The organism is Deltaproteobacteria bacterium, assembly GCA_016709225.1.
GTDB classification, from domain to species: domain Bacteria; phylum Myxococcota_A; class Polyangia; order Nannocystales; family Nannocystaceae; genus Xiheibacterium; species Xiheibacterium phototrophicum.
Genome location: JADJEE010000012.1, coordinates 1,495,733 through 1,553,403 on the forward strand (window position 1 = coordinate 1,495,733; position 57,671 = coordinate 1,553,403).

Consider the following 57,671-nt stretch of genomic DNA (forward strand, 5'->3'; position numbering starts at 1 on the left):
TCCGCGACGCGATGGACGGCCTGCTCGCGACCGTCGCCGACAAGCAGCGCGCGGCCCAGGGCCCGCGACTCGATCGCCTCGAGCTGGCGCTGCCGACCGCGCTCGCAGAGGCGGTTGCCGCCCGCATGGCCGCGTGGGATCGCGACGGCGCCACCGCGCGGCTGTTCGATCGCGACGCGTCGCTGTGGACCGGCGGCGACGAGGCCAAGTGGATGGGCTGGCTCGACCTGGTCGCGCAGCAGCGCCCGCGGGCCGGCGAGCTGGCAGCCTTCGCCAAGGAGATCACCGCCGCGGGCATCACCAAGGTGGTGCTGCTGGGCATGGGCGGCTCGAGCCTGTGCCCCGACGTGCTCGCCAAGACCTACGGCGCCCGCGTCGCCAAGGGCGCGCCCAAGCTCGTCATCCTCGACTCGACCGTGCCCGCACAGGTCGAGCGCACCGGCGCCGACCTCGACCTCGCCAAGACGCTGTTCGTGGTCGCGAGCAAGTCGGGCAGCACGCTCGAGCCCAAGGTCTTTCTCGATCACTTCTGGGCGCAGGCCAAGGCCGCGCAGGGCGGTGACGCGGGCGCGCACTTCGTGGCCATCACCGATCCGGGCTCCAAGCTCGAGGCGCAGGCCAAGGCCGATGGCTTCCGTCGCATCTTCGCGGGCGTGCCGTCGGTCGGCGGTCGCTACTCGGCGCTGTCGGACTTCGGCATGGTGCCCGCGGCACTGATGGGCCTGTCGCCGGAGCGCGTGCTCGGCGAGGTCGCGCCGATGGTCGAGGCCTGCCGCAACAGCGCCCACGCAGCCGACAACCCCGGCGTCGCACTCGGCGTGGTGCTGGGCGTGGCCGCGAACACCGGCCGCGACAAGCTCACGATCCTGGCCTCGCCCGCGATCGCGAGCGTCGGCGCGTGGCTCGAGCAGCTGGTCGCCGAGTCGCTCGGCAAGGACGGCAAGGCCGTCATCCCGGTCGACGGCGAGCAGATCGCACCGCCCTCGAACTACGGCAACGATCGCGTGTTCGCCTACCTGCGGCTGCGCTCGACCCCGGATGCCAGCCAGGATCGCGCCGTCGATGCGCTGGTCGCCGCCGGTCAACCGGTCGTGCGGATCGAGCTCGCCGACATCGACGCGCTGCCGCAGGAGTTCTACCGCTGGGAGATCGCGACCGCGGTCGCCGGCGCGGTCATCGGGCGCAACCCCTTCGACCAACCCGACGTCGAGGCCAGCAAGATCGCGACCAAGGCCATGACCGCCGCCTACGAGCGCGAGGGCAAGCTGCCGGCGGAGTCGCCGCTGTGCAACAGCGGTTCGATCGCGGTGTTCACCGACGCGACCAACACGCTCGCGCTCGGCTCTCCGCGCACGCTCGAGGACGCACTGCGGGCCCACCTGGCGCGCATCGGCACCGGCGACTACTTCGGGCTGCTGGCCTACCTCGACATGAACGACCGGCACGCGCGCGTGCTGCAGCGCATCCGCCATGCGGTGCGCGCCAAGACCCACGCGGCGACCTGCGTCGGCTTCGGCCCGCGCTTCCTGCACTCGACCGGACAGGCCTACAAGGGCGGGCCCAACACCGGCGTGTTCCTGCAGATCACCGCCGAGCCGGCGCGCGAGCTGCCGGTTCCGGACAGCCGCTACGGCTTCGGCATCATCGCCGCCGCGCAGGCCCGCGGCGACTTCGCGGTGCTCGCCGAGCGCGGCCGTCGGGTGCTCCGCGTGCACCTCGGCCCCGACACCACCGCCGATCTCGAGCGCGTCGCTGACGTGATCGAGCGCGTCCTCTGACCCCAGCGTTCACGCAGACCCACGCGAGGATCTCCACATGCAACTCGGAATGATCGGACTCGGGCGCATGGGCGCCAACATGGTGCGTCGACTGATGCGGGCCGGCCACACGTGCGTGGTCTACGACGTGAATCCGGCCGCCGTGGCTGCGCTGGTCGCCGAGGGTGCAACCGGGGCTGCTTCGCTGGCGGACCTCGCGAGCAAGCTCGCGGCCCCGCGTGCGGCGTGGATCATGGTGCCGGAGAAGTTCACCGAGGCGACCGTGATGGGCGTCGCCGACGTGCTCTCACCCGGTGACTGCGTGATCGATGGCGGCAACTCGTACTTCAAGGACGACCTGCGCCGCGCCGCAGCGCTCACGCCCCGCGGCATCGACTACGTCGACGTCGGCACCTCGGGCGGCGTGTGGGGGCTCGAGCGCGGCTACTGCCTGATGGTCGGCGGCAGCCCTGCGGTCGTCACCCGGCTCACGCCGATCTTCGAGACGCTGGCGCCCGGCATCGGCGACATCCCCCGCACGCCCGGGCGCGAGGGCGAGCCGATCGCGGCCGAGCGCGGCTTCCTGCACTGTGGCCGCGCCGGCGCCGGCCACTTCGTGAAGATGGTCCACAACGGCATCGAGTACGGCCTCATGCAGGCCTACGCCGAGGGCTTCGACATCATGCGGCACGCCGCCGACGAGAGCCTGCCCGAGGGCCGCAGGCTCGAGCTCGATCTGCCGGGCATCGCCGAGGTCTGGCGCCGTGGCAGCGTGGTCAGCTCGTGGCTGCTCGATCTCACCGCGCAGGCACTGGTCGAGGATCCCGCGCTGTCGCGCTACAGCGGCTTCGTGCAGGACTCGGGCGAGGGTCGCTGGACCATCGAGGCGGCGATCGAGCAGGCGGTGCCCGCCGACGTGCTCGCGGCCTCGCTGTTCGCCCGCTTCCGCTCGCGCCAGGAGCACACCTTCGCCGAGAAGATGCTCTCGGCCATGCGCGAGAAATTCGGTGGCCACGTCGAGCCGCCCAAGGCCGCGCCCGCCAAGGAGACCCCGCGATGAACGAACCCACCACCTCGATCCGTCGCGGCGAGCCGGCGCCGCCGTGCGTGTTCGTGATCTTCGGCGCAACCGGTGACCTCACCAAGCGCAAGCTCATCCCCGCGCTGTACAACCTGCGCGAGCAGAAGCTCCTGCGCGACGAGTTCGCCATCGTCGCGATCGCCCGCAAGGAGACCAGCGACGAGGAGCTGCGCGCGCAGATGCGGGCGGAGTTCCGCGAGTTCGCGACCGGAAAGATCGACGAAGAGCTGTGGAAGTGGATCGAGCAGCGCATCTACAGCCACACGGGCACCTTCGACGACGCCCACGCGTTCGACCGGCTGTCCCACCGGCTGCGTGAGGTCGACGCCGAGCGCTCGACCGGCGGCAACTACCTCTTCTACCTCGCGACGCCGCCGTCGTACTTCTCGACCATCGTGCACCACCTCGGCAACAGCGGGCTGACCCGCGAGGACGGCCAGCACTGGCGGCGCGTCATCGTCGAGAAGCCGTTCGGCACCGACCGCGACTCCGCCCGCGCGCTCAACCACGAGCTGCTGTCGGATCTACAGGAGCACCAGATCTACCGCATCGATCACTACCTCGGTAAGGAGACGGTGCAGAACATCCTGTTGATGCGGTTCGCCAACGGCATCTTCGAGCCGGTGTGGAACCGCCAGTTCGTCGATCACGTGCAGATCACCGTCGCCGAGACGGTCGGCATCGGCAACCGCGCCGGCTACTTCGAAGAGGCCGGGACGCTGCGCGACATGGTCCAGAACCACATGCTGCAGCTGCTCGCGCTGGTCGCGATGGAGCCGCCGACCTCATTCCACGCCGACCCCGTGCGCGACGAGAAGACCAAGGTCCTGCGTGCGATCCAGCTGCTCGAGCCCGAGCAGGTGCTCACGCGATCGGTGCGCGGGCAGTACGGCCCGGGCATCGTGGGTGGCAAGGAGGTCGTGGGCTACCGCGAAGAGACCAATGTCTCGCCGCAGTCGAAGACCGAGACCTTCGTCGCGCTCGAGCTGTACGTCGACAACTGGCGCTGGGCCGACGTGCCGTTCTACCTGCGCACCGGCAAGCGCATGCCCTCGCGCACCACCGAGATCGCGATCCAGTTCAAGCGCGCGCCGCTGTCGCTGTTCCGCGGCACCCGAGTCGAGCACGTGCCGCCCAACACCATGGTGCTCCACCTGCAGCCCGATGAGGGCATCTCGCTGGGCTTCCAGGCCAAGGTGCCCGGCCCGGTGATGAAGATGGACGAGGTGCGCATGCACTTCGACTATGCCGATCGCTTCGGCGCGACCCCGGCGACCGGCTACGAGACGCTGGTCTACGACTGCATGTGCGGCGACCCGACGCTGTTCCACCGCGCCGACGGCGTCGACGCGGCGTGGCGCATCGTGCAGCCGGTGCTCGACGTGTGGAAGGCACTCCCGACCCGGCACTTCCCCAACTACGCTGCCGGCAGCTGGGGGCCGGAGGATGCCGACGAGCTGTTGACCCGCACCGGCCGGGCATGGAGGAACGATCGATGAAGGTCTTGGCTGGCGATATCGGTGGCACCAACTCGCGACTCGCGATCTGCGACGTGATCGGCACGCGCGTGAGCGTGATCGCCGAGTCGATCGTGCCTTCGACGGGATTCCCGTCGCTGTCGGAGGTGGTGCGCGCGTTCCTCTCGACGCGCGGCGTGCAGGTGGTCTCGGCGTGCTTCGGCCTGCCCGGCCCCGTGCGAGGCCGGCGAGCCAAGCTCACGAACTTGCCGTGGTTGGTCGATGCCGACGCGATCGAGCGCGAGCTCGGGCTCGACAGCGTGTGGCTGCTCAACGACCTCGAGGCCAACGCCTACGGGCTGTCCGTGCTCGACCCCGGGGCCGTGCGCGTGATCAAGCCCGGCACCGCGATCCCCAACGGCAACGCGGCGCTCATCGCCGCCGGCACCGGCCTCGGCGAAGCCGGGCTCGCGTGGGACGGCACCCGTCGCCGACCGTTCGCGACCGAGGGCGGCCACACCGACTTCGCACCTGCCGACGACCTCGAGGTCGAGCTGCTGCATCACCTGCAGAAGCAGCACGGCCACGTCAGCTGGGAGCGCGTGGTGAGCGGGCCCGGGCTCGCCGCGATCTATGGATTCCTGCGCGAGCGCGCCGGCGTGCCGTTGCCCGCGTGGGCGCAGTGCGCCGCGGTCGAGCTCCCCGGCAAGATCTCGCACAACGCCCGCGACGGTGCCGACCCGATCGCCGCCGAGGCGCTGCAGCGATTCCTCGGCCTGTACGGCGCCGAGGCCGGCAACCTCGCGCTCAAGTTCCTCGCCATCGGTGGTGTGTACGTCGGCGGCGGCATCGCACCGAAGCTCGCCGACGCGTTCGCCGACTCGCCGTTCGTCGAGCGATTCCTCGCCAAGGGCCGCATGCGTGCGTTGCTCGAGGACATGCCGGTGTACCTCGTGCTCGATGATCACGCCGGCCTGTGGGGCTCGGCCAGCTACGCGGCGACGCGCGGCCAGGCCAACGCGTGAGCGCGGCCTCCGAGCACCGTGCGCCCACGCGCGTGCTGCAGCGCAGCGGCGCGCTGGTGGTGGTGTTCGCCGACGCCGAGGCGCTGGTCGACTACGCCGCCCGCGAGCTGGCGATGATCGCCAGCGACTGCGTCGACGAGCAGGGCCGCTTCGACTGGGTGCTCGCCGGCGGCAGCACCCCGGAGGATCTCTACCGACGCATCGCCGGTGGCGACCTCTCGCTGCCGTGGGCCCGCACCCACGTGTGGTTCGGCGACGAGCGCTGCGTCGGCCCCGACGATCCGCAGAGCAACTACCGCATGGCCCACGCGGCGATGCTGGGCACCGCGCCGGCGCGGGCCGCCACCGTGCACCGCATGAAGGGCGAGCAGGATCCCGCCCGCGCCGCGATCGACTACGAGGCCGAGATCCGCCGCGCGTGCCAGCTCCCCGCCGGTGGTTTCCCCGCCTTCGATCTCACCCTGCTCGGCGTCGGCGAAGACGGCCACACCGCCTCGCTGTTCCCCGGCACGCCCGCGCTCGCGATCCGCGACCGCATCGTCGTCGAGAACCCGGTCGCCAAGCTCGCGACCACGCGGTTGACCATGACGATCCCCACGCTGTGCCACTCGCGTCGGGCGTGGATCTTCGCGGTCGGTGCCCGCAAGGCCGCGATCCTGAAGGACGTGCTCGGCGCCACGCGGGATGCCGCCCGCTGGCCGGTGCAGGGGGTTCGCACGGCGCGACCGGTGGTGTGGTGGCTGGACGAGGCGGCCGCGGCGGGCATGGGGTGACGCCGCGTCGAGTGATTTTCGCTGCTACCCTTCGCGGCGAGTCGAGCTCGTTCGATGCCGCGCGCCTTCGCTGACCTCACCCTCGCCGACCTCGTGGCCATGCGGCCACCGGGCTCGCCGGTGCACCTGCTCGGTGCGCTGCATCGCGTCACGCGGTGGCCGCGGGATGGCGAGGGACTCGCGGCGCCGAGCCTGGGTCGCGCGCTGCGGTCGTTCGTGGCGCAGGAGATCGATCTCGCGCTGCCGGAGATCGTCGATGCCAAGCACTCCGACGACGGTGCGACCAAGCTGCTGCTGCGCCTGCACGACGGCGCGCAGGTCGAGGCGGTGCACATGCCCCGTGCGGTCCGCAATCCGCGGGTGACGCTGTGCATCTCGAGTCAGGTCGGCTGCGCGATGGGCTGCGGGTTCTGCCGCACCGCCGCGATGGGGCTGGTGCGCAACCTCGACGCCGGCGAGATCGTCGGCCAGGTGCTGGCGACGTTGCTCGCGCTGGGGCCCGAAGATCCGCAGCGCGTGTCGCTGGTGTTCATGGGCATGGGCGAGCCGCTGCACAACCTCGCGGCGGTGCTGCGCGCGATCGAGATCTTGTGCGAGCCCGCGGGGCTGGGGCTGTCGCCGATGCGGATCACGGTGTCGACCTCGGGCCTCGTCGCCGGCATCGATGCGCTGGCGCAGGCCCGCGTGCGGCCGGCGCTGGCACTGTCGCTGAACGCGACCACAGACGCGCAACGCGGCCGCTTGATGCCGATCGCCCGCAGCAACAGCCTCGAGGATCTGCGCGCGGCGCTCGCACGCTTTCCGCTGCGCTCCCACGAGAAGCTCACGCTGGAGTACGTGTTGCTCGCCGGGGACAACGACGACGACGACGATGCCGACCGACTGGCGGGCTTCGCCGCGGGCCTGCGCCACAACCTCAACGTGATCCCGTGGAACGCGTTCGACGGCGCCAGCTTCACGCGACCGAGTGCGCCGCGCACGGCCGAGTTCGTCGCGCGGCTGCGCGCCCAGGGCTGCCTGGCGACGGTTCGCAAGTCGCGGGGGCCCGATGTCGCAGGCGCATGCGGGCAGCTGGCGACCGCGTCGATCCGCACGCGCCGAGGCGCCAACGACCTCGGCGCCCGCTAACGCCCCAAGCGGCGCTGCGTCAGTCGGCGATCGGCGTGCGCTCGCAGGAGCCCTCGCTCCACGCGATGGTCGGACCGGCGTCGATGACCTCGAAGTCATCCCACTGCAGCGCCTTGAGATCGTGTGGCCCGAGGCCGACGCCGTCCCATGTCGAGGTCGTGAAGTCGTCGGATGCCGCCGTGAAGGTGATGTTGCCGCCGTCGGCGAGCACGATGCCGTAGGTCTTCATCGCGGTCGCGACGACCTGCGCCGCAGGATTCAAGCCCGAGATGTCGACGTCGGCGCGCAATCGTAGGCGCGCCGAGTACGGCGGCGCGTCGCCGGGGCCGGCGGTCGGGGGCGTGGAGTGGGTACCGGGTCGCACGTACTCGTCGGCGCGGATGTTGTCGTTGGGCAGGATGAAACGGATCGCGTGGCGGATCTCGCCGGCTGCGATCTCGTCGGCGGTGAAGAGCAGCCCCGCGATCGGCAGCCCCGCTGCGTCGGCGCTCGAGCAATAGTCACCGCGCAGGGTCTCGTCGTACGCGCGATCGAGCTCCCACACCGCGAGGCAGCCACCGCCCTCGGGACCGAACCCCGCACGCCACTGTTCGTAGAGCCGGCACTCGTCCCAGTTGATCACGATGAGGTGGCAATCGCCGCCGCCGTCGCAGGTGTAGCCCTGCTCGCCCTCGATGTGTCCGCCATCGGGCACCGGAATCGCCGCGGGATCGCAATCGGGGTCGAAGTAGTCTTCATTCGGCGTGAACGACATCTTCGAGGTGGAGGCGTCGGCGGTGAGGATCGGAATGGAGAAGTCGATCTGGAACCGAGCGTCGGAGTCGACGTTGGCCTGCAGGTAGTCGATCACCGCGACCGAGTCGGCGGCGACGGCCGCGGCACTGATGTCCGTGTTCCACGGCATGTCCGGCCGCAGCAGCTGTCCGTCGGCGTTGCCACACGTGCCGGTCGGCGTGCCGGTGTCGTCGGTCGCGGTGGTCGCATCGGTGACGCCGGTGCTGTCGGCGGTCGGATCATCGCTGGTCGCGCTCGCGGAGCTCGACGCGCTGGCGGAGCTCGACATCGTGGTACTCGCCCCGGTCGCGCTGGTGCCCATGGTGCTCGAGGCCTCGGTACCCGTGCCGGTCGCGTCGGGGTCGGGATCGGCAGCGCAGGCGGCGAGCCCCACGAGCAGGGCAGTCGAGCGGCGGAGGCAAGACATCGGGATCGTCATCATCTCGACCCCTACTGCGACAGCCGCGGACAAACTGCGACAGCCGCGGGCAAGCTGCGGCGCCGGCGGGTTGCGATGGCCTCGCGGCCGTACATTGCGTGGTCCAGCTCGCGTTCACGACGCGCGCGAGCGCTCACGCGGAGCGCCGCTGCGACTCGAGCACGTCGGCCCAGGCCTGCAGGTAGACCACGACATCTTCGCGCTGGTTGTGATCGAGCCAGCGGTGACCGCCGGGTAGCGCGCGCAGCACCACGGGGTCGGACAGCCGCTCGAGATCGACGAGCTCGGCCGGCGAGAACCCGAAGCGTTCCATCGCTGCCGCGAGATCATCGATGCGCTCGCCGGTGAGCGGGCACCGATCCTCGAGGTACTCACTCCACTCGCCTGCGACCTCACGATGGATCTCGGCCTTGGGCAGCTGCGTGACCGTCTGCGCGAGGTGTCCGCAGTTGCACATGCCGGCGTGGCCCCACTGGTAGGGCGCGCCCGCCTGCAATCGTGTCGCGGTCGTGCGGAGCGCAGCGATGACCTCGGGTGTCGCGCGTGCCATGCCTTGAACAGGCTAGCACGCGCACCACCGAGGTGGCGGATCGGCGCCGGTGCGCAGTACCGTCGAGGGCCGTGTCGTGCCGACCTCGCGCCCTGTGTGTCCTCGCCTTGCTCGCCGTCGCGGGTTGCCACCGCGGCGCCGCACCCATGACGACATCGTCGCCGCCGAGCGCCGGCCTCGCCGCGCCCGCCGAGCTCACGCCGGCCGAGATCGCCGCGATCGTCGACGCACCCGAGCGTGATCCCGACGACCGCACCGCCGACGCGCGGCGCAAGCCCGCCGAGATGCTCGCGTTCCTGCACCTGCGCCGAGGCATGCGCGTCGCCGACCTCGGCGCCGGCTTCGGCTACACCACCGAGCTGCTCGCGCGTGCGGTCGGCCCCGACGGCCACGTGTGGGGTCAGAACCCGCGCTTCGTGCTCGAGCGCTTCGCCGAGGCCGGCTGGACCGCGCGCCTCGCCAAGCCGATCAACGCCAATGTCACCCGCGTCGACCGCGAGTTCGTCGATCCGCTGCCGCCCGAAGCACGCGAGCTCGACCTCGTGGTCAACGTGCTCTTCTATCACGACTTCGAGTGGATGAAGGTCGATCGCGCGGCCCATGACGCCGCGGTCTTCGCCGCGCTGCGGCCAGGCGGTCGCTACGTGATCATCGACGCCAGCGCGGCCCGTGGCGCCGGCGCATCGGTCGGTCAGTCGCTGCACCGCATCGAGGAGAGCCTCGTCATCGCCGAGCTCGAGCGCGCCGGCTTCACGCTGGTCGAGCGCGCCGAGTTCCTTCGCAACCCCAACGACACGCGCGACTGGAACGCGCTGCCGTGGGCCAACGAGAGCGGCCAACCACAGCGCGCGGAGTTCAGCGACAAGTTCGTGCTCGCGTTCGAGAAGCCGTCGCGGGCGCTTCAGGCGTCGGGTTCGCGTTCGTCACTCGATGCGCACGTCGTCGAGCTCGAGCGTGAAGCGGCGCGGCTCGCCGACGGCCGCGAACAGCACGCCGACGAGCGCCCACGTGTCGACCCCGTCGAAGCGATCGAGCGGGATCTCGACGCGGCGCCAGGCCTTGCCCACCTCGAGCTCGACGCGGGCCGGCATCGGACCCGACAGCAGCATCACCTGGTAGTGGCCGGGGTCGCCGCGCACCCACGCGACGAGCTTGGTCTTGCTCGAGAGGTTCGCCGCGGCCATCGGCGACGGGCCGGGCATGAACATCGCGCCAGCCCAGGCGATTGCCCCGGCGGCCGCGGTCAGCTCACCGCGGATCTGCAGCGCGTGCTTGCTCTTCGCAGCGCCGCCCTTCACCACGCCGATCGTCGCGGTCGAGCTGCCGCCCGCGATCTCGTCGGTCGAGGCCACCCAGCCGCTGCCGTACGCGGCGCCGCTGCTGCCATCGTCGAAGTCCGACACGCGCCCCGACTCGCTGCCCGCAGGTGCCGGCAGGGCCCGCAGGCGCTCGATCTCGGCGTAGGCCTTCTGCACGCGCTCGCGGGTGCGCTCGCGGGGCACCGCCTCGCCGTCCTTGTAGACCGCCACGATGTCGCGCGTGGCGAGGATGTCCGTGGTCGGGTCGCCGGCGACCAGCACGACATCCGCACGTGCGCCCACGCGGATGCGCCCGCGATCGTCGAGGCCGAAGCGCGTGGCGGGCTTCGAGGTCGCGGCTGCCAGCGCGGCGATCGGCGTCAGGCCAGCGTCGACCAGCAGCGCGAGCTCGTCGTGCATGCTGACGCCGTGCGCGGTGCCGGGGTTGGGCGCGTCGGTGCTGGCCAGCAGATCGACCCCAGCGTCGTGCAGCTGCTTTGCAGCGCGGGATACCGGAGTGCACGACGGCGCGTAGTCACCGAGCTCGAAGCTCGACGACAGCTCGCGGGCCACCGCGGGCCACAGGTAGGGCGCGAGGCGGGGATCGGCCGCCAGCGCGGCGCCGCGGCCCGGTTGGCACAGGCCGAACAACACCGGCATGGTGTCGGTGACGAAGACACCGTGCTCGCGCGCGAGCGTGACGGTCGCCGCGTCGATCTCGCCCTCGAGCACGAGGTGCGCGAGTCCGTCGGCGCCGGCTTCGATCACCGTGCGGAACTCCTGCGCCGAGCCGACGTGGACGACCGAGAGTAGGTCCTCGCGCTTGGCTGCATCGATGGCGGCACGCAGGCTCGGCGAGTCGAGCCGCGCAAACTGGATCGGACCGAAGCCGTCGTCGTAGACGATCTTCAGGTAGTCGGAGCCCTCCTTCGCACGCGCAGCGACGAACGCGGCTGCATCCTCCGGACGGTCGAGCGTCGGCACGGCGCCGCCGTACTCGGTGCCGTGGCCACCCTTGGGCGTGGCCGCGAAGCCGGCACCCAACAGATCGGCCGCGAGCGGCTTGGTGCCGGGCTTGCGTCGGCGCCGCGAGGCCACGAATGCGGGATCACCCATCATGTCGAGCTCGCACGTCACACCGAAGACCGCCGCCTGCTCGAGATCGGCGCCGCTGTGCGCGTGGGCGTGGGCATCGATGAGGCCCGGCAACAACGTGCGGCCACCGCCGTCGACGATCTCCGCGCCCGCCGGCGGGGGGGCCTCGGCATCGATGGCGACGATGTGGCCGTCGTCGATCCACACGCTCGTGCGTGGCAGCACCTGCTCGCCGTCGAACACCCGCACGTTGCGGATCACGAGGCTGGCGTCGGGCATCGTGGGCGTGTTCGGGACTTCAGCCCCGGGCGGCACCGTCGGACGGGGCGGCGCGCAGGACAGGACGAAGGGCGTGACGACCGCGATGGCACGACGCATTGGCCGCGAGGCTACCCGTGAACGGGGCCGCCGTGCGGACGTGACCGGTGTCAGCCCGGCACGCCGACTGCGACGTCCGTCAAGCCCGATCCGCCCGGTGCGAACACGTTCTGCCAGGTCGCGAGGTCGTCGGAGATGTCGATTGCCGCGGGCCAGCCCAGCGTCATGAAGTGACCATCGATGAAGCCCACGACCTCGCGCAGGTTGTCGCTCGCGAGCGTGTCCCACGACGCGCCGTCGGTGGAGACCCAGTAGCTGCCATCGCCGGCGGTGATGAACTGCGCGTTCGCGAAGGCGACCCAGCCCGCGCCGTCTTGCAGGTCGAGCGCTTGGTTCCACTGCAGGCCGTCGTTCGACCATCGCAGCACGCCGTCGCCGTCGTGGGTGACGAATACGCCGTGCCCGAACGCGATGCCGTGACCGGAGTACTGCGCACCGACCATGGCCTCACCGCTCCACGGGCCACTGCCATCGGTGGTGTTGATCAAGCCGACCGTGCTGTCGCCGTAGGTGTGCCCGACCGCGACGGCGAGCGTGTCGCTGGCCGCGATCGCTCGGTAGTGCCCTGCGAAGTAGGGACTGTCGTCCTGCCAAGTGACCGCGGCGTCGGTCGAGCGCGCGAGCAAGCCGTTGCCTCCAGCGATGACGAAGGTGCCGCCCAGCCACACGCAGTCCGAGACGAACGCGTCGAGGGTGTGGTTGTCGTCGGTCCAGGTGATGCCGTCGGTCGAGCGCATCGAGAAGCCGCTGCCGCCGCCGCCGACCGCTACGAACACGCCGTCGCCGTAGCCGATGCCGCGCAGCAGATCGTTGTCGTCACCACCGTTGGGATTGACCTCGACGAAGTCGGTCCACGTCACGCCATCGTCCGAGCGGACCCGGCGGGTGCCGTAGCCAACCGCAACGGCCACCGCCTCGGGGGGCGGCGGCTCGTCACCGGTGGAGCTGTCGGCACCCCCGTCGCTGCTGCTGCCCGCGTCGGTGGTGCTCGTGGTCGTGCTCGCGCTCGTCGCGGTGGTGCCCGCGGTGGTGCTCGACGTCATCGCGGTCGTTGCCGTCGTCGTGCTCGATGCGCCGGTCGATCCCTCGGATGACGACGGTCCCCCGCCGGTGTCATCGGTGTCCGCGGGATTGGCGGACGTTCCACAACCGAGCACGAGCAGCAGGGCGACGACGCGACGCGACATGCGAAGGGGATACCCCGTCGTGGGCGCGCGGGTGAAGAATTCTCACCCGTTCGCGCGGCCGCGGGGCAGCGCCTGCGCCCGGCGCAGCAGCTCGGGTAGCGAGGTCGCGCGCTCGGGCGGATCGACGACCCCCGGCATCATCGCGATCGCTGCGCGGGCGGCCGCGATCGCCTCGTCGCGCGATCCGTTGGCGACGAGCTCGTTGACGAGATCGACGTGGATCCCCAGGCGATCGCGGTGTGTCGAGGGCAAGACGCGATCGGCGAGGCGCTGCGCCGCCCGCAGCCGATCGAGCGCCTCGCCGTGCTCGCCGGCCGCCGACAGCACGCCGGCGAAGCTCCGCAGCACGAGCACGCGATTGGGGCTGTCGGGTGGCAGCCGCGCGTCGAACGTGCGCATCGCCGCGCGCGCGTGTGCGACCGCCTCTTCGTGGCGACCGAGCTCGCCGTACACGGTCGAGAGGCGCCCCTGCGCCAGCGCCAGCCGGGTATCGTCGGGCGCAAGCTCGCGGCTCAGGATCGTCTGGGCGCGCTCGAGTTCGACCAGCGATCGACCGGGCTGGCCCGACGCGCGATGGAGGTTGTCGCGCTCGAGCAGTACGTTGGCGACGCGGAGCGAGTTGGGGCCGTAGGTACGCTCCGCCAGCGCGACTGCCTCGTCGTAGGCCACCCGCGATCGCTCGACGTCATCCAACGCCAGCTGCACCTCCCCGATCATCGCGAGGTCGTAGACCAGCCCGATGTCGTCGCCGCCGGCGCGGTGCAGCGCCTCGGCGCGGGTGAGTGACGATGCGGCCTCGCGCATGCGGCCGGCCGCGACGGCGGTGCCTGCCAGCTGCAGGTACACGTCGCCGACCAACGGCGCGTCGGGCCCGAACGCGGCGACGCGGATCTCGAGCATGCGTGCGAGTGAGCGCTCGATCTCGTCGAGTCGCGAGAGCCCGTCGAGCGCGACGGTGCGGTTGCCCAGCACGTCGGCCGTGAGCGGGTGGTTGGGGCCCCGCTCGCGTTCGACATAGGCAAGCGCGAGGTCGTGGGTCGCGAGCGCCTCCTCGAAGCGACCCGAACGCTGCAGCACCGCCCCACGCAGCGACAGCAGACGGATGTGGGTCGTGACGTCGAGCGGGTCCTGCTCCAGCATGCGGTCGATGAGCTCGAGGCTGTGTGCCTCCTGCTCGCCATTGGCGGCGATCTCGGCTGCCGCGAGCCCCAGCGGCTCCTGCCGCTGCGGCGACCACTGCAACACGTCGACGAGGTGGCGCGCCGAGGCCAACCACCGCTGCGCTTCCGTCGTGCCTGCCGGGGTCTCGCCCACGGCGCGCGCGAGCTGCAGCATCGTCTCTGCGATGGTGTCGCGATCGGCATGCAGCAGCGCGAGATCGTGTGCGGCGACCAGGTCGACCAGCGCGTCGTCGCGCCGGCCCGCGCTCAGCAACGCCTCTCCGCGCCGCCGTCGGGCCTCGATCAGCGGCTCCTGGAAGCCCGCGCTCTCGAGCGCAGGGATGACCTCGTCGAGCGCCGACCGGCCCACCGCGACGCGCCCCGCAGCGACCTGGGCGACCGCACGATCGACCGCACGCGAGAGATCGTCGTACGCGGCCTGACGCTCCGGGTCGAGTCGCGCGCGCTCACCCCACGCGTCGACTCGCGCGCACGCCGAGAGATCGGGCAGCGTCGCAAGCACGGTGTCGGCGCGGGCGAGCGCGTCGGACTTGGCCTCGCCGAACACGTCGATCACGGCATCGAAGCGTCGGCGTGCCCCGGCGAGGCAATCCATGCGCTCGTCGAGCCGCTGCTCCGACTGCTCGCCGCGCACGCGCGTGGCCTCGCAGGCCGAGCGCGCCGCGTCACGCCACTGGTCGCGCCAGGCATCGAGCACCGGCGGGATCGTGCGACTCGCGACCTCGGCCAGCGCCGGCGCGTCGGCCCGCCAGCGCGCCGCGAGCTGCGTGGCGGTCTCGTCGGACCAGCTGTCGTCGATGGCGGCGCCGGCGGCCGCACAATCGGGTGCGGCCGCGCCGGCCGGCGACAGCATGCCGCCGACGCGCAGCAGCGCGAGCGCGCTGATGGTGCCGCCGAGGCCCAGCGACAGCACCACACGCCGACGACGCCGCGGCGCCGGATCGAGCGCGTCCACCACCGCGTGCATGTCGGGGTAGCGCGCGTCGGGCTCCGTCGCCATGCCGCGCGTCAGCACGGTGTCGATCCAGCGCGGCACGTCGTCGCTCGCACCCCGCCGCGCGCCCGCGAGCGCTTCGGCGCCGGGACGCACGCCGAAGAGCGCCTCGTGCAGCGCAACGCAGTACGCGAACTGATCGCTGCGGGCGTCGGCGACCCCGCGGCGACGTTGCTCGGGTGCCATGTAGGCCGGCGTGCCGACGGTGGTGCCTGCCCGCGTCACGCGATCGTCGGGATCGAGCGCAGCGACATCACTGGCTTCGGACGGGTACGAGGCCTCGCCGTGCGCCCGCTCGAGCACGAGTCCGAAGTCGGCCACGCGGACCCGGCCGTCGTCACCGATCATCAGGTTGTCGGGCTTGAAGTCGCGGTGCACGAGCCCGACCGCGTGGGCGGCCGCGAGTCCGCGCCCCGCCGCGCGGTACACCGCGAGGATCTCGGCCCACGTACGCGGCCGCGCCTCGCACCACTGGCGGGCGTTGGTGCCCTCGACGAGCTCCATCGCGATGAAGCCGCGCGAGCCGTCGACACCGACCTCGTGCACGGTCACCACGTTGGGATGGGACAGCCGCGCCATCGCCCGCGCCTCTCGCCACATCCGCGCCGCGCGATCGCTGCGGCCGATCTCGTGCACCTTCAGCGCTACACGGCGCGACAGCACCTGATCGACGGCTTCGTAGACGACCCCCATCGCGCCCGCGCCGAGCCTGCGCTGCAGGCGATAGCTCTGACCCACGAGCGTCCCGGGCGGCAACGTCGCGGTCCCGAGCGGCACCGCCGGTGCGGCCGCGAGCATGCGGAGCAACGGATCCTCGAGCTCGTCGTCGAGCTCGTCGTCACCGTACTCATCGGTCTGCTCGTCCATGACGTCTCGGGCCCTCGGGGCGGATCCAGAAATGCGTCCATCCGCGCGCGTTCCCCGGGCGCGACCGCCCCACGGAATCAGGGCAGCGGTGGCCTCGCCGATGGAGGGCGCCCACGGCGAGTGTGACCCAGATGGCGCAAGGATTCTCGATCGCGACCCAGCCGGCGTCACCCGGCGGGCGGTGCAGATCGATGGCCCGGGCGATCGGGCTGGCGTCCGTTCGATCGGGCGAACGCCGGCTCAGTCGAGCGGGACGTCCTTGGCGAGCTCGCGGAGCTTGAGCTTCACCCGCTCGAACCGCTTGCGCAGCGTCGCGCTCAGACGCCGGACATCGGCCGCGTCGGGCAGCTCGGGCTCGATGATCGACGCGATCTCGTCCCACTCGAGCCGTCGATCCACGCGCAGGATGAGCAGCGTGCGGTCGTCCTCGGGCAGCTGCTCGCGCAGTCGCATCACCTCGGCCTTGATCTCGGTACGCATGTGCGGAAGCGTTCGCGTGCGCACGTGATCGATGATGGCCTCGACCTCGGGCACCTCGGCCATCGCGATCGTGCGGCGACGCTTGCGGATGCCGTCACGGGCCGCACGCGCGAGCGCGTGGTAGGCGAGGCGATACGACCAGGTGCGGAAGCTGGCCTCACCGCGGAACCCCGGCAGGCCACGCCACAGGTTCTCGCAGAACTCCGAGAAGATCTCGGCGGTCTCCTGCTCGCGGTGGGTCGCCGCGAGCAAGTAGCCGAGGATCTCGGGGCCGTAGCCCTTGATGGCGGCGGTCGCCGCCGCGCCATACTCCGACGCGGCGCAGTGCGCTGCGATCACGGCCTCGAGTTCGGCGCGCTCGCTCGCATCCATCCGTCGTCGATGGTGCCGCATCCCCCCGGCGACCGCCATCGCGGCGAACCAGATTCGACGGGACCGCCGCGGATCTCCGACCCGTGGCGCCCTATCGGCCCGATCGTCCCCGCGCGGCGCGCACGAGCTCGGGTAGGTCACCCGCGCTCGGCGGCGGCGTGGTGACCTGGGCCGCCAGCGCCTCGACGTGGTCGGCCTCCGGCCTCGCCTCTGCGCCGCGACCCGCGGCCACCAGCTCGCGCAGCAACTCGATGTGCGCCTCCAGCCGCTGGGGATGATCGGACGACAGCACCTCGTCGGCCAGCCGCGCGGCCGCGCGGGCGGGCTCGAGGGCCTCGTCGTGTCGACCGCCACTGGCGAGCACCTTGGCGTAGCCATCGAGCACGCCGATGCGCTTGGGGCTCCGGGGCGGGAGCTTAGCCTCGAACGCGCGCATGGCCTCGCGGAAGAGTGGCTCGGCGGCCTCGTGCTGCCCGCGACGGGCGTACAGCGTCGCCAGTCCCGTGCGCGTGACGGCGAGGCCGAGATCGTCGGCCGGCACCTCGCGCACGAGGATCGACTGCGCCCGCTCGAGCTCGGCGATCGCCCGCGCGGGGTCGTTCGCCATGCCGTGGAGATCGGTGCGGTTGAGCAGGATGTGGGCCACGCGGATGGAGCTGGCGCCGTAGACCCGCTCGGCCGCCGCCAGCGCTTCGTCGTAGCGAACGCGGGCCCCCTCGATGTCGCCGCCGAGGAGGCGCGCCACCCCCCCGTTGTTGAGGTCGGCGATCAGCCCGATGTCATCGCCGGCGCGGCGATGCAACGCCTCGGCGCGGTCGTACGACGCGATCGCGTCGTCGTTGCGGCCGGCCTCCCTCGCGGCGTCGCCGATCTGGCGATGGACCTCGCCGACCACCGGCGCATCGGGCCCGAACGCTGCGATGCGGATCGCGAGCATGCGCGCGAGCGATCGGGCGACCTCGTCGGTCCGCGACAGCTCGTTGAGGGTGCCGATGCGGTTGCCGAGCACCATGGCAGTGCTCGGGTGTTCTGCACCGCGCTCACGCTCCGCGTAGGCGAGCGCGCGATCGTGGACCGCGAGGGCCTCGTCGAAGCGACCGAGCCGCTCGAGCGCGAAGCCATGCAGCGACATCGTACGGATATGATCGCCGGCATCGAGCGCGTCGTGCTCGAGCTGGCGCGACGCCAGCTCGATGGTCTGCTCGTAGTCGTTGCCGAAGAACTCGATCTCCACCGCGGCGACCGCGAGTCGCTCGCGGCGCACCGCCGACCACTGCAGCTCGCCGGCCAGGCGCTCTGCCGAACCGAGCCAACGCCGGGCTTCCACGGTGCCCGCGGAAGTGCGACCGATCGCGCGGGCGAGCTGCAGCATCACGTCGGCCACCGCGTCGCGGCTGCCGTGGGCCAACGCCAGGTCGTGGGCCACGACCAGCTCCGCGACCGCGTCGCTCTGGCGCCCGAGATCGAGCAACGTCTCGCCCCGTCGACGACGCGCCTCGATCACGGGCCCTTCGAAGCCCTCGCGCTCGAGCTCGTGCACGAGAGCATCGAGCTCCGCCTTGCCGGTGGCGAAGCGTCCCGCGGCGACCTGCGCGACCGCGTGGTCGAGCTCGCCGGTCAGGCGATCATAGGCCTCGCGTCGCACCGGATCGAGCCGCTCGCGCTCGGTGGAGAGATCCACACGCCCACACGCTGCGAGGTCGGGTAGGGTCGCGAGCACGTTGTCGGCCCGCGCGATGGCATCGGCCTGCGACTCCTCGAGCAGCGCGATCACGGCGTCGAAGCGATGCCGCGCGCTGCCGAGGCAGTCCATGCGCTCGTCCAGGCGCTGCTCCGATTGCTCGCCGCGCACGCGCGTGGCCTCGCAGGCCGCCCGCGCCGCATCGCGCCAACCCTCGCGCCAGGCGTCGAGCGTCGGCAGCACGGTCCGCTGCGCGACCTCGCTGAGTGCCGGTAGATCGCGGCGCCAGCGCTCGGCGAGCGCGACGGCGCGCTGGGGCGACCAGCTGTCGTCGATCCCGCCGCCCGACGCGGCGCAGTCCGGCACCACCGCGCTCGGTGACGACAGCATCCCGCCCAGCCGCAGTAGTCCGAGTGCGACCACGACACCGGCGATCGCGAGCCACAGCGCGAGTCGCCGACGCCGACGCGGCGCGGGATCGAGGGCCCGCAGCAGCGCGCGCATGTCGGCGTGGCGCGCCGCGGGATCCTCGGAGAGCCCGCGCGCGAGCTCGACGTCGATCCACCGCGGCACCTCGTCGCTTGCGCCCTCGTGGGTGTCGGCCGTGCGCACGCCGGCGCGCGGCCGCACGCCGTGCAGCGCCTCGTGCAGCGCCACGCAGAACGCGAACTGGTCCGTCCGCGCGTCGGCGGGCTCACCGCGACGCTGCTCGGGTGCCATGTACGCCGGCGTGCCGACCCGGGCGCCGGTGCGCGTGCTCCGATCGTCGTCGCGCTCGTGGGGCAGCGAGGGCTCGCCGCGCTCGTGCTCGAGCGCGAGCCCGAAGTCGGCCACGCGCACGCGACCGTCGTCACCGATCATGAGGTTGTCGGGCTTGAAGTCGCGGTGAACGAGCCCGACGTCGTGGGCGGCGGCCAGCCCCAGCCCTGCCTCGCGGTAGACCGCGACGATGTCGCGCCAGCGACGTCGCTGCGCCCGCGCCCACTGGCGGGCGTTGGTACCCTCGACGAGCTCCATCGCGATGAAGCCGCGCGAGCCGTCGACGCCGACCTCGTGCACGGTCACCACGTTGGGATGTGACAGCCGCGCCATCGCCCGCGCCTCTCGCCACAGCCGCGCAGCGCGATCGCTGCGGCCGATCTCGTGCACCTTCAGCGCCACACGGCGTGACAGCACGCGATCGGTCGCCTCATACACCACGCCCATCGCACCAGCACCGAGCACCCGCAGCAGCACGTAGTTCTGGGCGACCACCGTCGAGGGTGGCAACGCGGCCTCGCCCAGCGGCACCGACGGCGCGGCGGCAACCAGGCGCAGCAGCGGATCGTCGAGCTCGTCATCGTCGTCGAGCGCGTCGTCGTCGCCGTCGGTCTTGGAGTCCATGGGTGCCGGTCCGGTGCGTGGCGCTCCGACCACGCGACCGCGGCCGCGATGGGGCGGCGCCGGGCAATGCGTGGCGGCCCGCGGCGGGCGAGCAGCCGATCCATGGAGGGTGCTCGCGGCGCGTGTGACCGCCGACGCGGTCGAATTTCTTGGTGCGCCGATCCTGCCACCCGGGCCGCTCTCGATCGGCGGTTGGCACCGTGCTAAGCCCTCGCGCGATGTCGCTGCGCCTCGGGTTCGCCTGCTTCCTCGCCGCTGTGCTGCCGTCTGCCTGCGGCGGCGGCACGAGCCCAGCCGCCGCCGTCGAGACGCCGCCGGCAGCTCCGGCCTCGACCACCGCGCACGGCGGCGCTGTGATGCCGCCGACCACGGCCGCACCGACGCCAGCGGCCGGCGCGGCCGTGGATCCCTGCGAGCTCGCCCGTCGCGAGGGCGGCAAGCTGCGGTGGTTCCACGACGACTACGCCGGCGCGATGGCCTGCGCGCGCAGCCGATCGCTGCCGTTGGCGATCGACATGTGGGCACCGTGGTGCCACACGTGCCTGTCGATGCAGGCCTACGTGTTGACCGACGATCGCCTCGCCGACTACGAGCGCCGCTTCGTGTTCCTCGCGCTCGACACCGATCGTGAGCACAACGCTGCGGTCGTTGCGAAGTTCCCTCCCGCCGCGTGGCCGACCTTCTTCGTGGTGTCCCCCGTCGACGAGAGCATCCAGGCACGCTTCGTCGGCGCCGCCACGGTGGAACAGTTCGCGCGCTTCCTCGACGACGGCGAGCGCGGTCACATGGCGCAGGGCGGCGCCGCCTTGCCGACGTGGGACGACGCGGCACGCCGGGGCGACCGCGCCTCGGCCGGCAAGCAATGGGCCGACGCCGCGGCTGCCTACGCCCAGGCCGTCGCTGCCGCGCCGGCCGACTGGCCCCGCGGTCCGGATGTCCGCGTGTCGTGGTTGGCCGCGCTCGTGCGCGCCCACGACGTCGAAGGTTGCGCGACCATCGCGAGCACGCAGCTCGACGCCACCGGCACCAGCGCGAGCGCGACCGACTTCTCGCTGCACGTGCTCGGCTGCGCCGACACGCAAACCGACCCAACGGTGCAGGCACGCCTGCGCGACGCGGTGGTCTCGCGACTCGACGCGCTCACGCGCGGGCACTCCGACGCGCTCACGGTCGACGACCTCTCCGATGCCTTGTTGGTGCTGCGCCAGGCGCTCGACGGCCTCGGCCGCGGTGAACTCGCGAAGCAAGCCGCGACGCGGCAGCGCAAGCTGCTCGACGAGGCCACCGCGAAGGCCGAGTCGCCGCGCCTCGCGATGACCTACAACTGGCCGCGCGCGGAGGTCTACGCATACCTCGGCGTTCCCAGCGAGCTGGTGCCGGCGCTCGAGCAATCCGTGAAGGATCTCCCCGACGAGTACGACCCGCCATACCGCTTGGCGTGGACGCTGCTGCAGGCGGGCGAGCCCGCGCGTGCGCGCGGCTACGCCGAGCAGGCGATCGAGAAGGCATATGGCCCGCGCAAGGCCCGGGCGCAGGGCATGCTCGCCGACATCGAGCACGCCGCGGGTGACGTCGAGGCCGAACGAGCCGCGCGGGCGGCAGCGGTCGCCACGCTCGAGGCGCTCCCGATCGACGCGCGGAACCCTGAAACGATCGCCAAGGCGAAGGCCGAGCTCGACGCGGTCGGCAAGCCGGCAGCAGTCGCGAAATGAGCCGGCAGCGCGTCGCGAGCGCGCAGCGTTCACGATCGCGCGCGAACTCGGCCGCGGCGTCCCAAGATGCCCCAGCCATGGTGCTCGGCCGGACGCCGCGACGGATTTCGTTGGTGCTGTCCGGCGCGATCGCTAGACTGGAATCCCACCCGCGGCGGCCGACCCGAGCCCGGTGAATCACGACATGAACGCCAGCTACATTCCCAAGTCTCTCCTTGCGTTCGCCCTCGCGACTGGCTGCACGATCCTCCCCGGCACGGCCCCCTCGGCTTGCTCCGAGGACAGCGAATGCGAGGACTTCTTCGGTCCCGGCTCCGCATGTCAGGTCGGCGGCACGTGTTCCGACCCCACCGGTACCAAGTCGCTGCAGCTCGGCCTCCTCTACGTGGGTCCGGTCGGCGACCACGGCTGGACCAAGACCCACGACGAAGGCCGCGCCTACATGCTCGAACAACTCGACGACGTGACGGCGATGTTCGCCCCGTCGGTGAGTGCAACCGATGCGCCGACCCGCATCGAAGAGTTCGTCGCGCGGGGTGACAACGTCATCATCGCCACGAGCTTCGATTTCCTCGTGCCCATACAGGCAGCCGCGCTCGACCATCCCGACCTGCAGTTCCTGCTGGTCAACGGTTTCCAGACCGGGCCCAATCTCGGCAGCTACTCGGGTCGAATGTATCAAGTGATGTACCAGGCGGGCTATCTCGCCGGCAAGATGTCGCAGAGCGGCCTCGTCGGTGTGGTCGGCTCGGTTGCGATCCCCGAGGTCGTCAGCCACACCAACGCCTTCGCGCGCGGCGTGCAGGCCGCGAATCCAGAAGGGCGCGTGATGATGCGTTGGGTGGATGCGTGGTTCGATCCCCCCACCGAGACCGCCGCCGCGAACGAGCTCGTGGACGCGGGCTGCGATGTGATCATGGGGCAGACCGACACGACCATCCCGATCGAGACCGCCAACATGCGGTCCACCAGCGAGACACCGATCCTCACGATCGGCTACGACAATGCCGACAGTTGCAGCTTCGCCCCCGAGACCTGCATGACCAGCGCCTATTGGAGCTGGGGACCCGTGCTCACCGACATCCTGCGGCGCATGCAGAACGGCAGCTGGGATCCCACGGAATACATCTGGACGCCGATGCTGCCGGATCCCGCGGAGAGCGTGGTCTACCTCTCGCCGATCAGCGATTCGCTCGTACCCTCGGCAATTCGCATCGAGGTCGAGGGATTGGTCGACGATCTCTCCACCAATACGCCGGAGGGGCGCATGTTCCCGTTCCGCGGCGGAGTCCTCGACAGCATGGGCATGCGCCGTTTCGGTGCTGGCGAGTATCCCAGCGACCACGACCTGCTCACCATGTGCTGGTTCGTCGATGGCGTGCTGAACACCGACGGCACGCCCGCCCAGGTGCCCAACGGCTGCCCTGGCGAATACTGAGTCGTGGACGCGCGCAAGGGCGGCCCGCGGAGTTTCACCGCGGGCGGCCCTGTTAGAGTCGCTTGATGTCGTCGTCGAGCTTCTGCACGGAGTGCGGCGGCTCTGCCCGCGCGGGCTTCTTGGGGGGCTTCTCGGCGGGCACCTCGGTGGGTGCCGGGGTGACCGCAGCTGACGGCGTCGACACGCCCGGCTTCGACGCCGGCCGAGCCCCACGCCCTCTTCGATCACGCGACTCGCGTGGTGCAGTGGCTGGGTTCGGTGACGCCGCTGCCACCATTTCGGGGGCCGCAGGCGCTGCGGCCTCCGCTGCGAGCGGCGGCGGGACGGCGGGCGCAGCAATGCACGCGGTATCTGGGGGCACGCCAGCACCCGGAACATCCGACGGCATGCGCGCCTGCGAGAGCAGTTCCTGCGCGCGCGCGTCACCGATCGCCCGGAGCGCCTCGGCCGCCTTCACGAAGGTGGCACATGGCGTGGTCGACTGCGCCGCCTGCAAGAGATCGAGCTCGAGCTGGACCCGCGCGTCGATCTTGGCACCGTGCCCAGCAGCGACCAATTCGTCGACCAGCGCGTGCCGCTGCGAGAACGCAGCCGCGTGCTCGAGCCGCCGCTCGTTCGCCAGCGCGAGAGATTGCAGGGTCTTGCTGAGCCCCGGTGTTGCTCCCTCGGGAGTCGCCGGCGATGCCGCGAGCGCGGCCGAGTCCGCGACGCCGCCCGGCGCATCGGAAGTGGGTGTATCGCGGGGCCAGAAAGCGATCGCAGCGACGACCATGCTGGCCAGCACACCGAGGCCGATGCCCCACGCCAGCTGGCTGCGCTGCCGGGGGATCTCCTGTGTCGCGTACGGCATCGTGGGGGTCGCGGTCGCGCCCGTCACACCGGTGGTCGAGGACAGCTGCGCTGGCGTCATCCGTCGCGGCGGCGGCGGCTCGCTGTGGGCGGCCGTGCACGCATCGAGATCGCGCAGCGCCTCCTCGGCCGTCATCCGATCGTCGGGGTTCTTGGCCGTGAGTCCGACGATCACGTTGATCAGCTGCGTCGGCACGCTCGCGCCGAACTGCGGCAGCGTCGAGTGGATCTGCAGCTGCAACACCTCGAAGGGATCCTCGCTGCGAAACGGCGGTACCCCATGGAGCATCTCGAAGAGCATGATGCCGACGGCGTAGAGGTCGCTGCGTGCATCGACCGCGAGGCCCATCGCCTGCTCGGGACTGGTGTACTCCGCACTGCCGATCTCGAGGTCGGCGAGGCTCACCGCGGCCTGCCGCAGCGCCGGCACCATCGCCGACCAGAAGTCGGTGATGCGGGCACCGGCGTCCTCAGCCGGCGGCACGATGATGCACTCGGGCTTCAGGTCACGGTGCACGCCACCGTGTCGGTGGACATGAGCGAGTCCGCGGAGCACCGCGGCCGCGATCGCGGAGGCGCGTACGGGCTCGATGCCGCCGTCGCCGATGACGTCGCGCAGGCGCTGTCCCGCGACGAACGGCATCACGGCGTAGATGAGGCCCTCGGGAAGCGTGCCAGTGTCGAGCACCGAGACGCAGTTGGGGTGCTCGAGTCGCGCGAGGAACCGGACGATCTCCGGGAAGCGCTCGGCGCCCTCCGACGCCGTGTCGCACGTCTTGATCGCGACCTCGCGGTTGAAGCGAGTCTCGATCGCGAAGTGCAGCATGCCGTGCTCACTCGCGTGGAGGCGACGGACGAGCTGGTAGCGACCGTCGAGAATGGCGGTGTTGCGGCGCGGCACCGAGCCCTGGGGGCTGAGGTTGGAGGCCATGGTGGGGACCATCATCGCACAGCTGCCTGGCCGTCCGGCCATTCGAACGGCAAGAAGGACAGCGCGCGAAACGCAGTGGTGGGCGTCTGTGCGATGTTCAGCCCGCGCCCGATGGGTTGACGGCGACCGGCCGCGCCGCTTATGAGCAAGCGCAGAGGTGCCGCAGCGACAGAAAGATCGGAATCCCGGCACGCTCGGCCGCTACCAGCTCCTGCGCCGCATCGCCGTGGGCGGGATGGGCGAGCTGTTCCTGGCGCGCGCGAGCTCGTTCGGTGGCTTCGAGAAGCTGGTCGCGATCAAGCGGATCCTCCCGATCCTCGCCGAGCAACCAGCCTTTGTGGCGATGTTCCTCGACGAGGCACGGGTCGCCGCGACCCTCGAGCATCCCAACATCGTCCATGTCGCCGACCTGGGTCACGCCGGCAAGGACTACTTCTTGGTGATGCCCTACCTAGAGGGCGGTGATCTGGCGCACCTGCGACGGCGGCTCGCGGCGCAGCGGCGCACGCTCCCGGAGGCGCTCGCCGTGCACATCGTGACCGGGGTCGCGTCGGGCCTCGACTACGCCCACGCCAAGCGTGACCGCGATGGGCGGCTGATGGGCCTCGTCCACCGCGACGTGTCGCCAGAGAACATCTTCGTGACGTTCGAGGGCGAGGTGAAGCTGCTCGACTTCGGAATCGCACGAGCAGCCCAAGTCGCGTCGCACACGGACGTCGGCACCCGACGCGGCAAGGCGCGCTACATGTCACCCGAGCAGGCGCATGGGCAACCCCTCGACGCCCGCAGCGACATCTTCGCGCTCGGGGTGGTGCTGTACGAGCTCACGACGGGAGCGCTCCCCTTCGATGCCGAGAACGATCTGGCCGTGCTGGCGCGAATCGTGGCTGGAGCACCGATCCCGCCGTCGCAGCACATCGCAGGCTATCCCCGCTCGCTCGAAGCGATCGTGATGCGCGCCCTCGAGACGGACCCTGCGCGCCGCTTCCAGAGCGCCGCAGAGTTCCGCGACGCACTGCGCCAGCACAGTCGAGCGCGCCAGGAGATGCCGTCGTCCGTCGAGCTGGGTGCGTTCGTCATCGACGCGCTCGCAGGCGAGAGCGCGGACGGGGCGTCCCACCAAGAGCGCAGCTCCGGCAGCGAGCTGCCGCCGCCGCCGATGACCGGCGCACTGCAGTCTCAGCCGCCGCCGTCGGGCCGCCGGGCTTCGCCTGCGGCGGCGACACCTTCGTCGGCCGCACCAACGACCGGCGCACCCGCTGCGCGACGGAGGTGGCCGGGTGTCGCCATCGCAACGCTCGGTGTCGCCGTGGTCGTCGGCGCGATCGCGTACGCGGTGTCGCGTGCTCCGACCGAGACCGCCGCTTCGGCGGCGTCCAACCCCGAGCAGCCGCCGCCCGGCGAGGCCTTCACCGACGCCCAGCTGCAGCAGCTGTTGGCGATGGTCAACACCAGCTCACTCGCGGGCAACCTCGCCTTCGACGAGCGTACCGAGGCGCTCCGGCAGCTGCGCGCGTCCGGATGGGGCGAGCGCATCGACGAACCGCTGCAGCATGCCCTCGATCTCCTGCAAGCCAACCAGAGCTCGCGACCGTGCGCCACGTTCGACGCCGCCCTCACGATCATCGAGCAGGTTCCCATCGGCTACTTCGCCGATGCCCTCGCGCAGGCGACCGTGCCCAACGCTGGTCTCGCCGACCGCGATTGCCATGATCTCGAGGCCCGTCGCCTCAGCGCACTGGCACTCGCGCGCGCAGCCAGGCGCTAGCGCGACGATTCGCGCGATCCCCAGCTCAGAATCGCGCCGTGAAGCCGCCGAAGCTCGGTGCCACGCGTGCCTGTCCACCTGCGGCGCGGCGACGGCCGGCGTTGGTGGCGATCACCGCGATCGCGGCGACCGCCAACGCGCCGCCGACCGACAACACGACGATGGCGGCCGTACCGAGCTTCCCGCCCGAGCGCAGCTGGTCGGCGCCGTCGCCCGTGCAGAGGCGCCGCCCCTGCGCCTCCTGGCACGCATCGGCACCAGCACTGTTCCGACGCGAGGCGACGATCGCCAGGGCGCCGCCAGTGGCGAGCAGCGCAACCGATGAGCCGAGCAGTCCCCAAGCAGCGGGCGACATGACCTTCGGCTTCCGCGACGACTTGGGCTCGACATCGCGAGGTGGCGATGACGCTCCGCCCGTGGACGCGTCGCCGCTCTCGATCGTCGCCGCAGGCTCTCGCGCCGCCTGCTGTCGCTTGCGGATGCTATCGATCTTCCGATCGACCTGTTCGTACTCCGCCTCCGGTGCCACCGCGCGGTAGCGTTGGAAATACTCGAGCGCGCTGTCCAGCTCGTCGAGCCGGTCGAAGCACATGCCGAGGTTGTAGAGCAGCTGCGGCTCTCCGATGAGATCGAGTGAGGCCTTGAACGCCTCGATCGCGCCGCGATAGTCACCTGCGTCGTACTTGGCGGTGCCGTCGTCGTAGAGCGCAAGCCCGCGGGTGCGGCGGGCGTCGTCGGCCGGCTCCTCCTGCGCGTCACCTTCGGTACGACTGCGCGCCGCGGCGTGGGCGGGCACGGGTACGTCCGCAATCCCCATCGCGAACACGAGCGGCACGGCGAGGGAGTGGAGGGGTCGAAGACCAAGGGGACGCATCGTCACGTCATCCTATCGGCGGTGCCGGGGTCGTGAACGGAAATCAACGCGATCCCCCGCGGTCGAGGCGCGCCCACGACGACCGGTGGGTCACTCCACTCCGGCGTCGGCCCGCGTACCCCACGCAGGGCGAGGCATTTCGCCCCTTACCTTACGTCACGCAGCCTGGTCACGGCATCGACGTGAAAAACGCCCAGGTCTGGTCGGCCCAGTCGGCCGGCCACGCGTGACCAAGCCCCTCGTACTCGCATGCGATCACCGGCTCGTCGCAGCCCTGGTAGGCGACGCATGGGGCAGGGTCGATCGGTGCAGGCTCGAGCTGGCAGCCGTGCTGATCGCGGTAGTACGCGATGGTGTCGGCGAACATCTGCGGCGGGTAGGCATCGTTGGTCGCGTACGTCATGCGAAACGCCGGACGCTCGGTGTCGGGGCACGCCGCGGGGTACTGCGAGGGGTAGAACTCGGGGCCGGAGGCCGGCGCGATCGCCCGCACGACGTCGCCGCGGCAGCACGCGAGCGCCTGGCACATGTCGCCGCCCCAGCTGAACCCGGCGGCGAAGATGCGATCGGCATCGATGCAGTACTCGCTCGACAGCGTGGCGACCATCGTGTCGAAGAACTCCATGTCGTACTCCTCGCAGACGCCATCCCAGCCCACGCCGAAGTCCATGTACGGCAGACCGTCGGGGAACACGAACACCGCCTGATCCTGGGCCCCGTCGACCCACTGCAGGCCCATGCCTTGGATGCCCTGCCCGCTGCCGCCGTTGCCGTGGAAGACGAACACCAGCGACAGCGGCGCGCTGGGATCGATGCTCGCGGGCGCATCGACGATGTAGCTGCGATCGACACCCGCGATCATCACGTTGCGCGCGGTCTCACCGGTGGCCGCGGACGCGTTGCCACAGCCGGGGCTCACGTCGCCGCCGCTGCTGCCGTCGTCGCTCGCGTCGGCGGTGGTGCTCGCGCTCGACGCTGTGGTGCCGCTGTCGGCGTCGCCCGTGGTCATGCCGGAGCTCGCGGTCGTCGCGGTCGTGCTCGCGGTCGTGCCCGCGGTGGTCGACGTGCTCGGCGGGCCGGTGACGCTGCCGGTGCTGCCACCATCTGTGTCCGCGGCGTCCGGCGCTGCGCCACACGCCAGCATCGACGACGACATCACCCACGCGAACCCTCGAGTGCGAACGACCATGCCGCGATGCTACCGCGACGGCAGCGATGCGCGCGCGAGCACGTGGGGCACCGTCGTTGCGCTCGCGCGCCGCGGCCATCGCCACAGCTCGACGCCACCGCGCGCCGTGTCGATCGACAGGCACTGGCGCTCACCGCCGCTGCAGGTGCCGCAGTTGCCGTAGACGACCCCTGGCCATGTGTGGAGCTCGGCCGCGTGCGTGTGCCCCATGACCACCAGATCCGCCTCGAGCCGGCGCGCGAGCGACAGCGCGCCGCGGGCATAGGGGCCGTGCGCGCCGCCGAAGCGGGCGTGCTTGATCGCGACGTCACGCCGCTCGAGCCAGCTCGCCAGCGCGACCGCACCGAGCCGTCGCAGCGTGCCGGTGGTGTAGGTGCCGGCGTCCGCCAGCCACTGCGCACCACGGGCCACGGGATCGAACTGATGACCGTGGGTGAACACCAGCGCGACGCCGTCGGCCTCGAGCCGCAGCGTCGTCGGGGCCGCGATCGCCTCGGCGGCCACGAGATCGTGGTTGCCGTGCACGTAGTCGACGCCCGCGAGCAGCTCCGGCAGGCGGCGCCGCGCGGCGTGCAGCGCTACGGCCCGCGAGCCCGGCCACCAGCCGTGATCGGTCTGGAACACATCGCCGACCAGCACCACGCGATCGTGGGACTGGCGCAGATGGTCGAGCCACGCGATGAACGCAGCGGGCGCATGACCGAAGCCGTCGCGCCCCGGCGTCACACCGATGTGGATGTCGGAGAGGGCAGCGACACGCATGGGGCTCGGACCACGGACCTCTCGACTCGCGTTCGCCCGCGGCGCCGCGGTCGAGTTGGCGCCGCGTCGGGCGTGGCTCAGGCCGGCGGCCAGCCGCAGCGTGAGATCTGCGGGTTGATCATCACGCACTCCATGCCGTCGGGACAAGCCGCGTCGCCGGCACAGTTGAGCGCACAGGCCATGTAGAAGTTGGAACACTCGACGACGCTCGTGCCGCTCTCGGTCGCGGGACAGGCATCGGCGTTGTCCATGCAGTCGGCGCTGCACCAGTGCTCGCCGCCGGGCAGCTCGTGGCAGCTCTCGCCCTCGGGGCACGCGGGGTTCTCGGGGTCGGAGTAGTCGCAGGGTCCGTAGGCCACTGGCCCGCCGCCGCCGCTCGACGAACCGCCCGACGATCCGCCACCGCTCGAGCCCGAGCCGGTCGCGTCGGTGGTTCCGGAGCTGTCCGCCGCGGTCGTCGTCGCGTCGGTCGTGGTGGTGGTGCCATCGGTCGTGCTCGCCGTGGTCGTCGCGCTGTCGGTCATGCCCGTCGCGCTGGTCGTGGCGGTCGTGCTGGTCATGGTCGCCGACGTGCCCATGCCGTCGGTGGTCGAGCCGCTGCTGCTCGAGCTCTCGTCGTTGGTCTCACCGGTTTTTCCACAGGCGAGCACGAGGGAAATGGTCAGTAGTGCAGTCAAGCGCATGGCAAGGTCCTCCAGAATTCCAAGTTACCAGGTCACGCCGCCGGGTGGAACCTTCGCACCGCGCCACGACGGCGGTGGTCGAGATCGCGCGGTGGGGCTTCACCCGGCGAGCGACTCGGTGACGCTGGTGGAATCCACTTCGATGGCCGCGGCCGGCAGCAGGCTGCCGCGGAGCTCGAGCGGATCGGTGGCGTCGAAGTGCGGCGCGGCGGTTGTGTGCGATCCAGCGTTCGAGGCCTCGCGACGGAGCTTCCGCAGCAGCGCGACCGCGTCGGGTAGGGCGTACTGCTCACCGTCGAAGCCCGCGACGAAGCGACCGCCCCGCAGCTCTCCGCGGGCCTCCAGCACGCGACACGCACGGGCGATGTCACGCCACGGCACGGGTAGTCGCTCGCGCGCGAGCGAGCGACGGAAGATCACGCCGGTCCGTTGCAACACGGTGCGGGCGGCGAATTCCGCCAGCGCGGCGGGCTCGGTGCCGGCGATCGGACCGGCGAGCTCGGCGTCATCGAGCGCAACCGCGGGCAGCTCGGCCTCGAGCAGACTCCACCGCCCGTCGTGGGCACCGGCGCGGCGCGAGTCGTCGAACAAGCGGCGCAGGCCGCCGAACGAGTCGCACGTGACCCGCCCCGACGCGACCAGCTCGCCCAGGCCCTCGTCGACCAGCTCGAGCGGCTGGCGGATGACACGGGCGAGGTCCTGCGCGAACGAGGCACCGCGGGCGCGCAACGCCTCGAGCACCAGGCGTGCGATCAGCGATGGCTCGGGTCGGTCGGTGGCCTGCGCCATCGCGATCCACAGGTGCAGCTGCGCACGCGGCACGATCGCCACCGGCGTGCGACGCACGGGCGTGCGCGCAGCCCCCCACAGGCGCACCCACGCGAACTCGCCCGAGCGTGTGACCTCGTCGAGCCACTCGGGGCGATAGCCCTGCACGCGCGCCGCCAGCACGTGTTGCTCCCAGGCGCCGGCGGGCACCTCGAAGCCCGCGAGCTGCGTGAGCGCCTCGGCGACACCGCGGGTGCCCGTACGCCGGTGGCCGGGCTCGGCGTGTTGCCACCGCACCAGGAAGCGCGCGAACGCGGCGGCGCTCACGGGCTCGATCTCGCGGCGCAGGCGATCGAGGGTGTAGCGATGGACGCGGGCCAACAGTCGTCGATCGCACCACGCGAGCGCGCCGTCGATGCGCGCCCGCATCACGCCGCCGGCGGCCTCGAGCGCGAGCAGATGCGCCTCGTCGTCGCTGCCGGGTGCGACCACCACGGGCCCGAGCGCGGCGAGCCGCCCGGCCCACACCTGCTGGGGATCGCGGGCGGCCTCGACCGCGAAGATGCGATCGCCCTCGTAGACGATGCGGCGCTGCGCGGCGAGCTCGTCGATCCACGGCTGCCACGGCGCGGCCTCCTGCACCGTCACGTAGCCCATCCAGCACAGCGCCTCGTGCACCTGCTCGTGGTCGTGGGGGTCGGGCCACGCCTCGTCGCGCACCCGGGCGATCGCCTCGGGGTCGAGTGCACCGAGATCGTCGGCCGTGCGCACGTCGAGCGTGCGACGGGTCATCACCGCGTGGGTGCGACGCTCCTCGAGCGGCGCGTCGTCGAGGAAGGTGTACGGCGCGCTGTTGAGGATGCCGCGGGCGAACGGCGACGGCTCTGCGGTATCGACCGCGACCCGCTCGATGCTGCCGTCGGCGAGGCCACGCAGCAGCGCGAGCATGCCTTCGCAGTCCATGGCTTCGATGAGACAGTCCTCGACCGTCTGTCGCACGATCGGGTGCGACTCGGGCACCTCGATCGGTCCGCCCGGCAGCGTCTCCGGGCAGGCCAGCGCCGCCGGGAACGCGCCGACCAGCAGGTCGTCGGCCTTCATGCGCACCAGCGCGGCAGGCAGCTTCTTGCCGCCACGGGTGCGCTCGAGCAACAGCGAGCGCTGGCTGTTCCAGCGCCAGCGACTGGTGAACATCGGGGTCGGCAGGATCGCCTGCACCAACACGTCGCGCGCGGTCTCGGCGTGGAGATAGTCGAACACGTCGTCGAGCGGGAAGCTGTGCTGCATGCCCAGCGAGATGACGATGGCCTCCTCGTTGGCCGCGGCCTGGAGCTCGAAGCCGAAGCCCACGCAGAACTTCTTGCGCAGCGCGAGGCCCCAAGCGCGGTTGATGCGGGAGCCGAACGGCGCGTGCACGACCATCTGCATGCCGCCGCTCTCGTCGAAGAAGCGCTCGATCACGACCCGCTGCTGGGTCGGCACGCAGCCCAGCGCGTTGCGGCCCGCGATCACGTACTCGGCGATCTGCAGCGCCCCCTCGGCGCACAAGCCTTCGCCACAGTGCTCGCGCAGCCACGCGATTGCGGCGTCGAGATCGCCCTCGGCACCGGCTGCGTGGGCCGCACCGTCGCGCAGCTCGGCGATCGCCCAGGACAGCTCGCGCGTGCGCCCGGGGGCCTCACCCAGCCAGAACGGCACCGACGGCGGCTGGCCCTTGGCATCGGTGACGCGCACGGTGCCGGGCTCGACCCGGGTGATCCGCCACGATGCGTTGCCGAGCTGGAAGATGTCTCCTGCCGACGACTCGGTGGCCCAGTCCTCGTTGACGGTGCCGACCAGCGTGCCTTCGGGCTCGAGCTTCACCTGATAGTCGGCGGTGTCGGGGATCGCCCCGCCCGAGCCCAGCGCGACCAGGCGCGCGCGGGCGGTCGCCATCAAGCGCCCGCCGACGCCATCGCGGTGCAGCAGCGAGCGACGACCGTTGTCGGCGTGCAGCGCCACCAACTGGTCGAACGCGTCGTCGGCGAGCCCGCGGTAGGGCCACGCACGGCGCAACGCTTGGCGTAGTTCGGCCTCGGGCCACGGCTGCGCCACGCACTCGGCAACCATCTGCTGCGCGAGGATGTCGAGCGGCGCCGGCGGGGTCGCGGTGCGGTCGAGCAGCGACTGTCGCACGCAGGCCAGCAGCGCCGCCGACTCGACCAACTCGTCGGTGGTGAGCGGGAAGATGCGGCCCTTGGGCGTGCGCGACAGCGCGTGCCCCGAGCGGCCGACCCGCTGCAGCGCGGTCGCGATGCTGCGCGTGGCGCCGATCTGGATCACGAGGTCGACGTCGCCGATGTCGATGCCGAGCTCGAGCGACGCGGTCGCCACCAACGCCCGCAGCGCGCCCGACTTCAGCTTCTGCTCGGCCGCCAGTCGACGCTCGCGCGAGAGGCTGCCGTGGTGGCTGCAGACCACGTGCTCGCCCAGCCGCGGCGCGAGCACCCGCTCGAGGTGGGCACCCACGCGCTCGGCGAGCTTGCGGGTGTTCACGAACACCAGCGTCGTGCGGTGCTGCTCGATGAGCGCGCCGATGCGGGCGTAGATCTCCTCCCATTGCTCGTGCGAACACACCGTCTGCAGCGACGACGGCGGCAGCTCGATTGCGAGGTCGAGCGCGCGGAAGCTGCCGGCGTCGACGAGCGAGCACGCACGCCCTTGCCCGACCAGGAACGCGCCGACCTCGTGCAGCGGCTTCTGCGTGGCCGACAAGCCGATGCGTTGGGGTGCGCGGCCGGTCAGCGCTTCGAGCCGCTCGAGCGAGAGTGCCAGGTGCGCGCCCCGCTTGTCTCGACACAGCGCGTGGATCTCGTCGACGATCACCGTGCGGATGTCGGCCAGCAAGGCGCGACCACCCGCCGAGGTCAGCATCAGATAGAGCGACTCGGGCGTGGTCACGAGGATGTGCGGCGGTCGCCTCGACATCGCCGCGCGCTGCGAGGCCGGGGTGTCGCCGGTCCGCACCTGCACGCGCAGCTCCGGCAGCGAAGGATCGAGCGCGGCGATCTCGGCGAGCGGACGCTGCAGGTTGATCTGCACGTCGTTGGACAACGCGCGCAGTGGCGACACGTAGAGCACCTGCGTGGTGTTGGAGAGCGAAGTGCCCTGCCGCAGCAACGCGTCGATCGCCGAGAGGAACCCCGCGAGCGTCTTGCCCGAGCCGGTCGGGGCCGCGATGAGCACGTGCTCACCGGCCTGGATGCGCGGCCAACCCTCGGTCTGGGGCGGCGTGGGCTCGCCCAGGCGCGCGCGAAACCAGCCCGCGACCGCCGGATGGAACCCCATGAGCGCCGACATACTGCGCATCCTAGCAGAGCCGGCCGCCCGATCCCCTGGCCGCCAATGCGCTCGAATCGTTGTAGTTCTTCATTTGACCGACTGACCAGTCAGTGCTACTCCCAAAGTCGACCGGTCGGCCAGTTTGGTTTGGCCGCCTCCAGGGGACCGTCCATGACTCGCGCCGCAACTCGCTACGCACCCCAGGCCTTGGGCCTGACCCTCATTGCACTCGCCGGGGGCTGTGGCTCCGACGACGCCGCGGACGACGGCGCCGCGCAGGACCGCGTCACCTTCTACGAACACGCGCTGCCGGTGCTCAACGAGCACTGTGGTGGATGCCACCAAGAGGGGGGCATCGCGCCGTTCTCGACCGGCGACTACGCGACCAGCAAGCAGTGGGCCGCGGCGATCGTGGAGTCGACCCAGTCGCGCACGATGCCGCCCTTCGGCGCCAACAACGACGGCAGCTGCAACGAGTTCACCCACGCGCGCTGGCTCAGCGACGACGAGCTCGACACGTTGGCGAGGTGGGCCGAGCAGGGCGCACTCGAGGGCGAGCGGCCGGCACAGATCCCGCAGCCGCCGGCGCTGCCGACCCTCGTCGGCGAGGGCATCGAGGAGCTGCACACGCCGCAGTACCAGCCCCTCGGCGAGGCCGGGGCCGGCTCCGAGTACGAGGACTACCAGTGCTTCCTGCTCGATCCAGGCCTCGATCGCGATCGCTACGTGGTCGGCTTCGAGGTGCTACCGGGCAACGACCGCATCGTGCACCACGTGCTCGGCTTCCGCGTGAACCCCAACGTCTTCGACAACGCCAAGACGATGCAGGCGCTCGACGACGCCAGCCCCGACCAGATCGGTTGGGACTGTTTCGGTGCGGCCGGCGACGACGTGTTCGTCGACAGTGTGCCGGTGACCTGGGCGCCGGGCACCGGCGCGGTGAACTTCCCCGAGGGTACCGGCATCCCGTTGCTCGCGGACGACGTGCTGGTGGTGCAGGTGCACTACAACCTCGCCGAGACCGCGGGCACCGACACGACCACCGTCCGCCTGCAATACGCCGACGAGGTCGAGCGCCCCGCGGTGCAGTCGCTGTGGGATCCCTTCCTCTACTCGACGATCTTCGGCGGCGAGCCGGCCAGCCTGCCCGCGGGCCAAGAGCACGCCACCTACGCGTGGAACGAGCAGATCTCGACCATGACCAACCTCGCGCCGAGCGGTGAGGTCGACATCTACGGCGTCCTGCCGCACATGCACAAGCGCGGTCGCACGATGTCGATCCAGCTCGAGCACGACGGCGAGATGTCGTGCGCTGCCGACGTCGATCGCTACGACTTCAACTGGCAGACCGCGTACTTCCTGCAGCAGCCGATGGTGGCCAACGCGACCGACCGCGTGCACGTGACGTGCGACTGGGACACCCGCGGCGATCTCCAAGCCGTGACGCCGGGCTTCTCGACCGCCAACGAGATGTGCCTCATCGGGCTCTACGTGGTGCCGCGCTAGGCCCCGTGGACGAAGCGATGCACGAGCGCGGCCGCATGCGCTGCTGCTAGACTTTGGCCGCATGCGCTGCGCATCCCTCCTTGTGACCGCGGCGTGGGCCTGCACGCCCACGGCGTCGTCGAGTCCGCCTTCGGCGACGCCGCAGCCAGCCATGCACGTGGTCGCGCCGCCCACGAGCCAGCCCGAGGCGCCCACGCCGATCGCCGCGTCGCCGCGCGGCTGCCGGCTCACCGCCGGCGATCACGAGCTGGATCTCGAGGTCGCCGGCGCCCCGCGCCACCTGCTGCTCGAGGTGGGCGACGAGGTCCGATCGACGCCACCGGTCGTGTTCGCGTGGCACGGCTTCGGCGACAGCCCATGGTCCGCCAAGGCGTCGCTCGCATCGGAGCCGGGCTGGCGCGACGCGATCATCGTGGCGCCACAGGGCGGCCCACGGACCTTCGATCAATTCGGCCCGAAGCCCCGCGCGGGCTGGCAGGTGCACGCCGGTGAGCTCGGCGATCGCGACCTGGCGTTCTTCGACGCGATCGTCGCCGAGCTCGCGCGGCTCGACTGCCTCGATCGCAGCCGCGTCTACAGCACCGGCTTCTCCAACGGCGGGTTCTTCACCAACGTGCTGGCGTGCCACCGCTCCGAGGTGCTGGCCGCGGTCGCACCCGCTGGCGGCGGCGGGCCGTTCGAGACCTGCGACGGGCCGCGGATCCCGACGCTCATCACCCACGGCCGCAAGGACGGCGTGGTGCCGTTCGCGATGGCCGAGACGTCGCTGACGCGCTGGGCGGCCCGCAACGGCTGCTCGGCCAAGCCCAAGGCGCCCACACAGGGCTGCAGCGTCGTCCCCGGCTGCGATGCCGACGCGCCGGTCGAGATGTGCGCGTTGGCGATCGATCACGTGTGGCCCGAGGGGCAGTCGCGGCGCGTGACCGAGTTCCTGCGACGCTTCCGCAAAGCGACGAAGGGACCCGCAGCCGCCGTAGGCGGCCACGGATCCCCGTCGTAGCTCGAGCCGACGTCGCGTGACGCCGGCGCAGGGCTCAGCCCATGCTGTCGTTGCCGGTGCTCGCGTCGTCGTCGTCCGAGTCGTCGTCGTCCGAGTCGTCGTCGTCGCCCTCGGTGTCATCCGAGTCGTCGTCGTCGCAGTCGGTGTCATCGTCGTCCGAGTCGTCGTCGTCGTCGTCGTCCGAGTCGTCGTCGTCGTCGTCCGAGTCGTCGTCGTCGCCCTCGGTGTCGTCGTCGTCCGAGTCGTCGTCGTCGCCCTCGGTGTCATCCGAGTCGTCGTCGCCCTCGGTGTCGTCCGAGTCGTCGTCGTCGCCCTCGGTGTCGTCCGAATCGTCGTCCGAGTCGTCGTCCGAGTCGTCGTCGACGCCGCCGTTGCGGTCGGAGCTGCTGCCATCGCCGATGCGCTCACAGCCCGGCAGGCCGAAGCCCAGCAGAGCGACGACGCCGAGGACGCGGGTGAGGTTCCAAGCTTCGGAGGTCTTCGAGATCTTCATGGTCGGGTGTCCCTCGCCAGCAGCCGTCGGTCGAATCCGCTCCGGTGCTCGCGTGCCCTGGGATGCCCGAGCCTGCGCCTCGTTACAGCTCGGGGAGGCTTTTTTTCGTCGCACCCGAGGCCGTTGAACCGCGCGTAGGCAGGCCTACGGCGGCAACAAGCGGCGAATCATCGATGGGGATCGAGGCGCGCGCGCTCGGCCTCGGCGCGGTACGAACCGCGCGGAAGCTCGACCAGGTAGCGCTCCCAGCACGACGACGGCTCGGCCGCGGTGCGGCACAGACCCGCCCGCGCGTCGTCGACGTAGCGACCGCGGGGAAACGCCCGCAGGTAGCCACGCCACCGCTTGGCGAGGACAGCCGTGTCGCCGCGCTGGGCCGCCAGCGCGAACAGATCGCCCCACGCGAGCTCGGCCAGCATCGATCCGCCGGCGACGCGCGTGACCTCGAGATAGAGCGACTCGGCGAGCTCGCGATCGCCAGCGCGCCACGCCGCCGCAGCGCGATCGCCGAGTTCGCGGGCGCGGTTCGCCGGCACGGCCGCCCGCGGTCGCGCGCGCATGCTCGGCGCAGCCGGGCTCGCCGGTGCCACCGCCGGCTGCACCACCGTCGGGGTCGACGACGCGACACGAGGCGGCATCGAAGCGAGCTCGCGTCGCTGGACCAGCGCGTCGGCGGCATCGACCCCGCGCTGGTGATGGGCCTGCGTGGGCGCGGGTGCGGGCCCGGCCTCGCGCAGCGACCCGTCGGGCACGATGCCACCGAGGGCCGCGACCACCGCGGCCGCGGCCAGCGTCACCGCGGCCACGAGCGGCCAGCCGCGACGCGCTCGGGGTCGCAAGGCGGGAATCGGCTGGGCGCGACGCGCCTCGATCGTTCGCGCGAGTGCGGCTCGGGCCGCGAGCACGAGGGGATCGAGCAGCGCATCGTGGGGCTGGGCATCGGCGTGCCGCACTGAACGAATGTCGATGACCTGTGAGCAGCCCTGCTCCACCGCGACGAACCCCATCGCACGTGCCCGCGCGACGACCCTCGAGAAGTCGCGCCGTGCATCCGCGATCGCGGGGGGAACCGCCCCGTGGACGCACTCGACGAGCACGTCCAGCGGGGCGGTAAGCTGTGAACGAGGGGTCATGGGCCAAGCTTCGAGCGCGGAGCACAACCCCTCGCCGCCGTCGATGACCGCGCGGGGTGGCTCCAATGCCCCTGTTGCGCCGACGTGCTTCTGATTACGTGTGCGGCTTCGCGTTCACGCGCGCAGAGGTTCCCGGCACGCGTGAGGGGGACCGCACGCGGCCACGCGGCCGGCGGGCCCACCCTTCTGGCTTTCGCTGTGGCAGGTTCCGGTGCGGAAATGCGAGTCCCTTGCGGACGCGCGACCTGCCCTGGGCCTGACGACCCGCGACCCCGCGGACCACTGGAGACAACGACGATGAACCGCAAGCTTGCTTCCTCTCTGTTTGCCCTCGCCCGCATCGGCGCCCCCATGGCGCTCGTCCTCGCCGGCGGCTGCGCCACCACCGACGACGGCGACGACACCAACGCCACGACGATCAGCACCAGCGTGTCGACGACGATGACGACCACCGACAGCGACAGCGGTGAAGGCAGCACCTCGGGCGGCGGCACCGCATCGACCACGGCGTCGACGACCGCGACCTCGACCGATCCCACCATCGACCCGACCACCGACAGCAGCGGCGGCAGCCAGTGCTCCGCAACCGACGAGTGCATCGACGACTCGATGTGCAACGGCGGGTCGTGTATCGAGTGCGTGTGCATCGGCGGTGGCGAGACCGGCGCGACGATGAGCGACTACAACGCCTGTGACATGTGCGGCGCCGGCGAGACGCCGATCTCGATCATGGGTCTCGACGGCTTCTGCTTCTGCTCGCCCACGTGTGATGGTGCGATGTCGGCGTGCCCGGAGCCGACCAGCGGCGGCGGCACGCCGGTCTGTGCGCTCGGCACCGACGCGATGAACCCGACGCAGTGCGTCGTGATCTGCATGGACGACTCGATGTGCCCGACCGGTGGCACCTGCCAGGTGCTCACGACGCCGCAGGGCGACGTCGGCCTGTGCACGCACCCGACGCCGATGTGATGATGGCTCGCGTGGGTCCGGAGGAGCGCGCCGCGTTCCTCCGCACCCGCTACGCGATGTGCCAGAGCGACTCGGCCCTCGCGCGCACCTTGGCGATGCGCTCCGGGTACGACGGCAACGCCCGCACGGGCGCGAGCACCGGGCAGTGCTCGAGCCAGTCGACGTCCATGAGGGTGTCGTCCACCGCACGACCGACGAACTCGTCGGCGACCTCGGGGCGGCCGAGCACCCCGGCGGTCTCGGCAGCGAGCTGACAGACCAGCGCACGGAAGCGGGGGCTGAGCGCGTGGAGGCGCTGACGCAACGCGTCGAGCAGCGTGTCGTGGGCGACGTCGTCGAAGTACGTCGCGAACAACAAGTCGACGAAGGTCGAGGCCTCGCCGACGCGGTCGTAGCCCTCGCGGAGCTTCAGCAGGGTCTCGCGATCGCCTCGCCAGCTCGCGATGCGGGCCCGCAGACCGACGACCGCGATGTCGCGCGCGTCGTCGCGCTGGGCCAGCTCCGCGAGCACCGCGTCGGCCCGCGCCGAGTCGCCGCGGAGCTCGTGGTAGCGCGCCTCGTAGATGAGCAGCCGCGAGTTCACCGGATCGAGCTCGTAGGCGAGCCGGATGTGACGAATGCCCTCGACCGCTCGACCAGCCTCGCACTGCAGCGAGCCCAACACCTCGTGCGCAGCTGCGAAGGTCGGCGCAATCGCCAGCGTCTGCACCAACTCCGCGGCCGCGGTCTTGTAGTCGGCCTGCTGCATCGCCAGGCGGGCCGCGGCAAGGTGGGTCTCGGGCATGCCGGGCGCGTGCTCGAGCGCCTCGGCGACCGCTCGCTCGGCTCGCTCGCGGCGCCCCGCGGGCGCACCGCTGGGGACGAACCAAGTGCGCTCGGCCGCCACCGCACGGGTGGCGATCGCGGCCTTGAAGTGCGGTGCGATCGCCAGCGCGCGCTCGAGCAACGCGATGGCGCCGTCGCTACCGTCACCCCCCGCGTCGACCCGGCGTAGCGCCGCGCGTCCGCGCAGATACAGCTCGATCGCCTCGGCCGGCACGTCGCCGGCAAGATCACCGACGAAGAGCTCGACGCGCAGCGTCTCGGCCACGCGCTTGGCAACGCGGTCCTGCAGCTCGAACACATCGCCGAGCTTGCCGTCGAAGCGGTCGCTCCAGGTCTGCACGCCGGTGCTGGCGTCGACGAGCCGCGCCGAGATGCGGATGCCATCGCCGCCGCGCTGCACGGTACCGTCGATGAGGGTGTCGACGCCGAGGTCCCGCGCAAGCATGCGTGGATCGACGTTGGGATCGAGGCCGGCGGTCGAGCCCCGCCCGATGACCCGCAGGCCGCGGGTGCGCGAGAGCAGATCGATGAGCTCGTCGCTGAGCGCCTCGGCGAGGTAGGCCTCGTCGCTGGGTCCGCGGTAGCGAAACGGCAGCACCGCGATCGTGCGGCCGGTGCTCGGCACCGGCGCGAAGCCGGCGCTGGTCGGCGTGCGCGTGCGCGCGGGATCGAGGCCGGTCGTGCCCACCGCGCGGGCGGTCGCCGGTGGCGTGCGCACGGCCGGCGCGGGCAGGGTCTCACGGCGATCGGCGAGCGCAGCTCCGACCACCTCGAGCGCCAGCAACCGCTCGATGAACTCGTCGACGCTGCTCGGACGGGCGTCGGGCGCGGCCGCGAGGCAGTCGAGCACCAGCCTCGTGAGCTCGTCGGGCAGCAACACGATCGACGATGGATCGATGGGCGCGCGATCGAGTCGCGCGAGCGCGAGCGCGAGTGGGTTGTCGGCGACGAATGGCAGCTTGCCCGTGAGCAGCTCGAAGAACATGACGCCGAGCGCGTAGACGTCGCTGCGCGCGTCGATCGCGACGCCCTTGACCTGCTCGGGGGCCATGTACGCCGGCGTGCCCAGCCACGCGCCGCCCTCGACCGTCAGCCGCACGTCGCCTGCGAGCGCGCACGCGATGCCGAAGTCGGTGATGACGGCCCGGCCCGCGGCATCCACGAGGACATTGCCGGGCTTGAGGTCGCGATGCACGATGCCGGCCTCGTGTGCGGCCGCGAGGCCGCGCGCGACCTGCAGCGCGAGGTTGGCCGCGACGCCGACGGCCATCGGATGCCCCGCCATGCGCGACTGCAGCGAGCCACCCTCGACCAGCTCCATCGTCAGGAAGTGGGTACCGCGGTGCTCACCGATGTCGAAGATGCGCGCGACGTTGCGGTGCGTCACGCGGCGCGAGAGCCGAACCTCCTGACGGAAGCGCTGCACCGCATCCTCGCTGCGCGTGTGCTCGAGCAGCTTCAGTGCGACGCGCTCGCCCAGCTCGGCATCGAAGACCGCGTGGACCGAGCCCATGCCGCCGCGGCCGAGCAGTCGTTCGATCACGTAGCGACCGGCGAGACGGCTGCCGGTCCCGAGCGAACCCGTGCCGTCGGAGGCCATGGTGTCGGTCGCGGACTCGTCCCACGCCGTCATGGTGGTGCCCCCTGCAGCGGCCCGCTGCTGCGCCAGATCACCCGGCGCCGCGGACTCGGGCTGACGTGAACCGCAACCAAGGGCAACCAGGTTAGCACCGGCATCGACGCGGGTGGGGCTCCGCAGGCTGGCAGACGCCGCTCGCCGGGTGGATGGTTACCGTCGGTGGACGCCGACGCAGGCGGTGGGCTGGTTGCGCCGGCCGGCGGCCACGCTTGCCGACACGCGGCGATTTGGCGACGATCGCGAGGAACCGTGGGTGAAGGCATCGACGACGACTCGCAGCGCGAGACCATCGACGCCACACCTCCCACCCACGGTGACCTGCCGACGCCGGTCCCCTCCCGGCTCGAGCTCCCGCTGGGCCAACCCGACGGCGAACTTCCCGCCCGCATCGGCCGCTTCGTGCCGATCGCCTGCATCGGCCGCGGCGGCATGGGCGAGGTCCATGCCGCCTACGATCCCCAGCTCGATCGGAAGATCGCGATCAAGCGCATCTCCCAGCACCGCAAGGCCGCGACCGACCCCCGCGCACGCGAGCGCACGCTTCGGGAGGCGCGGGCACTGGCGAAGCTCACCCATCCCAACGTGGTCGCGGTCTACGACGTCGGCACCGTCGAGGGCGACATCTACATCGCGATGGAGTTCATCGACGGCCGGCCGCTCGACGCATGGTTGGGCGAGCGACCGCCGTGGCGCGCGGTGGTGCAGGCGTTCACCGCCGCCGGTCGCGGGCTCGCGGCAGCCCATGCCGCAAAGCTCATCCACCGCGACTTCAAGCCGGGCAACGTGGTGCGCGCGCACAACGGTCACGTGGTGGTGCTCGACTTCGGGCTCGCGCGCACGCCGACGGTGGGTGGCATCGAGATCGCTCCGGCGAGCGTGCCCGACCCCAAGGCCACCGAGGGTGGGGCCTTGCTGGGCACGCCCGCGTACATGTCACCCGAGCAGTGGCGGGGCCTGCCGATCGACGCGCGGTCCGACCAGTTCAACTTCTGCGTGGCGCTGTGGGAGGCGCTGTGCCGCAGCCATCCCTTCGATCGCACCTCGACGCTGACCCTGGCCAACAGCGTCTCGACCGGTGACGTGCGCGAGCCGCCCCACGACGTCGAGGTACCGCGCCGCGTGCTCAAGGTGGTGCGACGAGGGCTCGCGGTCGCACCCGAGCGACGGTGGCCGTCGATGGAGGCGCTGCTACAGGCATTGACGGCCGCCGCCGCGCCACCGCGATGGCCGCTCGCCGCTGCGGGTGTCACCGCGCTCGCGGCCACGGTGTGGTTCACGCGCGAGCCGGCCCCCACCGCGCCCGTCGATCCGTGCATCGACGCAGCCGCGCGCATCGATACCGCGTGGAACGAGCAGCGCCGCGGGTCGATCGCCGCGGCGTTTGCTGCGATCGACCTCGGCTTCGCACCGGACGTCTGGCTGCGCGTCGAGCCCGAGCTCGACGCCTGGGCACGCGCGTGGTCGGCTGCCGCCAGTGATGCCTGCGTGGCGCGACAGCGCGACGACGAGGACGCGGTCCAGCTGAGCCGCCGCGACGCCTGCGTGAGCGCGGCGCTGCACCGCTTCGATGCGCTCGTCGAACGCCTCGGACACGCCCAGGCCGACACCGCCGAGCGGGCGACCAGCTCGGTCGCGGCCTTGCCAGCGCTGGAGCGATGCGCCGATGCCAGTCGGCTCGCGCCGGTCACCGCCGCGACGACCGGCGAGGCGAGCCCGCCGGGCGAGCTCGAGCCGCTGCAGGCGCAGCTCGCCGCACTGATGGCCGCGCTCGACACCGCCGATCGCGACGCCATCGCGACGCTGTCGGGGCCGGTGCAAGACGCGGTCGATGCCGTCACCGACGTCGGACTGCAGGTCGAGATGCTGCGTGCGCTGGGCACGTCGGCGTGGATGCTCGGTGACGCCACGCGGGCGCGCGAGCAGCTGACGCGCGCCGCGACCACGGCGATGGCGAGCGGACTCGACGAGCCCTTCGTCGAGACGGTCACGGAGCTGGTCGGCTACATGACCGTGCTCGGCGCGGGGCTCGAGGTCGGACAGACCTGGTGGAGCGTCGCGGAGGCGGCGCTGCGCCGCGGCGGCGCTTCGACCCGCGCCGAGGTGGGGCTGCTGCGCGCCGGCGGCTTCCTGGCCATGACGCACCAGCAGCTCGCGCGGGCCCACGAGCTCGCGGCCAAGGCGGTCGCGCTAGGCTCCGAGCAGCTCGGCGACGCCCACGTGCTCACGCTCGAGGCAAAGGCCGATCTCGCCCGCATCGCGCTGCTGCAGCACGACTACGACGCGGCGCTGTCGACCTACGCGAAGCTGGTCGAGGGCGCGCGCGACACCTTCGGGCCCCTGCATCCCAACACCATCGAGCTGCGGAGCTTCGAGCTGCAGGCGCGCATCGAAGCCGGTCGCATCGACGGCGTGGTCGAGGCCGCGTTGGCGCTGCCGGCCGCGTTCGAGGCCTCGCAGGGCCCGCGCGCCGGCGGCATCGTGTGGTCGCTGGCGTTGCTCGGCAGCGCCCACCTCGCGCGCGGCGACTACCGCGAGGCCGCCGCGGACTTCGCAGCCGGGCACGCGCGGCTGCTCGCCGCGCACGGTCCCGACTATCGCGCGTCGGGCTTGTCGGCCGAGCAGGCCGCTGCGTTGGTGCTCGCCGGTGATCTCGAGGCCGCCTGGGCCGCGGCACAGACGTGCGAGACCGAGGCTCGCGACGCGCTGCACGATGCCGGCGACGACGCAGCCGTCGAGCTGGCGTCCGCGCTGATCGACGTCACACGGGTCGCACTCGCGACCGATCATCGGCGTCGCGCGGCCGAGCTCGTCAGCGAGATCGACGCGCTGCACCAACGTCGCGCCCCCGACGACGACAGCCGCGCGGTCATCGACGTGCTCGCCGCCCAGCTCGCGCTCGCCGAAGGTGACGCCGTGCTGGCGCGCACACGGGCCCGCGCCGCGCTGCAGTGGCTCGGCGAGCACGACCTCGTCGCGCCGAGCCTCGAGGTCGACGCGCTGGCGCTGCAGGCCCAGTCCGAGTGGCAGTCGGGCGACGCGCGCCGCGGTCTCACCACCGCCCAGCTCGCGCTCTCGCGGGCCCAGGTCGCCCACCACCACCGCGCACGCAACGTCCAGCGCGCCGCCGCACAGGTCGTGCTCGCGGCGCTCGCGACCGGCGAGCTCGCAGCTGCCGACGACGCGCTCGCCACCGTCACCGCCCATCCCCACGATCCCCGACACGACGCTGCGATCGATCCGACCATCGTCGCCGAGCTCGCGTTCGCCCGCATCGCGCTCGCGGACGCCCGCGGCGCCGCTCGCAGCGCGACGCGGGCCGCCCTCGATGCGCTCGCGCTACCGAACCACGCGGTGCTCGTGCGTCGCCAAGTCGACGCGCTGCGTCGGCTGCCCTGACGCGACGGCCGAGCACTGCGATTGTTCGTGCACGCCGTGCGATGCGGCGTGCACACCAGCGCGTCCGGGGCGCGAGACTGTCGTGCAGATGCAACACCACGAGCCGAGCATGGGCAGTTCGCGTGATCTCGCGCGCTCGCGGACGTGATGAAGCCGATGCTGGAATCAACCGGCGTGTGGCGACGCGCACTTTTCGGTCGCGGATGCTGGCGCTCGATCGCGAAACGGGTAGCTTCATCCGCCGCAATGACGACCTCGCGCGACTCCAACGCTTCCATCACCGGCGCTGGCCTCTCGGGCATGGCGCTCCACGTTCCGCGTCCGCGCGTCGACCTGCATCGCTTCGCCGAGTGGACTGGTGCCGACGCGTCGAAGCTCGACGCGATCGTCGGCTCCGCGTTCCGCGTGGCGCAGGCAGACGAGGACGTCTACACGCTCGCCGCCGGCGCGGTGCTGCGGCTCATCGACGCCTACGCGATCGATCCGCGTCGCATCGGCATGGTCGCGCTCGGCACCGAGTCGAGCAGCGACAATGCCGTGGGTGCGGTGATCGTCCGTGGCATGGTCGACGACGCGTTGGTGCGTCGCGGCGGCGTCGGGTTGCCGCGCGACGTCGAGGTGCCCGAGGTCAAGCACGCATGCCTCGGTGGCATGTACGCGCTCAAGGCTGCGACCCGCTACGTCCAGACCGACGGCACCGATCGCGTGGCGATCGTGATCGCCGCCGACATCGCGCAGTACGAGCGCGGCAGCAGCGGTGAGCCCACCCAGGGCGCCGGCGCGGTGGCGATGCTGGTGGAGCCCCATGCGAAGCTGCTCGAGCTCGACTTCCGCAAGAGCGGCAGCTCCTCGGACGAGCGCGGCTGGGACTTCCGCAAGCCGTTCGCGCGGCACTTCATGGACGAGTACCCCCAGGGCGCCCGCGGCACCCACGACTTCCCGGTCTTCAACGGTCGCTACTCGACGGTGTGCTACGTCGACGCCGTGCTGCACGCGCTGGTCTCGCTACACGCCCGCACCGGCGTCGACCCGCGCGCGCTGCTGCGCGAGCACGCCGCGGTGCTCATGCATCGCCCCTACGAGAAGATGCCGCTGCAGGCGCTCGGCGTCGCGTGGGTGTGGGCGCTCGTGACCGCCGGCGAGCGTGCGCCGCTCGAAGACGCGATGAAGAAGGCCGACATCGGTTGGGACGCGCTGGTCGCCGAGCTCGCGCCGCTCGCCGATGGTGCGCACACCGGCCGTCTGCGCGAGGGCGTCCGCAACGACGGCCCCGAGTACGATCCCTACCCCCGCGCCAGCGCGATCGCCCGTGCGCTCGGTCGCAGCGAGTCGTTCGCGCCGGTGCTCGGCGCCACCGACTTCGGCCGCGCCGCCGTCCGCCAGCTCGGCAACCTCTACACCGCGTCGCTGCCGGCGTGGATCGCCGCCGCGTTCGATGACGCGGCACGCCGCGAGCTGGCGTGGGAGGATCGCCAGCTGTTGCTGGTCGGCTACGGCAGCGGTGATGCGGCCGAGGCGTGGAGCGCCCGTGTGGTGCCGGGCTGGCGCGAGGCGGCCGCGAAGATCCGCATCGACCAGGCGCTGTCCGACGCGATCGAGCTCGAGCGCGATGACTACGAGGCGCTGCACGACCGTCGGCCGACCGCGCGCGAGCTGCCGCGTGCGCGGCCGTTCGCGATCGCCGGCGTTGGCCGTCGCCACGACGCGACCTGGCAGGACACCGGCATCGCGCACTACGAAGCCACGGTGTAGCTCACGCCGCGATCGCGGCCACGCGCGCCGGCCTCAGGTCGGCGCGGCGGCGACGTTGGCCAGCACCAGCTTCGACAGCACCTTCAAGGTCTCGTAGACCCCGACCCCGCTCTTGGCGGCGGCCTCGACCTCGGGCACGCCACGCGGGTTCAGCTGCGCGCGGAGCTCCTCGATGGTCGCGACCTCGGGCATGTCGCGCTTGTTGTACTGCAGCACGAACGGCACCCGCGCGAGCGACTGTCCGAACTCCGCGAGGTTGGTCTCGAGGTTCTCGAGGCTCTCGATGTTGGCCTCGGAGCGGCTGGGCTGCGAGTCGGCCACGAAGATGACGCCGTCGGCCCCCCGCAGCACCAGCTTGCGGCTGGCATCGTAGAAGACCTGGCCCGGCACCGTGTAGAGGTGGAAGCGGACCTTGAAGCCCTTCACCATGCCGAGCTCGAGCGGCAGGAAGTCGAAGAACAACGTGCGATCGGTGTCGGTCGCCAGCGAGATCATCTTGCCCTTGGCGTCGGGCTTCGAGCTCTCGAAGATGTACTGCAGGTTGGTGGTCTTCCCGCACAGGCCGGGGCCGTAGTAGACGATCTTGCAGTTGATCTCGCGCGCGAGGTGATTGATGTACGTCATCGATTCGCCTCCAGCCGGCGCACGAGCCCGCCGACGACCTCATCGATGCGCGAGCGCACCCGCGTGGCCTCGAAGCCGAGCAGCTCGCCCAGCTCGACCAGCGCGGCGTACTCCGGCCCCGCCAGCTCACCGTCGGCGAGCGCGACCAGGGTCGCGACCGCCAGTGCCTCGTCGACCGCGGCCGAGCCCTCGATGTCGGCGGCGAGCCGGGCCATGCGCTCGCGTCGACCGAGCGCGTTCACGGCGGCATCGAGCTCGGTGAAGTGCAGCTCGAGCGCGCCACGATCGATCGCAGCCTCGGTGATCGACTCGAGCAGGCGCGCCAGCTGCACCCGCTCGGCGTCGGCGAAGCCGTCCGCCGACGCGACCAGGAAGCACAGCTCGAGCACGGTCTGGAAGCGGCGCGCCGCCGCATCCTCGGCACCGTGGGCGATCGAGGCCGCGGCGCCGGCCCGCAGCCACGACGCGCGCGCGGGGTCCTCGGTGAGGGCGGCCTGCACCGCGTCGGCAATCTGCGCCGGCGGCAGCGCGGGGAGTCGGATCGACGGGACTTCGGACATCGTCAGCCCGGGAAGCCTACGCCCACGCGCGCGCCGAGTGAACCGCGAAACGCCCCGCGCCGGCCACCCCTCTCGCGCCCACGCGTCAGAGCGTGGGCAGGCCCCGCGCATGGCCGCGCTCGAACGCGCGATCGATCGCAGCGATGTCGTCGTCGCCCAGCACCAGATCGCCGGCGGCCACGTCGTCGCGCACATGTGTCAGCGCGGTCGCCTTGGGGATGACGAACACGTCGGGCTCACGCGCCAACCACGCCAGCGCGACGCGGGCCGGCGTGGCGTCGTGGCGCGTCGCGATCTCGGCGAGCACCTGCCCACCGTGGGATCGTGGCGACACGAACGCGCCGCTGCCGAGCGGGCTATAGGCGACGGTGGCGATGCCACGCTCACGGCACCACGGCAGCACGCGATGTTCGATCGCCCGCTCCTCGAGGTGGTAGAGCACCTGGTTGCACGCGATCTCGGCGGGGTCGACGATGCGCGCCAGCGCCTCGAGCATGTCGACGTCGAAGTTGCTCACACCCCAGCGACGGATCTTGCCGTCGGCGATCAGCTGGTGGAACGCATCGACCGTCTCCTCGAGCGGGTGCGCACCGGGCCAGTGCAACAGGTAGAGATCGAGATGGTCGGTGCCGAGCCGCGAGAGCGAGCGCTCGCAGGCACCGATGGTGCCGCGTCGCGACGCGTTGGTCGGCAGCACCTTCGAGCACAGGTAGACCCGTTCGCGGCGATCGAGCAGCGCACGCCCGACCAGCCGCTCGACCTCACCGCGCCCGTAGAGCTCGGCGGTGTCGACGTGGTTGATGCCGAGATCGAGTGCGAGCTGGATCGCGGCCACCGCCGAGGCCTCCCGATCGCGCTCCATGTTCCACGTACCGAGTCCCACGATGGACAGTGGCACCCCGGTGTTCGCGAACGGTCTGCAGCGCATGAACGGCGGTCCTGGAGCGGATGCGCAGCCACGAAGACGGCCGCACCACACCAGTGTCACCGCGAGGGTAGCGATCGCGCAAGCTACAACACGGCGCCGAGCTGCAGCGTGAAGGCCCACGGCCGCGGGAAGAACTGCCCCGGATCGAACGACTCGATGTTCTTCAGATCGGTGCACGCGTGCTGCCCATCGCCATCCACGCACCAGCGACCGGCGAACGGCACCACCGCATCGAAGCGCGGGCCGAGGAAGAACCGCCGCCCGAGGCGGAAGTTCAGCCCCAGGATCACCCCGATCGATCCGCGGTGCGTGCGGCTGCGGACGTCCGTTTGGCCGCTGCCCGCGGGGCCCGTGATGCGCGCCGAGAAGCGCGTGCTCGAACTGAAGTAGCCCACCGTGAGCCCGACGTAGGGATCGAACATGGTGCGCTGCAGCAGGTGCAGCAGCACGCCGCCCGCGACCTGCACGAAATCCTGCGTCGAGACCGTGTTCGAGAACACGTAGGTCTCACCATCGATCTTCGTGCTCGTCGGTGATGCGGGCGCTCCGACGCCGCCCTGCACCACCAACACCGGGGCCACCCTGCCGAAGCGATAGCCGCCGAGCACACCGAACCACCCGGCGGCCTTGAGCGGCGCGCACTCGTCCTGGCCGCAGCGCGCCACGCCGAGCCCGCCTTGGACCAACACGCCGCGGCGCATCGGCTCGGGCTTGGCGCCACGGTTCGACGCAGGCGCAGCGCGACCCGCGGGCGTCGCGGCTGGCTCCGGCGTGGCCGCAGTGGCGGCCGGCAGCGCCGGCGGGTCGATCGCCGCCGCCTCGAGCTCGACCTCACCGGGCTCCGCGTCGACTTCGGCGGGCGCCTCCGCCGGCGGCGGTGTCGTGGGCGCCTCGGCGGCCGATGGATCGACCGCGTCGGAGGTCGTCGCGTCGGTCGGCGGTGCGGCGGTCGGCTCGACCGCAACGGGCGCGCTCGCGTCGGCCGGCGGCGTGACCTCGTCGGGCTGCAGCGCCTTGGGCGTCTGCACCGGTGGCGCGGGGCTCAGCGCTGCCGCGACGAGCCACGCGTGAACGCCCATGATGTACGTGGAGACGGAGACGATCACCCTGGAAAACCGCGTGCGGCTAGGACGCTGCCACGTTCACAACGGCAGGTCCAGCGCGTCGCAGAGAAACTGCACGTAGCTCCGCGCGGCGGTGAGTCGCTTGGACACGAGCTTGGTCAGCGCTGCGCTGCGAACCTCATCGAAGGACAACGGCGACAGCGCCAGGTGATCCTTGCGACGCAGGTCGTCGGCGTGGGGATGCGCCGGATCGAAGCCCTTGGGCACGCGCACCAGCGACTCGCCGGCCGGCTTCCACGCGTTGCGGAATGCCGAGCCGTCGTGCGCCGCCTTCCACGCGCTCGGCCGCTCGACGATGCGACGACGGACCTTGCCCAACACCTCGGGCTCCGGGTGCCACAGACCGACGCCGAGGAAGCACTCGTCGGCGTCGAGGTGGAGATACACGCCCGGCGCATGGATGTCCTTGCCGACCGCGTGGCGCACGTGCATGCCGACATTGGTCTTGTAGGGGCTCTTGTCGCTCGCGAAGCGCACGTCGCGGTGGATTCGCATGAGCGAGCCACCGACCGGCCGCGCATCGGCGACGAAGCTCGGCAGCACGCGTTGGATCGCGGGGCCTACCGCCGCGAGGAACGCCAACGCCGGCTGCCGCACGCTCCGCTCGTAGCGCTCGCGCTGCGACTCGAACCACTCGCGCTCGTTGTGGAAGGCGAGCTCGCGCAGGAACGCGAAGAGATCGGCGTCGAAGCCGGCGAAGCCCGGCGCGCGCGTGGGCTTCGCCGCCGTGCTCGCCGGGCGTGCACGCGGGCGCGAGGTCGCCTGCGCCTTGGGTTTGCTCGCCTTGCCGGTCTTGCGTGCCACCATGCGCCGGGATGCTACCCGTTCCCGTCGCACGCGGTGCGTGGCCAGCAAATGTCGTGAGCGGTGCTAAGGTCCACGGCGGATGTCGCGAGCTCGGTCCCACCGGCGCCGTCGCCTCACCGCCGCGATGACGCTCGCAGCGTGGGGACTCTGCGCCACCGAGGTCCGCGGTGACGTTCGCGAGTCCGAGGCGCAGCAGCTGCACCGTCGCGGGGTGCAGTGCATGGACGTGATCGAGCGCCCCGCCTGCGCAATCACCAACTTCGAGGCGCTGCTCGAGCTTCGCTCGGGCGAGCGTGCCCTCCACGCCGACGCGATGCTGCGGCTCATCCGCCTCTACCGCGCCGCCGGCGATCTCGACGGCGTCAAGCCGCTGCTGCGCCGCTTCTGGGACGCCGGGGTCAAGCGAGAGACCCGCGGCCACGTGCCGTGGTCGGTGCGTCACCTGCCCGCCGAGGTCGACGTGTTCTTCAACGTCGACATCGCCGGGGTCGCGGGCGCGCCGCTGCTGCAGCGGGTTGGCCACGACGTGTTCGAGGGCGTGTTCACCTGTGATCCAGCACGTCGACAGGACCTCGAGGACGAACGACGCTTCGAACGCGCGCACCGCAAGGCGGCGAAGACGGGGCGCGACTACAAGGCGATCCTCTACGAGGAGCTCGAGCGCGACCAGGCCCGCGAGGCCCGACGTGCGGCCGACCGTGCGCGCGGTGCCAAGGGCCCGCGCGGGCAACCCACACCGATCGTGTTCGAAGCCACCTGCCCGGTCGCGCGCCTGCTCGGGTTCGACGACCTCGCCGGCTGGCAGCGACTCGCCGGCGGCATGAACCACCACGACTTCGCGCGATCGATCGCGATCGCCCAGCTCGAGGGGCTCGAGCCGCGCCTTGCCCGTGCGGTGGAGCAGGCCCAGCTGATGGAGATCGAGCCCGATCACTGGCGCGTGCCCGAGCTGCGCTACGAGGGTGACGACGTCGATCTCGTGCGCCTCGATGTCGGCGAGCTCGTCATCGCACCGCCGGCGCTCGCCGACGCGATGCTGGCCGCCAAGCGCACGCGCGAGCGCACGCTGTCACGCACGCTCGATGGCCTCATCGCCCGCGTGCCCCGCGACACCGCGTTCTTCCTGGTGCTCGGCGAGCAGGCGGTCTACGACTTCGGGCTCGCGGGGCTCGAGCCCGCCGCGCGCAACGTGCTGACGGCCCTGCTGCCGCGCCCCAAGGGCCTGCAGATCGCCGGGCTGATGGGCGACGACTTCGGGCTCTTCACGCGCATGCCCACCGACAACCCGGTCAAGGGCCGCATGCTGGTCAGCTTCGCGCGCTCGCTGCTCGATCGCAGCGACGACGCCGACGATCGACGCTTCCTCGATGGGCTCGACATCGCCGAGACCAAGGACCGCCGCGCGTTGCTCGCGAGCTACGTCCTCTCGGCCGCCCAGATCGAGTCGCTGTTGCTCGACTGACGCGATCCGCACGCGGCCACATCGCCCACTGTGCGAGCGCGCCGCACCCAACTGGCGCCGTGTTCGTGCGCCGTGCTACGAAAGCAGCACCAGCGACCGACGATGGCTGCGAATCACCTGGGTCGATCGTGCGGGGGCCTGGAATTCGCACCGGCGCCCCGGTCGGAGACCCACAAGATGCGTCGTCGCGCCAGCGCCCTACTCTCGACCGTCACCTTCGCCCTCGTTGCGAGCTCGAACCTTCCCGAAGCCGAGGCCGCCAAGCCTCGCGGAAGCCGACGCATCGGCTTGGGCGGTGGCCTCGGCGATCCCACTGGCCCTTCGCTCAAGCTGTTCCTCGCGCCCCAGCACGCGCTGCAGTTCGACTTCGGTTGGGCGCCGATGCACCACGGCAACGGCATCCTGCACGCCAACTACCTGTTCCACTTCCCGACCTTCGTGTCGAACAGCGTGATGGACTTCGGCCTGTACCTCGGCGCCGGCTTGGGCATGGCGTTCTGGTCGGGCTACTCCGGCTACAACTGGTACGGCTATCACAACTACGGCTACTACGGCCGCGGCCGCTGCTACGATCCGCCCGGCCCGGACCCGTACTACTGCGATCGCTACCACGGTGGCGGTGCCGCGATGATCGTGCGCGCGCCGGTGGGGCTCTTCTTCCACTGGATGAAGGTGCCGCTCGACACCGTGATCGAAGGCGGCTGGTCACCCTACGTCTTCTATCCCGATCTCCCGCACGGTGACTTCAGCGTGAAGGTTCGCTACTACTTCTAGCCCCCGAGGTCGCCCCACGTGATTGCAAGACCGTTCCGATCGCTCGCGCTCGCGCTGTCCCTCGCCACCGGCTGTGCCGGCAACCTCGAGGTCACGCGCATCAACTCGGATCAGGCCAAGCCCAACAACGTGTGGGTGTTCTTCACGGTCGAGAAGTCGGGTGAGCCCGTCGCGGGGCTCACCGCCGACGACTTCGAGATCTACGAGGACGACTCGCTGGTCTCGAAGTACGAGAGCCAGCAGGTGATCCAGAACCCGGAGGTCGCCGCGGTGATGTACACGCTGCTGCTGCTCGACATGAGCGGCAGCGTGACCGAGTCGGGCCAGTCCGACCTGCTCGCCGACGCGGCCACGGTGTTCAGCGAGCGCGTCGGCAAGACCCAGAAGGTCGGCGTGTACGCGTTCGACGGCGCCGAAAAGATCCACTCCGTCACGCCCTTCACCGAGGCCCAGGGCAGCGTCGAAGGCGGCATCGACGGTCTGCGCAGCTACAAGGCCAAGGACCCGTCGACCAACTTGAACGGTGCCGTCGGGCTCGCGCTCGAGGAGCTGAAGGAGGCCCTCGACAAGGACAAGCGCCCGCTCAAGTTCGGCACGCTGGTGGTGTTCACCGACGGCACCGACCGCGCGGGTCGGGTCTCGCGCGAGGAGATGCTCGAGACCCTCGGCAACGACGAGTACGGTCGCTACGAGGTCTACGCGCTGGGCGTCGGCGCCGAGCTCGAGGAGAAGCAGCTGTCGGAGATCGGCCGCGACGGCACCGAGCTCGCCAGCGACCCGGGCAAGGTCCGCGAGGCCTTCGAGAAGGTCGCGGCCAAGATCGAGGCCCACACCAAGCGCTTCTACCTGCTGAGCTACTGCACGCCGGCGCGCAAGAACAGCCACAGCGTGCGCATCGAAGCCCACACCCGCGATGCGAAGGGCCGCAAGAACGGCAGCGGCGCCTTGGACTACGAGTTCGACGCGACCAAGTTCGGGCCGCCGCCGGCGTGCGATCCCAACCGCGCGCCCAAGTTCAGCCTCGAGCGCGTCGATCCGCCGCCGGGCGCCGAGCCGACCAAGCGCGGACGCTCGCGATCGCGATCGAGCGCCCGCTCACCCGGCAGCAGCAGCGCCTCGGGCTCCGCGAGCGTGCGCGCGAGCGGCTCGAGCAAGTCGAAGCCGAGCAAGAACGCGCCGCGATCCCCCGGCGGCTAGCATCGGTGCGACGTCGGGCCGTGCGGCCTGAACGCGTCGAGCCGCGCAGGGCGAGGGTTTCACCCCGTTGCGGAGTCGCTGGCCACCGGCGATACACCGTGGCGAAATGTTGGCTTCGCGCGTGCTCGTCCCCGTGTTCACCGTGCTCGCACTGGGCGGGCTCGCGCTCTCGTGCGCGACCGACGATCCCGGCCAGGGCGACGGTGCGGGCGACAGCACGGGCACGTCGACGGCCGACGCCTCGGCCTCCGCGAGCACGACCGCGGGCTCGGGCGGTGCCGACTCGACCGGCCTCCCCGGCGATCGCTACCACCCGCTCGACTACGCGATGGCGAGCGTGCACGGCCCGGCGATGAAGCTGCACGAAGAGGATTGCCGCAGCTGCCACGGTGACGATCTCGCGGGCGGCACCAGCGAGGTCAACTGCGACAGCTGTCACACCGCGGGCTGGCGCACCGACTGCGTATTCTGCCATGGCGGCGACGCCGAGCCCAGCGGTGCACCGCCGCGCGACATCGACGGCACCACCGAGACCTCGATGCTCAGCTTCATCGCGCACACCCGGCACGTCACGCAGTACCAGCACGCGCCGTACGATTGCTCGCAGTGCCACGTGAAGCCGGTCGACGTGCTCAGCTCCGGCCACGTCTTCGACGACACCGATGCCCGCGCCGAGGTCTCCTTCGCCGGCGGCATCAGTGCGCAGGGCGTGTGGGACGGCAACGGCGGCTGCCAGACCCTGTGGTGCCACGGCAACGGCATCAGCAACAACGGCGCCTACCAGCACGACGACGCGCCCCCGACCTGCGGCGGCTGCCACCCCTATCCCGGCACCGAGAACCTCGACTACACGGCGATGTCCGGCCAGCACCGACGGCACATCAACGAGGGCATCCAGTGCGCCGAGTGCCACGACCCGCTCGCGATCGAGAGCCACGTCGACGGCAAGCCGGATATCGCGATCACGGCCAACGGTTTCAGCTTCAATCAAGACAGCAAGAGCTGCACCGGGCTGTGCCACCTCAAGCCCCACAACGAGCACTGGTGAGCCGCCGCGGCTACGGCCGCGCTCACGGGCACATCGCGCCCATGCTGATGCAGATGTCGTCGCCGGCGCAGCAGGTCTGACCGCCGCCGCAGTGGTACACGCAGCTGCCGCTGGCGTTGCACGTGCGGCAGTCGCCGCACTCGCTGCCACTCGGATCGTTGCCGGTGCACATGTCGGTCATCTCGTTGCACACCTCGCTGCAGTCGCTGTCGCCGTCGGGGCCGGGGCAAGGGTTGCCCGGCGAGACGCAATTCCCCATCGCATTGCAGGTCTCGGCGCCGTTGCAGAACTGGCCGTCGCTGCACGACGTGCCGACCATCGCGGGCACGATCTGGCAGCTACCACCTTCGCATGCGCCGACCATGCACGGGGCGTTCGATGGACAATCCGCGTCGTCGAGGCACTCGACGCAGGCGCCGGCGCCGTTGCACTGGCCGCCGGGACATGCGGTGCCGATGAGCGCCGCCGGGTGGCCGGCGACGCCGCCGTTGCAGACCTCGTCGGTGCAGACGTTGCCGTCGTCGGCGGGCTCGTCGTCGCCGTCGATCGCATCGACGATCGCGCCGCGTCCATCGCAGCGACGCTCCTGACAGTCGCCGGAGGTCTGCACGTCGGCCGGCAACGCGACCCCGGCCGCCACGTTCATCACGCCGCACACGCCGGCGTCGCAGGTCACCGTCGCGCACGCGCTCGACTCGCCGCCGCATTCGCTGGGGTCGGTGCAGCCGGTGCACGCACCGCTGGCGTCGCAGGTGCCCGCCATGCAGGCACTCCCGCGGGGCAACGCCGCGTTGCTCGGGGTGCCGTCGATGCACGCGTCGACGGTGCACTCGGAGGCATCGGTCGGGGTGTCCGCGTTGTCGTCGACCACCCGCGTGCCGCCGAGGCCATCACACTCGACACGCCGACAGTCGCGCGGCGTCTGCAGCGTGGGGTTCACGGCGGTACCGGCGGGTGACAGCACCTGATCGCACACCTGTTCGACGCAGGTGCGGGTGCGGCAGTCGTCGTCGGGCGGCAGCAGCACGCAGTCGCTGGGCACCGCACACGCGCAGCTCGGATCGTCGGCCCGCGGGGCGTGGGTGCACACGCCCTGCTCGCAGGCGTCGATCGAGCAGGGGTTGTCGTCGTCGCACGCGCTGGCGTCGACACAGCCGCCGCCATCGGCCCCGGAGTCGGCCGTATCGACGACACCACTGCCATCGCCATCGACCCCACCGCTGCCCGCCGAGGGCGACACGCACTCGCCCGCCAGCCCCCGCGGCGCCAGCTCGCCGTAGCGCCGACCGAAGGGGCACGTCGCGTCGGGGAAGCTGCAGTAGCCCGAGGGCTCGCACACGCCAGCGACACCGTCGGCGACGCACTCCGCGTCGTCGCTGCATGCGTAGCGCGAGCGGTCCCCGCACGCGAGTGCGAGCAAGCCGACCGACCAACGCGCGAGCGACCGCATCGTCCCACGAGGCTAGCACGCCGGTCCGCATCGCCGGCCGCCCGCGCAGCGGCGCGTCACGCGTGACGAATTTCCGTGATCAGGGTCGCCTGCGGCCCGTCCTCACCGTCAGATGCAGCTTCGAATCGCCACCCTTCTCGCCGCGTTCCTGGTGCCGATGGTCGCCGTGCCGACCCTCGCGCTGGGCCAACCGAACAACCCCAAGCCCGGCACCTGCACGACCGACAACAGCGACCCGAACTACACCTGCAAGACCTGCACGTCGGCCGGCGGCGGGGTCGTCACGATCACCTGCACGCCGAAGGTGAAGGCGCCGCCCGTCGCCTGGTGGTGAGAGTCGGCTCGCCCCGACCCCCGCGGGGCCGTGGCGCGCACGTCGGTCCGAACTTCCGGACCGCGCGCGCGCCCGCTCAGTAGCAGCCGCAGGCCTCGGTGTCGCCGGCGAAGTACGTGCAGCCGGGCGAGTAGCGATAGCCATTGTCCTTGCACAGCTGATCGCAGTCGTAGGTGGTCCATGAACCACCCCAGCACTGCGCCATGGTGAAGGTGTCGACGCAGCGCATCGCGCCTTCGACACAGGTCTCGTTGCAGATGCAGGTCGGGGTCGAGCCCTGCATCTCGCAGTGGTCCGAGCCGCCGGGATAGCCGCCCTCGACGCACACGGTGTCGCAGTCCTCCGCGACCCAATAGCCGTTGCTGCAGGTGCGCCCGTTGTTGCCGTCGCAGCTCGAGGTGCCCTCCTGCGCTGCGGTGCACTCGGCCCACGGGTTGAGGCAGTAGCAGAGGTTC

At 71.4% G+C, this 57,671-nt stretch carries 42 protein-coding genes and 1 pseudogene (2 of these 43 running past the window's edge); 20 read left to right on the forward strand and 23 right to left on the reverse strand.

What is annotated here, in order from left to right; translation table 11 throughout:
• The 6 genes in view from IPH07_31140 to IPH07_31165 are tightly spaced (at most 54 nt apart) and all read left to right on the forward strand, a layout consistent with a single transcriptional unit that may run on beyond the window.
• Positions 1–1,778: the 3' portion of a bifunctional transaldolase/phosoglucose isomerase gene (locus IPH07_31140; GenBank protein MBK6921894.1), read on the forward strand. 1,063 nt of this gene lie to the left of the window's left edge; 1,778 of the gene's 2,841 nt are visible here — the last part of the coding sequence; the start codon falls outside the window, past its left edge; the stop codon is at positions 1,776–1,778.
• Positions 1,779–1,815: 37 nt separating this feature from the next.
• A complete protein-coding gene (gene gnd / locus IPH07_31145; protein ID MBK6921895.1) occupies positions 1,816–2,817 on the forward strand; it encodes a decarboxylating 6-phosphogluconate dehydrogenase in 1,002 nt (333 codons plus the stop codon).
• Positions 2,814–4,337: a glucose-6-phosphate dehydrogenase gene (locus tag IPH07_31150; protein ID MBK6921896.1), complete on the forward strand. Its 1,524-nt coding sequence runs from the start codon at positions 2,814–2,816 to the stop codon at positions 4,335–4,337. Before gnd ends, IPH07_31150 begins: the two co-directional genes overlap by 4 nt.
• Entirely contained in the window at positions 4,334–5,320 is a 987-nt protein-coding gene (gene glk / locus IPH07_31155; protein ID MBK6921897.1) for a glucokinase, read from the forward strand. The genes IPH07_31150 and glk overlap by 4 nt, the downstream gene beginning before the upstream one ends.
• Positions 5,317–6,093 (forward strand): 6-phosphogluconolactonase, encoded by a 777-nt coding sequence (pgl, locus tag IPH07_31160; GenBank protein ID MBK6921898.1) that lies wholly within the window; start codon positions 5,317–5,319, stop codon positions 6,091–6,093. The genes glk and pgl overlap by 4 nt, the downstream gene beginning before the upstream one ends.
• 54 nt (positions 6,094–6,147) lie before the next feature.
• Complete coding sequence (locus IPH07_31165) at positions 6,148–7,221, forward strand: 23S rRNA (adenine(2503)-C(2))-methyltransferase RlmN (protein ID MBK6921899.1); 1,074 nt, start codon at positions 6,148–6,150, stop codon at positions 7,219–7,221.
• Positions 7,222–7,240: 19 nt separating this feature from the next.
• Here IPH07_31165 and IPH07_31170 read toward each other — a convergent pair whose 3' ends face one another.
• Both IPH07_31170 and IPH07_31175 read right to left on the reverse strand, forming a co-directional pair.
• On the reverse strand, positions 7,241–8,422 hold the full coding sequence (locus IPH07_31170) for a hypothetical protein (GenBank protein ID MBK6921900.1): 1,182 nt from the start codon (positions 8,420–8,422) through the stop codon (positions 7,241–7,243).
• Positions 8,423–8,567: 145 nt separating this feature from the next.
• On the reverse strand, positions 8,568–8,984 hold the full coding sequence (locus IPH07_31175) for a hypothetical protein (protein ID MBK6921901.1): 417 nt from the start codon (positions 8,982–8,984) through the stop codon (positions 8,568–8,570).
• Between the two features lie 146 nt (positions 8,985–9,130).
• On the opposite strand from IPH07_31175, the pseudogene IPH07_31180 reads away from it, so the two are divergent.
• Positions 9,131–9,808, forward strand: a pseudogene (locus IPH07_31180) (class I SAM-dependent methyltransferase).
• 99 nt (positions 9,809–9,907) lie between these two features.
• Here the strand turns inward: IPH07_31180 and IPH07_31185 are convergent.
• From IPH07_31185 to IPH07_31205, 5 genes are all read right to left on the reverse strand, one after another.
• The gene (locus IPH07_31185; GenBank protein ID MBK6921902.1) at positions 9,908–11,656 is read right to left on the reverse strand and encodes a CIA30 family protein; all 1,749 of its coding nucleotides are present in this window, start codon (positions 11,654–11,656) and stop codon (positions 9,908–9,910) included.
• A 149-nt stretch (positions 11,657–11,805) separates the two neighbouring features.
• A complete protein-coding gene (locus IPH07_31190; GenBank protein ID MBK6921903.1) occupies positions 11,806–12,942 on the reverse strand; it encodes a hypothetical protein in 1,137 nt (378 codons plus the stop codon).
• 42 nt (positions 12,943–12,984) lie between these two features.
• Positions 12,985–15,984: a serine/threonine protein kinase gene (locus IPH07_31195; GenBank protein MBK6921904.1), complete on the reverse strand. Its 3,000-nt coding sequence runs from the start codon at positions 15,982–15,984 to the stop codon at positions 12,985–12,987.
• Between the two features lie 240 nt (positions 15,985–16,224).
• Complete coding sequence (locus IPH07_31200) at positions 16,225–16,836, reverse strand: sigma-70 family RNA polymerase sigma factor (protein MBK6921905.1); 612 nt, start codon at positions 16,834–16,836, stop codon at positions 16,225–16,227.
• Between the two features lie 91 nt (positions 16,837–16,927).
• Positions 16,928–19,900 carry a tetratricopeptide repeat protein gene (locus IPH07_31205; GenBank protein MBK6921906.1) on the reverse strand — a complete coding sequence of 991 codons (2,973 nt, stop codon included), beginning with the start codon at positions 19,898–19,900 and terminating at the stop codon, positions 16,928–16,930.
• A 149-nt stretch (positions 19,901–20,049) separates the two neighbouring features.
• Here IPH07_31205 and IPH07_31210 point away from each other — a divergent pair, with 149 nt between their 5' ends.
• Both IPH07_31210 and IPH07_31215 read left to right on the forward strand, forming a co-directional pair.
• Entirely contained in the window at positions 20,050–21,612 is a 1,563-nt protein-coding gene (locus IPH07_31210) for a thioredoxin family protein (GenBank protein ID MBK6921907.1), read from the forward strand.
• Between the two features lie 184 nt (positions 21,613–21,796).
• Entirely contained in the window at positions 21,797–23,050 is a 1,254-nt protein-coding gene (locus IPH07_31215) for a BMP family ABC transporter substrate-binding protein (GenBank protein MBK6921908.1), read from the forward strand.
• 52 nt (positions 23,051–23,102) lie between these two features.
• On the opposite strand, the gene IPH07_31220 is transcribed toward IPH07_31215, so the two are convergent.
• Positions 23,103–24,830: a serine/threonine protein kinase gene (locus IPH07_31220; GenBank protein MBK6921909.1), complete on the reverse strand. Its 1,728-nt coding sequence runs from the start codon at positions 24,828–24,830 to the stop codon at positions 23,103–23,105.
• Positions 24,831–24,987: 157 nt separating this feature from the next.
• Between IPH07_31220 and IPH07_31225 the strand changes: the two genes are divergently transcribed.
• Positions 24,988–26,598, forward strand: a complete 1,611-nt coding sequence (locus IPH07_31225) for a serine/threonine protein kinase (GenBank protein MBK6921910.1) — start codon at positions 24,988–24,990, stop codon at positions 26,596–26,598.
• Positions 26,599–26,623: 25 nt separating this feature from the next.
• On the opposite strand, the gene IPH07_31230 is transcribed toward IPH07_31225, so the two are convergent.
• From IPH07_31230 to IPH07_31250, 5 genes are all read right to left on the reverse strand, one after another.
• Positions 26,624–27,433 (reverse strand): tetratricopeptide repeat protein, encoded by an 810-nt coding sequence (locus IPH07_31230; GenBank protein MBK6921911.1) that lies wholly within the window; start codon positions 27,431–27,433, stop codon positions 26,624–26,626.
• 208 nt (positions 27,434–27,641) lie between these two features.
• The gene (locus tag IPH07_31235; protein MBK6921912.1) at positions 27,642–28,661 is read right to left on the reverse strand and encodes a hypothetical protein; all 1,020 of its coding nucleotides are present in this window, start codon (positions 28,659–28,661) and stop codon (positions 27,642–27,644) included.
• 9 nt (positions 28,662–28,670) lie between these two features.
• Entirely contained in the window at positions 28,671–29,423 is a 753-nt protein-coding gene (locus IPH07_31240; protein MBK6921913.1) for a metallophosphoesterase family protein, read from the reverse strand.
• 77 nt (positions 29,424–29,500) lie between these two features.
• Entirely contained in the window at positions 29,501–30,106 is a 606-nt protein-coding gene (locus tag IPH07_31245; GenBank protein ID MBK6921914.1) for a hypothetical protein, read from the reverse strand.
• A gap of 99 nt (positions 30,107–30,205) precedes the next feature.
• Positions 30,206–34,213: a DEAD/DEAH box helicase gene (locus IPH07_31250; protein MBK6921915.1), complete on the reverse strand. Its 4,008-nt coding sequence runs from the start codon at positions 34,211–34,213 to the stop codon at positions 30,206–30,208.
• A gap of 153 nt (positions 34,214–34,366) precedes the next feature.
• Between IPH07_31250 and IPH07_31255 the strand changes: the two genes are divergently transcribed.
• Together IPH07_31255 and IPH07_31260 are read left to right on the forward strand one after the other, a co-directional pair.
• Positions 34,367–35,701, forward strand: coding sequence for a hypothetical protein (locus IPH07_31255; GenBank protein ID MBK6921916.1), 1,335 nt, complete (start codon positions 34,367–34,369; stop codon positions 35,699–35,701).
• Positions 35,702–35,762: 61 nt separating this feature from the next.
• The gene (locus tag IPH07_31260) at positions 35,763–36,701 is read left to right on the forward strand and encodes a hypothetical protein (GenBank protein ID MBK6921917.1); all 939 of its coding nucleotides are present in this window, start codon (positions 35,763–35,765) and stop codon (positions 36,699–36,701) included.
• A gap of 34 nt (positions 36,702–36,735) precedes the next feature.
• Here IPH07_31260 and IPH07_31265 read toward each other — a convergent pair whose 3' ends face one another.
• Positions 36,736–37,194, reverse strand: a complete 459-nt coding sequence (locus IPH07_31265) for a hypothetical protein (protein MBK6921918.1) — start codon at positions 37,192–37,194, stop codon at positions 36,736–36,738.
• A gap of 167 nt (positions 37,195–37,361) precedes the next feature.
• On the reverse strand, positions 37,362–38,201 hold the full coding sequence (locus IPH07_31270) for a hypothetical protein (GenBank protein MBK6921919.1): 840 nt from the start codon (positions 38,199–38,201) through the stop codon (positions 37,362–37,364).
• Between the two features lie 423 nt (positions 38,202–38,624).
• On the opposite strand from IPH07_31270, the gene IPH07_31275 reads away from it, so the two are divergent.
• Positions 38,625–39,296, forward strand: coding sequence for a hypothetical protein (locus IPH07_31275; protein MBK6921920.1), 672 nt, complete (start codon positions 38,625–38,627; stop codon positions 39,294–39,296).
• 49 nt (positions 39,297–39,345) lie between these two features.
• On the opposite strand, the gene IPH07_31280 is transcribed toward IPH07_31275, so the two are convergent.
• Entirely contained in the window at positions 39,346–41,754 is a 2,409-nt protein-coding gene (locus IPH07_31280) for a protein kinase (GenBank protein MBK6921921.1), read from the reverse strand.
• A 255-nt stretch (positions 41,755–42,009) separates the two neighbouring features.
• Between IPH07_31280 and IPH07_31285 the strand changes: the two genes are divergently transcribed.
• Both IPH07_31285 and IPH07_31290 read left to right on the forward strand, forming a co-directional pair.
• Positions 42,010–45,156, forward strand: a complete 3,147-nt coding sequence (locus tag IPH07_31285; GenBank protein ID MBK6921922.1) for a protein kinase — start codon at positions 42,010–42,012, stop codon at positions 45,154–45,156.
• 246 nt (positions 45,157–45,402) lie between these two features.
• Positions 45,403–46,908, forward strand: a complete 1,506-nt coding sequence (locus tag IPH07_31290) for a hydroxymethylglutaryl-CoA synthase (protein ID MBK6921923.1) — start codon at positions 45,403–45,405, stop codon at positions 46,906–46,908.
• A gap of 33 nt (positions 46,909–46,941) precedes the next feature.
• Here IPH07_31290 and IPH07_31295 read toward each other — a convergent pair whose 3' ends face one another.
• The 5 genes from IPH07_31295 to IPH07_31315 form a co-directional block, all read right to left on the reverse strand.
• Complete coding sequence (locus tag IPH07_31295) at positions 46,942–47,532, reverse strand: GTPase domain-containing protein (protein MBK6921924.1); 591 nt, start codon at positions 47,530–47,532, stop codon at positions 46,942–46,944.
• Entirely contained in the window at positions 47,529–48,092 is a 564-nt protein-coding gene (locus IPH07_31300; GenBank protein ID MBK6921925.1) for a hypothetical protein, read from the reverse strand. The genes IPH07_31295 and IPH07_31300 overlap by 4 nt, the downstream gene beginning before the upstream one ends.
• Before the next feature lie 85 nt (positions 48,093–48,177).
• On the reverse strand, positions 48,178–49,020 hold the full coding sequence (locus IPH07_31305; protein ID MBK6921926.1) for an aldo/keto reductase: 843 nt from the start codon (positions 49,018–49,020) through the stop codon (positions 48,178–48,180).
• Positions 49,021–49,103: 83 nt separating this feature from the next.
• Entirely contained in the window at positions 49,104–50,126 is a 1,023-nt protein-coding gene (locus IPH07_31310; GenBank protein MBK6921927.1) for a hypothetical protein, read from the reverse strand.
• Between the two features lie 36 nt (positions 50,127–50,162).
• Entirely contained in the window at positions 50,163–50,951 is a 789-nt protein-coding gene (locus IPH07_31315; GenBank protein ID MBK6921928.1) for a TIGR02453 family protein, read from the reverse strand.
• Between the two features lie 124 nt (positions 50,952–51,075).
• Here IPH07_31315 and IPH07_31320 point away from each other — a divergent pair, with 124 nt between their 5' ends.
• From IPH07_31320 to IPH07_31335, 4 genes are all read left to right on the forward strand, one after another.
• On the forward strand, positions 51,076–52,413 hold the full coding sequence (locus IPH07_31320; protein ID MBK6921929.1) for a hypothetical protein: 1,338 nt from the start codon (positions 51,076–51,078) through the stop codon (positions 52,411–52,413).
• Between the two features lie 177 nt (positions 52,414–52,590).
• Positions 52,591–53,187 (forward strand): hypothetical protein, encoded by a 597-nt coding sequence (locus IPH07_31325; GenBank protein ID MBK6921930.1) that lies wholly within the window; start codon positions 52,591–52,593, stop codon positions 53,185–53,187.
• An 18-nt stretch (positions 53,188–53,205) separates the two neighbouring features.
• Positions 53,206–54,384, forward strand: coding sequence for a VWA domain-containing protein (locus IPH07_31330; protein MBK6921931.1), 1,179 nt, complete (start codon positions 53,206–53,208; stop codon positions 54,382–54,384).
• 121 nt (positions 54,385–54,505) lie between these two features.
• Entirely contained in the window at positions 54,506–55,432 is a 927-nt protein-coding gene (locus IPH07_31335) for a hypothetical protein (GenBank protein MBK6921932.1), read from the forward strand.
• 22 nt (positions 55,433–55,454) lie between these two features.
• Here IPH07_31335 and IPH07_31340 read toward each other — a convergent pair whose 3' ends face one another.
• Positions 55,455–56,882, reverse strand: coding sequence for a hypothetical protein (locus IPH07_31340; GenBank protein MBK6921933.1), 1,428 nt, complete (start codon positions 56,880–56,882; stop codon positions 55,455–55,457).
• 112 nt (positions 56,883–56,994) lie between these two features.
• Here IPH07_31340 and IPH07_31345 point away from each other — a divergent pair, with 112 nt between their 5' ends.
• Positions 56,995–57,216 (forward strand): hypothetical protein, encoded by a 222-nt coding sequence (locus tag IPH07_31345; protein MBK6921934.1) that lies wholly within the window; start codon positions 56,995–56,997, stop codon positions 57,214–57,216.
• 76 nt (positions 57,217–57,292) lie between these two features.
• Here IPH07_31345 and IPH07_31350 read toward each other — a convergent pair whose 3' ends face one another.
• On the reverse strand, positions 57,293–57,671 hold the end of the coding sequence (locus IPH07_31350) for a hypothetical protein (GenBank protein ID MBK6921935.1). Its footprint extends 428 nt past the window's final position; the window shows 379 of its 807 coding nt (coding positions 429–807); its start codon lies off the right edge, out of view — the gene reads right to left on this strand; it ends in the stop codon at positions 57,293–57,295.

Bases quoted from the DNA above. Each gene is read 5' to 3' on its own strand.
- gnd (MBK6921895.1), top strand. From the start codon at position 1,816: ATGCAACTCGGAATGATCGGACTCGGGCGCATGGGCGCCAACATGGTG.
- IPH07_31150 (MBK6921896.1), top strand. From the start codon at position 2,814: ATGAACGAACCCACCACCTCGATCCGTCGCGGCGAGCCGGCGCCGCCG.
- glk (MBK6921897.1), top strand. From the start codon at position 4,334: ATGAAGGTCTTGGCTGGCGATATCGGTGGCACCAACTCGCGACTCGCG.
- IPH07_31165 (MBK6921899.1), top strand. From the start codon at position 6,148: ATGCCGCGCGCCTTCGCTGACCTCACCCTCGCCGACCTCGTGGCCATG.
- IPH07_31170 (MBK6921900.1), bottom strand. From the start codon at position 8,422: ATGTCTTGCCTCCGCCGCTCGACTGCCCTGCTCGTGGGGCTCGCCGCC.
- IPH07_31175 (MBK6921901.1), bottom strand. From the start codon at position 8,984: ATGGCACGCGCGACACCCGAGGTCATCGCTGCGCTCCGCACGACCGCG.
- IPH07_31185 (MBK6921902.1), bottom strand. From the start codon at position 11,656: ATGCCCGACGCCAGCCTCGTGATCCGCAACGTGCGGGTGTTCGACGGC.
- IPH07_31190 (MBK6921903.1), bottom strand. From the start codon at position 12,942: ATGTCGCGTCGCGTCGTCGCCCTGCTGCTCGTGCTCGGTTGTGGAACG.
- IPH07_31195 (MBK6921904.1), bottom strand. From the start codon at position 15,984: ATGGACGAGCAGACCGATGAGTACGGTGACGACGAGCTCGACGACGAG.
- IPH07_31200 (MBK6921905.1), bottom strand. From the start codon at position 16,836: ATGGATGCGAGCGAGCGCGCCGAACTCGAGGCCGTGATCGCAGCGCAC.
- IPH07_31205 (MBK6921906.1), bottom strand. From the start codon at position 19,900: ATGGACTCCAAGACCGACGGCGACGACGACGCGCTCGACGACGATGAC.
- IPH07_31215 (MBK6921908.1), top strand. From the start codon at position 21,797: ATGAACGCCAGCTACATTCCCAAGTCTCTCCTTGCGTTCGCCCTCGCG.
- IPH07_31220 (MBK6921909.1), bottom strand. From the start codon at position 24,830: ATGGCCTCCAACCTCAGCCCCCAGGGCTCGGTGCCGCGCCGCAACACC.
- IPH07_31235 (MBK6921912.1), bottom strand. From the start codon at position 28,661: ATGGTCGTTCGCACTCGAGGGTTCGCGTGGGTGATGTCGTCGTCGATG.
- IPH07_31240 (MBK6921913.1), bottom strand. From the start codon at position 29,423: ATGCGTGTCGCTGCCCTCTCCGACATCCACATCGGTGTGACGCCGGGG.
- IPH07_31245 (MBK6921914.1), bottom strand. From the start codon at position 30,106: ATGCGCTTGACTGCACTACTGACCATTTCCCTCGTGCTCGCCTGTGGA.
- IPH07_31250 (MBK6921915.1), bottom strand. From the start codon at position 34,213: ATGTCGGCGCTCATGGGGTTCCATCCGGCGGTCGCGGGCTGGTTTCGC.
- IPH07_31255 (MBK6921916.1), top strand. From the start codon at position 34,367: ATGACTCGCGCCGCAACTCGCTACGCACCCCAGGCCTTGGGCCTGACC.
- IPH07_31260 (MBK6921917.1), top strand. From the start codon at position 35,763: ATGCGCTGCGCATCCCTCCTTGTGACCGCGGCGTGGGCCTGCACGCCC.
- IPH07_31265 (MBK6921918.1), bottom strand. From the start codon at position 37,194: ATGAAGATCTCGAAGACCTCCGAAGCTTGGAACCTCACCCGCGTCCTC.
- IPH07_31270 (MBK6921919.1), bottom strand. From the start codon at position 38,201: ATGGGGTTCGTCGCGGTGGAGCAGGGCTGCTCACAGGTCATCGACATT.
- IPH07_31275 (MBK6921920.1), top strand. From the start codon at position 38,625: ATGAACCGCAAGCTTGCTTCCTCTCTGTTTGCCCTCGCCCGCATCGGC.
- IPH07_31280 (MBK6921921.1), bottom strand. From the start codon at position 41,754: ATGACGGCGTGGGACGAGTCCGCGACCGACACCATGGCCTCCGACGGC.
- IPH07_31290 (MBK6921923.1), top strand. From the start codon at position 45,403: ATGACGACCTCGCGCGACTCCAACGCTTCCATCACCGGCGCTGGCCTC.
- IPH07_31295 (MBK6921924.1), bottom strand. From the start codon at position 47,532: ATGACGTACATCAATCACCTCGCGCGCGAGATCAACTGCAAGATCGTC.
- IPH07_31300 (MBK6921925.1), bottom strand. From the start codon at position 48,092: ATGTCCGAAGTCCCGTCGATCCGACTCCCCGCGCTGCCGCCGGCGCAG.
- IPH07_31305 (MBK6921926.1), bottom strand. From the start codon at position 49,020: ATGCGCTGCAGACCGTTCGCGAACACCGGGGTGCCACTGTCCATCGTG.
- IPH07_31315 (MBK6921928.1), bottom strand. From the start codon at position 50,951: ATGGTGGCACGCAAGACCGGCAAGGCGAGCAAACCCAAGGCGCAGGCG.
- IPH07_31320 (MBK6921929.1), top strand. From the start codon at position 51,076: ATGACGCTCGCAGCGTGGGGACTCTGCGCCACCGAGGTCCGCGGTGAC.
- IPH07_31325 (MBK6921930.1), top strand. From the start codon at position 52,591: ATGCGTCGTCGCGCCAGCGCCCTACTCTCGACCGTCACCTTCGCCCTC.
- IPH07_31340 (MBK6921933.1), bottom strand. From the start codon at position 56,882: ATGCGGTCGCTCGCGCGTTGGTCGGTCGGCTTGCTCGCACTCGCGTGC.
- IPH07_31345 (MBK6921934.1), top strand. From the start codon at position 56,995: ATGCAGCTTCGAATCGCCACCCTTCTCGCCGCGTTCCTGGTGCCGATG.